Below are 55,067 nucleotides of genomic sequence, written 5' to 3'. Positions count from 1 at the left end.
CAGCCGGGCTGGAAGGCCATGCACGATCCGCTGACGCTGCTGCCCAACCGCGAGGCCTTTGCCATGCGCCTGCATGAGTGGCTGCAGGAATGCAGTGCCGCCCAGCGCCTGCCGGCCGAGGCGCTGCAGCAGGGTGAATCCGCCCTGCAGCACAGCGACAACACCGCCGTCGCCACGGTAGAGGAGGCTCAAAAGACCGAGGATGAGACCGTCGGCCTGCCGCAGCATGGCGTGATCCTGTTCCTGGACCTGGACCACTTCGCCCACGTCAACCAGCAGGGCGGCCATGCGGCGGGCGACGAGGTGCTGTGCCACATGGCCCGGCTGATCGACAGCGTGGTCCGGCCGCTGGGCTGGGTGGCGCGCCTGGGCGGTGATGAATTCGCCGTGCTGCTGGCGGGCACCTCGGCGGAGCAAGGCATGCTGCTGGCGCAGAGCCTGTGCATGGCCGTGCAGGACTGGGAAGGCGCGCACGAGGGCCAGCGCTACCTGATGGGTGTCAGCGTCGGCATGGTGGTGCTCGATGCCCGCCAGCACACGGTCAGCAGCGCGCTGCGCTCGGCCGACATGGCCTGCTATGCGGCCAAGCGCAAGGGCCGCAACCGCGTCGAGGTGCTGGAGGCCGCCTGAGCGCCGGGGCCGTGCCTCACTCGAAGGATTCGCTGAAGCGCCGCAGTCCCTCGGGATCGATCAGGGTCAATGCGCCATAGGAGACGCGGACCGCTCCGATGTCCTCCAGCTCCCCCAGGGTGCGATTGACGATCTGGCGCGACACGCCGGCCAGGCTGGCCAACTCCTCCTGCGACATGCCCAGGTGCCGGTTGCCGGTGTCCGGATACAGCCTCGAATCGGTCAGCTCCGAGATGCAGTGCGCCACATGGCGGCTGGAATGGTGCAGCCGCGCATGCTCGCAGCGGCCGATGAACTGGCCCAGGCGCGCATTGAGCTGGTCCAGCAGGAAGCGGTTGAAGCCGAGGCTGCGCTCCAGCAGCCAGTGAAAGGTGCTGGCCGGCATCAGTGCCACCAGCGTATCCTCGATCGCCGTCGCGTCGAACGGCCAGCATTCGTTCTTGAGCAGTGTGCCCTCGCCGAACCAGCAACCCGGGGTAAAGGTGGCCAGCGTGGTGCTGCGCCCGGTAGGCGACAGCGCATGGATCTTGACCGCTCCCTGGACGACACCGGCCCAGTGGCCGGCCCGGTGCGTCTTGTGGCAAAGCGGGGTGCCGGCCGGTATGTGCCGCAACAGCACCTCCCGCCGCAACCTGAGCAGGTGGGCCCTGCTCAGGTGGGGCGCAAAGGGCGCGGACTTGAGGACGGCGTTGATCGTGGGCGGCTGCATGGTGCTTGATGCAAATCTTCAATGAAAGTCTGCTGCTTCATTGCATGAATTGGCACGCTGCAAACCCTGATCACCGGCCCCCGGACCCCTGCGGGACTTCGCGCAGGGTGCAACTCAATCGCTGCGCGAGACCGGAGCAGGCCTGGCCTTGGTGCCCGCCGGGCCGGCACTGAAATCGGTCAGGAAAGCCGCCTCTTGGCTCTGGCCCGCTCCGGCCTGGCTCCAGTCGCACACTCCCGCCGCAAACACTGCGGCAAGGCGCTTTTGCTGGGCCGGGCTGAAGGTGATGCCGGCGTACTCCGGGCTGGTGAACGAAAGGGGCTTGAGCTGGCACTGGTAGATGTCCTCCGCGAGCGGACCTCCGGCCACCTGGCGTGGCGACAGGGTCGGCTTGAGGGGACAGGCTGGGTCGTCCAGGGCCAGGACTTTGTCCAGATCCGAGGGGGCGGCTCCCGTTGCGGCGATGCATCCATCCCTGACATCCGAAGGCCTGTTGCGCACCACTTTCTGTGCCAGCGCAGCGCCGGTGGTGTCGCGCTCCACGGCGGTCAGCCAGCGGTCCATCATGACAAAGGCCTCGCGTCGCATGGCCGGGGCGATCAGCAGCGGGACCATACCCTTGCTGGCGCGGATCACATGGTTGTCATGGTGGCCGTTGGCGGCATCCAGCCGCGCGCGTTGCTGCAAGCTGCGCCAGGTCATGTGGATGTCGCTGCCGCCCTCGGGCCGCAGGTCAATGATGGCCACCTGGGACAGGTTCCTGCCGTTGTTGGTGAGGCCACTGCTGTAGAGCCTGGGCAGCAGGCTGGCCACGGCCCGCTCGCGGGCTGCCGGCCGGGACGCAGTGTCGCCGGTCCAGTCCATGTCGTTGGTGTAGCTGCCGATGCCTTCGTTGAGCTGCACGAAAGCCTCCGCGTCGATGGCGCCCGACTGCAGTGCCTTGAGTCCGTACTGCAGGCCCGTGTTGTCATACGGCAGCTGCGGCTTGGTGTGGCCGTCGGTGTCCTTGAACGTCCCGAACACTGGGACCAGCATGTCGTGGATCGAGCAGCGCACACCCTGGCCGCGTGTGCGCGGGTCGTAGACGATGGAGGCGGGAAAGCCCACGCCGCAGTTGTCGGGCAGCCGGGGGTTCTGGGGGGCGATGAAGCTCCCTACCCATTTGTCGCAGTAGCTGGCCGGATGGCCATTGATGGCGGCCTTCGCGGTGTCGCTCAGTGCCTGTCCTGCGGCCGTCCTGTAGTAGCTGGACAGCAGGCCGCAGTCGCGTGTTTCCATCCAGGTGGACACCGCATCGGGATAGCTCAGCCCCGTCTGTATGCCCTGCAGCAGACCCGGCATGGCGGAGGCGATCACTGTCTGCATCATGGAGCCACCCGAGTCGCCGTCGCCCATGGTGTAGCGCACTTCGCCGTAGTTCTCGATCAGATGCTCCTTGATGCGCATCATGTTCTCGGCGGCCAGCAACTCGTTGTTGTTGTGCAGGTGGTTGGTCAGCATGGCTTTCACGACCATGTGGCCTGCCGCGAGCGCATTGGGGTCGAACGGCAGGCTGCCGCTGAACTGGTCGAGGAGGTTGACCGCCGGCTCCTGGAAGCGATTGCCGGAAGCGGCTGCGCCGAATCGCCACAGCACCTTGCCGTTCCATCCCTTTTGCGGCTCCCAGGGCGTCCAGGCCTGCGCGGGGTCATGGTAGGCCAGGATCTGGAAGGTGCCGCGGCCCATGACGCCAGTTTCCATGCGCAGCAGGTGCTTGACCGTATCTCCGCGGTCGTTGGTGAAGTCGGCGATCTCGCTGTCGGCCGGGCGCTGCGATGGGTCGTAGGCCACATGGCAGGGCGTGGCGCCTGCCGGACCCATCGTGCAGGCGCTGCCTTGCCTGGCCTTGGGCATGTAGTAGTAGGTGTACTGGGTCCTGGTATTGCACTGGACATCCACCGGATCGGTATCGAGACCGCTGACGCGCGTGGTCACGGTCGCCGAAAGTGCCGTGCCGGGCACCGAAACGGTGGCTTGCGCGCCATTGCGCGTGGCGCAGATCCACGGCGCGGTCTGCGGCCCGGCGAAGATGGGATCGCCCCGGCCATGGTTGGTGATGTCCAGGCGTGCCCTCGCGCTGCCGGCCGCCGTGGCGGTGAGGGTGTTGGCGCCCACCTTCAATCCCTCGACCCGGCCCAGAATCCGGCCATTGGCGCGCTGGGCGAAGCGGGCGGTGACATCCGTGCCATTGAGCGCCACCTTCAGGGCACCGGGCGGGCTGCCCTTGGGCAGCACAATTTCAATATATGCATTGCCGTCGCTGATCATGTCGGCCCGGTTGGACAGGCTGCGTATCTCGATGACACCCAGGCCTGAGTCACCGCTGCCGCCGCAGGCGGTCAGCACACTGGCGAGCGTGGCTGCGGCCACCATGCCCGAAAAAGGGGTTGGCTGTTTCATCGTCTTGTCTCCTGCAATCCACTTCCTTTTGAAGCGATCTCATTGAATCACGCTAACAGACTGCAAGTCTGTATAGGTTTGGACAATGGTTTGCCGGCGACTGGCTCGCATATTGCATGCGCTGCGTGCACAAGTGTTTAACCGCCCCTGCCCAGGGCATTCTTGGTGCTTGTATCTAGCTGGCGGGGGTCATGGCTGGGTTACGCTGCGGGCTCCCCATGACCTGCGGCGCGTCCCCGGCGCGACCGCTCTTTTTTTCGCTGATTGCTTCGCTACATGCGCGACCAGGCCCTGTTCGACAAGATTGATCTGCACCTGATACGGGTGCTGCACACGGTGCTGACCGAGCGCAGCGTCTCGCGTGCCGCATTGCGCCTGGGCATGCACCAGCCGGCGGTGTCCGCTGCGCTCAAGCGCCTGCGCGACCTGGCCGGCGATTCGCTGCTGGTGCGCTCGGGCGCGCACATGCAGCCCACCGAGGCCGGGCTGCGCATGGTGCAGCCGGCGGCCGACATCCTGCGCGCGGCCGAGGGACTGTTCAGCGATGCGCGCCATTTCGATCCCCGCACTTCCACGCGCACCTTCCGCATCGCCGCCAGCGACTACCTGGACCCGCTGTTCCTGCCGCGCCTGGTGGCCCATCTCAAGACCGAGGCGCCCGGCTGCCCCGTGGACATCCTGGCCCTCAACGGCGACGCGCACTACGAGGTGCAACTGGCCCAGGGTGATGTGGACGTGGTGATCGGCAACTGGCCCGAGCCGCCGCAGGGCCTGCACATGGCCAGCCTGTTCGAGGACGAGGTGGTCTGCCTGGTCAGCCCCCAGCACCCGGCCGTGCGCCGCGGCTGGGACGTGGCCCAGTGGCTGGAGGCCGAGCACATCGCGCCCACGCCCACCTACCCGGGCGCGCGCGGCGTGATCGACGACCAGCTGTCCCGCATGGGCCTGCAGCGCCAGGTGGCGGCGCGCTGCGCGCATTTCAGCCTGATCCCCGACATCGTGGCCACCAGCTTGCTGGTGCTGACCACGGGGCGGCTGTTCTGCGAGCGCTTCAGCCAGCGCCTGCCCCTGGTGATCCTGCCCTGCCCGGTGGAGTTCGCGCCGCTGGTGTACTACCAGCTGTGGCACGCCCGCACGCACATGGGCGCCTCCACGCGCTGGCTGCGCGACGCCGTGCGGCATGTGGCCCTGATGTCCCGTGCCCGCTAGGCGATGGCGGCAGGAACCGCCTTTTTGGTGAACAAAGTGGTGGTCGATATGAGGGCCGCCGAGGCGGTTTCAAGGACTTGTGTTCCAGTTTGTTGCAGAAATTGAAAGACAATCCCAGCCATGAATCCCCCCGATACAGTCCCCCTGCCAGCCGCCGCACCGCCCCGGCTGCAGCTGACAGGCATCACCAAGCGCTATCCGGCGGTGGTGGCCAACAACGGTATTTCGCTGACCGTGGGCGCCGGCGAAGTGCATGCCATCCTGGGTGAGAACGGTGCCGGCAAGTCCACGCTGATGAAGATCATCTACGGCGCCGTCAAGCCTGACGAAGGCCGCATCGAGGTCGATGGCAAGCCGGTCCACATCCGCAACCCGCAGGAGGCGCGCCAGCTGGGCATCGCCATGGTGTTCCAGCATTTCAGCCTGTTCGACACGCTGTCCGTGGCCGAGAACGTCTGGCTGGGCCTGGACAAGAGCCTGCCGCTGGCCGAGGTGGTGAAGCGCATCGAGTCCACGGCGCATGACTACGGGCTGGAGGTCGATCCCCACCGCCCCGTGCACACGCTGAGCGTGGGCGAGATGCAGCGCGTGGAAATCATCCGCGCCCTGCTCACGCACCCGCGCGTGCTCATTCTTGACGAGCCCACCTCGGTGCTCACGCCGCAGGCGGTGGAGAAGCTCTTCGTCGTGCTGCGCCGCCTGGCGTCCGAGGGCTGCTCCATCCTCTACATCAGCCACAAGCTGCACGAGATCCGTTCGCTGTGCACGGCCTGTACCGTGCTGCGCGGCGGGCAGGTGACGGGCGTGTGCAACCCGGCCGTGGAGAGCAATGCCTCGCTGTCGCGGCTGATGATCGGCTCGGAGCCGCCCGAGCTCACGCACCGCGAATCCCAGGTCGGCGCCAGCGTGCTGCGCGTGCAGGGCCTGGCGCTGCCGCGCTCGGAGCCCTTCGGCGTGGACCTGCATGGCATACAGCTCGATGTGCGCGCGGGCGAAGTCGTGGGCATCGCCGGTGTCTCGGGCAATGGCCAGAAGGAATTGCTGTACGCCCTGTCCGGCGAGGACACGCGCGCAGCGCCCGAAATGGTGCAGATTGCCGGCCGGGAGGCGGGGCGCCTGGGCCCCGGCCGGCGCCGTGCGCTGGGCCTGCACTTCGTGCCGGAGGAGCGTCTTGGCCGTGGCGCCGTGCCCAGCATGGGCCTGGCGCACAACCTGCTGCTGACGCGCAAGACCGCGCTGGGCGCGGGCGGCTGGATCCGCATGGGCCAGTTGCAGGAGCAGGCGCGCGCCATCATCGCGCGCTTCAACGTCAAGGCCGGTGGCCCCAACGCGGCGGCGCAGTCGCTGTCGGGCGGCAACCTGCAGAAATTCATCGTGGGCCGCGAGATCGATGCCAGGCCCAAGCTGCTCATCATCTCCCAGCCTACCTGGGGGGTGGACGTGGGGGCGGCCGCGCAGATCCGCGGCGCCATCCTGCAATTGCGTGACGAAGGCTGCGCCGTGCTGGTGCTCAGCGAGGAGTTGGACGAATTGTTCGAAATATGTGACCGCCTGCATGTGGTGGCCAAGGGCCGGCTGTCGCCCTCGGTGGCGCGGGCCGATGCCACCGTGCAGCAGATCGGCGAGTGGATGAGCGGCCTGTGGGACGGTGCTGCCGCCCCGAACGCCGCCCAGAATGCCGCCAGGGGAGGCGCCCATGTTCAAGCTTGAGCAACGCCCCCAGGCCTCGAAGCTGTGGACCTACGGTTCGCCCGTGCTGGCGCTGGCCATCACCGTGCTGATCGGCGTGTGCCTGTTCGTGATGCTGGGCAAGGACCCGGTGCGCGGCCTGCAGGCCTTCTTCTGGGACCCCGTCAAGTCCACCTATGCGCTGGGCGAGCTGGCCGTCAAGGCCACGCCGCTGCTGCTGATCGCGCTGGGGCTGGCCGTGTGCTTTCGCTCCAATGTCTGGAACATCGGTGCCGAAGGCCAGTTCGTGATCGGCGCCGTGGCCGCAGGCGGCGTGGCGCTGCTGGCGGACAAGACCACGGGGCCGTGGATCGTGCCCGCCATCCTGGTGGCCGGCATGCTCGGCGGCATGGTCTGGGCCGGCATCGTGGCCCTGCTGCGCGACCGCTTCAACGCCAATGAAATCCTGGTCAGCCTGATGCTGGTCTACGTGGCCACCCTGGTGCTGGGCTTCCTGGTCTACGGTCCGTGGAAGGACCCCATGGGCTACAACTTCCCGCAGACCAAGACCTTCGAGCGCGTCACGCAGATCCCCAAGCTCATGCAGGGCATGCGCACCAATATCGGCCTGCTGCTGGCGCTGGCTGCGGCGGCCATGCTGTGGGTCTTCCTGTTCCGCACCCGTGCCGGCTTTGCGCTGCAGGTCGGTGGCCTGGCCCCGGCCGCCGCGCGCTACGCGGGCTTTTCCTCGCGCCGCGCGCTGTGGACGGCGCTGCTGATCTCGGGCGCCGCCGCCGGCCTGGCCGGTGCGCTGGAGGTGGCCGGCCCGCTGGGCCAGCTCACGCCCTATGTCCCGGCCGGCTACGGCTTCGCCGCCATCATCGTGGCCTTCGTCGGCCGCCTGCATCCCGTGGGCATGATCTTTTCCGCGATTCTCATGAGCATGTTCTATATCGGGGGCGAACTCGCCCAGTCGCGCCTGGGCCTGCCCAAGGCGCTGACCGGCGTGTTCCAGGGCCTGCTGCTGTTCACGCTGCTGGCCTGCGACACGCTGGTGGCCTACCGCGTGCGCTGGGTGTCCCGCACGCCCGTGGTCCCGCCCGCAGCGGCGCCTGCAGTCAAGGAGGCCCGCTGATGGAATCCTATGCACTGCTGCTGGGCTCCACGCTCAGCGCCGGCACCGTGCTGGCGCTGGCCGCGCTGGGCCTGCTGATCAATGAAAAGGCCGGCATCGTCAACCTGGGTGCCGAGGGCATGATGCTGTGCGCCGCCATTGCGGGCTTTGCCGCCGTGGTCCACACGGGCAGCACCACCGTGGGCTTTCTGGCCGGCATGGGTGCGGGCGCGTTGCTGGCCGCCATCTTCGGCGTGCTGGTGATCTGGCTGAACACCAACCAGTACGCGACGGGGCTGGCCCTGTCGCTGTTCGGCACGGGCTTCTCGGCCTTCCTGGGCCTGGGCTATGTGCAGGCGCGCCTGCCCGAGCTGCCCAAGTTCGCCGTGCCCTGGCTGTCCGACCTGCCCGTGGTCGGCACGGCGCTGTTCCGCCTGCACCCGCTGGTCTATGGGGCCGTAGTCATTGCGGCGGCCCTGGTCTGGTTCCTCTATCGCACGCGGGCCGGCCTGGTGCTGCGCGCCGTGGGTGAGTCGCCCCAGTCGGCCCATGCGCTGGGCTACCCGGTGCGCCGCATCCGCCTGGCGGCCGTGGTCTTCGGCGGCGCCATGTGCGGGCTGGCCGGTGCCTACATCTCCACCGTCTACACGCCGCTGTGGGTGGAGGGCATGGTGTCGGGCCGGGGCTGGATCGCGCTGGCGCTGACCACCTTTGCCACCTGGCGCCCTGCGCGCGTGCTGCTGGGCGCCTACCTGTTCGGCGGCGTGACCATGCTGCAGTTCCACCTGCAGGCCACGGGCGTGCAGGTGGCCAGCCAGCTGCTGTCCATGCTGCCCTACCTGGCGACCATCGTCGTGCTGGTGCTGATCTCGCGCAATCCGGCCTGGATCCGTGCCAACATGCCGGCCTCGCTGGGCAAGCCCTTCTACCCGGGCTCCTGACGCTTTCATTTTTTCTCTCTCCCTCCAGAACCACAAAAGGACAAACGCATGCCCGCTTTGCGCGAACGCACCCTGAAACCTGGCCTGAAAAGCACGCTTGTGAAGATGATCGGCCTGTCGGCCATCTCGGTGGCGGCCCTGAACGCCTGCGGCAAGAAGGAAGAGGCCGCAGCGCCTGCTCCCGCTGCCGCGCCTGCCGCCCAGGCGCCGGCCGAGAAGCTCAAGATCGGCTTCATGTACGTCAGCCCCATCGGCGACGGTGGCTGGACCTTCCAGCACGAGCTGGGCCGCAAGGCCATCCAGGAGAAGTTCGGCGACAAGGTGGAAACCTCCTTTGTCGAAAGCGTGCCCGAGAGCGCCGATGCCGAGCGCGTGATGCGCGACATGGCCGGCCAGGGCAACAAGCTGATCTTCGCGACCAGCTTCGGCTACCAGGAGTTCGTGCAGAAGGTCGCGGCCGACCTCAAGGACGTGAAGTTCGAGCACGCCACCGGCTACAAGAACGCCGACAACGTGGCCACCTACGACACCAAGACCTTCGAGGGCGCGTACCTTGCCGGCATCGTGGCCGGTGGCATGACCAAGACCAAGACGGTCGGCGTCGTGGCCTCGGTGCCGATTCCTGAAGTGGTGCGCAACATCAACAGCTTCGTGCTGGGTGCGCAAAGCGTCGATCCCTCGATCAAGGCCAAGGTGGTCTGGGTGAACGAATGGTTCGCCCCGCCCAAGGAGTCCGAGGCTGCCACTTCGCTGATCAACGGCGGCGTGGACGTGCTCTACCAGAACACCAACTCCCCGGCTGTGCTCAAGACGGCCGAGGAACGCGGTGCGCGCGCCTTCGGCAAGGACGGCGACATGAGCGCCTTCGCGCCCAAGGCCCACCTGGGCTCGGCCGTGATCGACTGGACGCCCTACTACAGCAAGGTCACCCAGGACACGCTGGACGGCAAGTGGCAGGGCGGCTCGTTCTGGTGGGGCGTGAAGGAAGGCGCCATCGACCTCGTGAAGATCGCCGACGACGTGCCCCAGGACATCAAGGACAAGGTCGCCAAGGCACGCGACGGCTTGAAGGACGGCAGCTTCGCCGTCTGGACCGGCCCCATCAAGGACAACACCGGCAAGGAAGTGCTGACGGCAGGCCAGGTCGGCGACCTGGGCTTCATGACCAGCATCAACTTCTTCGTCAACGGCGTCGAAGGCAAGGTGCCGGGCGCCAAGTAAGCCCAGGCGCCGCATGCGCGGCTGCTTGTCTAGTGCGGGGCAGTCCCGCCGGGGAAGCTGACGCGCATGCACAGTCCGGGGCCATCGTCCGCGTCATCGCAGACGATGGCCCCCCCATGCTGGCGCACCACGGCCGCCACGATGGCCAGGCCCAGCCCGCTGCCTGCCACCGCCTGGTCGGGCGCGCGGAAAAAGCGGTCGAAGACACGGCTGCGCCAGGCCGGCGCAATGCCCGGTCCCTCATCCATGACTTCGAGCACCGTTGCCTGCGTGGCCGCATCCCGGCGCGCGCGCACGCGCACCAGGCCGCCTGGCGGGCTGTACTTGATGGCGTTGTCCACCAGGTTGTCGATCAGGGATTCCATTGCCTGGCGTTCGGCCCACAGCGGCAGCGGGCCTTCGGCGTCCAGATCAAGTTCCACGCCGCGCTCGCGGGCCAGGCCCGCCAGACAACCCAGGCGCTGCTGCAGCAGCCTGTCGATCTCCAGCGATTGCATGCCCGGCGCGGAGGGGCTGGCGTCGGCCCGCATCAGTGCCAGCATCTGGTCCACCAGGCGGGACGCGCGTGCGCTGCAGCCGACCAGCGCATCCAGGCGTGCGCCCAGGCGGTCGGCCAGCCCTGCCGGCAAAGGCAGGTTGTTCAGGGCTTCCGCATGCACGCGGATGGCCGCCACGGGTGTGCGCAGTTCATGGGCAGCATCGGCGATGAAGCTGCGCTCCCTGGCCAGCCCGTCCCTGACACTCTGAAGCAGGCGGTTGACAGAGTGGGCCAGGGGCTTGAGCTCGCGGTGGCGCGGCTGAAAACCCAGCGGCGCAAGGTCGCCCATGCCACGGCGCGCGATTTCGGCACTGAGGCGCCGCCAGGGCCTGAGCGCAAGCCACACGGCGGCCCATGCCGGAAAAACCAGCAGCGGCGCGCTGATCAGCAGGGGCAGCACCAGCAGGCTGCTGGAGGCCAGCGTGAGCATGCCGCGCCCGGGCTCATTGGAGATGGCCAGCGTCACGCGCAACTGGCCCGAGGCGTCCGAGCGCGTCATGGCGCGCCAGCGTTCCCCGGCCGCCGTGACTGTCTCAATGCGATCCGTGGCGGTCTGCACGATGGGGGCGGAAAGGCCGGGCGAGGCGAACAGCAGCTGCGGTCCGTGCCACACCATCATGTTCACGCGCCAGCGCGGCTGATCGGGCAACTGCCCTTCGGTTCTGCGGGCCAGATCGATGCGGGCGAGGGCTTCCTGCAGCGCGGCAGGGCGGTCCAGCAGGGGGCCGGCAACCGCCAGTACTGCGTCGTGGCGCAACGGGTCCAGCTCCGAGGCATCGCTCTGGAACTCCACCATCAGCAGCGCGCCGAGGGCGATCCACACTACGACCAGCACCACGGCCTGGGCAAGCACCAGGCGCCGGATCAGGCTGGGTTCGGCCCCGGCGCGCCAGGCGCGGCGCAGGCAGGCTGCCGCCTTCATCGCCGCCTGCCTTCATAGGGCTGGCGGTCCAGCACATAGCCGACGCCGCGCACCGTGCGCACATAGCCTTCGCCGATCTGCCGCCGCAGGCTGGAGATGTGCACCTCCAGGCTGTTGCTCGCATAGCGCCCGCTGCCCGGCAGCACCTCCTCTTCGAGCATGTGGCGGCTGAACACCTGGTCGGGGCGGCGGATCAGGGCGGCCAGCAGGGCGAATTCGCTGGGCGACAGATCGATCTCGCGGCCGAAGACGCTGACACGCCGGCTTCGTTCGTTCAGCACCAGTCCGCGCACGTCGAAGACCTGCTCTTCCGTGCCCAGGCTGCGGCGCCTGAGCGCGCGGATGCGCGACAGCAGTTCGGCCAGCGCAAAGGGCTTGACCACGTAGTCATCGGCTCCGCCGTCGAGCCCGCGCAGGCGGTCGTCCAGCCCGTCCCGCGCCGTGAGGATCAGGATGGGCAGGTCCTTGCGTTCACGCCGCACGCGTGCCAGCAGCGACAGTCCGTCGCCATCGGGAAGGCCCAGATCCAGCACCAGCAGGTCGCAGGCGCCCTGGTCCAGCAGGGGGCGGGCCTCGGCGATGCGGCGCACCCAGGTGACATCGAAGCGCTGGTCCTGCAGCGCCAGGCGCACCCCGTTGCCAAGGTCCAGATCATCTTCAACCAGCAATAGCTTCATGGGGCAGGGCGCGGGGCCGGTGGGGGCAATGCCGGATTTTCCCAGACAGGGTCTTCAGGATTCCTTCAGGCGGCCGTCCGGTTTTCTTCAGGCCCGCCGCCGACAGTGCGGACCTCTTCATTCATTGCACGGAGGCGTTTCATGCACGTTCGAGTTCCCGCTCCCACCCAACCCCGCTGGCTGCTTGCCGCGGCCCTGTCATCCCTGCTGCTGGCGGCCTGCGGCGGCGGCGACTCCAAGATTCTGTCGGAGCGCAGCGGCCAGGTCGTGGTGGATGGCCGCACGTCCGGCGATCTGGAGGGCGTATGGCGCATCCTGGGAGAAGGCACGCTGATGGAGTTCAAGTCGAATTCCGTAGCGCGCTACCAGGAGGCCGGAGCCCTGTGCTACCCCCAGGCCGGCGCTGCAGGCGGCACGGTGGAGCAGTTCAAGGGATACAGCTACCGCACCACGGCCAATCTGCATGGCATCCGCGCCGAGCTGTTCGAGCTGCCGGGCTTTCCTGCCACCTACTCCCTGGAGCGCCTGGGCAGCGTGCCTTCGGCCTGCCGCAATGCGCCGGCGACCGACCCTGCCACCACCTTCAAGGCCCTGAGCGATGTGATTGCCCTGGACTACGCCTTTCTCAAGGAACGCAACATCGACTGGCCGCAGATCACCAGCCGCCTGGCGCCCCGGGCGGCGGCCGCCGCCAACGACGATGCCCTGCAGGCCGTGATGAGCGAGGCGCTGAAGGACTTCAACGACGTGCATACCGCCCTGATCCGCTCGCGCGACGGCGCGCTGAGCTATGCCTTCCTGGGGGGCAACAAGCCCACCACGAAGCGCCTGCGCCAGGCCTTCGAGGCGCAGACCGAGGTCAAGGACTTCCTGGTTTTCCAGGAGCTGTGGAAGGCGCGGGTCCGTGAGGACCTGGCATCCCGCCTGCAGGGTGGCAGCGGCCCCGTGCTGGGAGGAACCATGGTCTGGGGCCGGTTGCCGGGCAATGTGGGCTACATCGAGATCGGCAGCATGGGCGAGTTTTCCAGCCCCTTCGATGCGCACAAGGACATGGCCGCGGCGCGGGCAGAGATGGACCGTGCGCTGGCCGCGCTGGCGGACACGCGCGCGCTGATCGTCGATGTGTCGCTCAACACCCTGGGCGGACTCGACCAGGTCAGCGCCGAGATGGCGGGCAGTTTTACGCGGCAGCGCGTGCTGGGCTTCACCAAGCAGGCGCATCGCCCGCAGGGCCGCAGCGAACAAAGCTGGTATGTCGAGCCCAGGGGCAGCCAGACCTATGCCAGGCCCGTGCATGTGCTGACCAGCGATCTGACCGTCAGCGCCGCCGAGACCTTCACGCTGATGATGCGGGCGCTGCCCCAGGTGACCCAGGTGGGCCAGCCAACGGCAGGCTCACTGTCCAACTCCCTGGTCAAGCCCTTGCCGGGCAACTTCTTCGTGTCCCTGTCCAACGAGATCTACCGCGATGGTGCCGGCGTGGCCTTCGAGGTCACCGGCATTCCTCCGCGCATCAGCCTCGCGGTGTTCGATCCCGCCGATCCTGCCGCGCTGCAGACCGGGCACCGCCATGCGGTGGAACGCCTGGTGGCGATGCTGGGCAGTTCCTGAGGGCTGGCGCCGTCCTGTTCATGCACCGATTCCGTGCGCACCCCGGAAAATGTCGTTTTCCAGGAGCACGCAGCCCATGAACAGGCCGGCTGGCGTCATTCTTGCTTTATTCTCTGGACCCATCGCGGCGGGCCTGCGCCCTGCAGACCTGCCTTCTTCCTGCCTGCCGCAGGACCACTTGAGGAAACTTCGATGACTGATCTTCACAAACGCTCCCTGATCAAGGTGGCAGCGCTGTCGGCCGTGGCCGCCGCCGCGCTGGCCGGCTGTGGCAAGAAGGAGGAGGCCGCGCCTGCGCCCGCTCCCGTTGCCGAGGCCCCTGCTGCCGCTGCAACCGAGCCTTTGAAGATCGCCTTCGCCTACGTGGGCCCCGTCGGTGACGGCGGCTACACCTTTGCCCACGACCAGGGCCGCCTGGCGCTGGAGAAGGAATTCGGCGACAAGATCAAGACCTCCTATGTGGAGAGCGTGCCCGAGGGCGCCGACGCCGAGCGCGTGCTGCGCGACATGGCCGCCAACGGCAACAAGCTGGTCTTCGGCACCACCTTCGGCTACATGGAACCCATCCAGAAGATCGCTCCCGACTTCCCCGATGTGAAGTTCGAGCACGCCACCGGCTACAAGACCGCCGCCAACGTCAGCACCTACGACAGCCGCACCTACGAAGGCGCCTACCTGGCCGGCATCATCGCGGGCTCCATGACCAAGTCCAACGTGCTGGGCGTGGTCGGCTCCGTGCCGATTCCCGAAGTGCTGCGCAACATCAACAGCTTCACGCTGGGCGCGCAGTCCATGAACCCCAAGATCAAGACCAAGGTGGTCTGGGTCAACGAGTGGTTCGCCCCCCCGAAGGAAACCGAGGCTGCGACTTCGCTGATCAACGGCGGCGCCGACATCCTGTTCCAGAACACCGACTCCGCCGCCGTGCTCAAGACGGCCGAGGAAAAGGGCAAGCGCGCCTTCGGCTGGGACTCCGACATGACTGCCTACGGCCCCAAGGCCCACCTGGGCTCGGCCATCATCAACTGGACGCCCTACTACACCAAGACCGTGCGCGAGATGCTGGACGGCAAGTGGAGCAGCCAGCAGACCTGGTGGGGCGTGAAGGAAGGCGCGATCGACATCGTCTCGCTGGCCGATGACGTGCCCGCCGAAGCCAAGGCGAAGATCGAAGAGGTCAAGAAGGGCCTGAAGGACGGCACCTTCCACATCTGGAAGGGCCCGATCGCAGGCCAGGATGGCAAGGAACTGCTGGCCGCCGACGCCGTGGCCGAGGACAAGTTCCTCACGGGCATCAACTTCTACGTCAAGGGCGTGGAAGGCAAGGTGCCGGGCCAGGACAGCAAGTAATACAGACGCCATGCCACCCGGCGCAGGCCGGGTTGCCTGCTGCCGCCAGGGCCGCCTTCGGGCGGCCTTGGCGTTCATGCGCAGCACAGGTGCCGTACCTGTGCTGCGCATCGAGTGGGTTTATGCTCGCTCCCAGCCGCGGCCTGCCCGCCGCCGCGGCACAGACAGACAGCAAGAGATTCCCCCCATGATCGAAAACTCCCTCTGGCATCCCGTGGCCCAGGCCCACGAAGTTGTCGATGCGCCGCTGGGCGTGCAACTGCTGGACCAGCCCCTGGTGCTGTGGCGCGATCCGCAAGGCGTGGTCCGCGTCTTCGTGGACCGCTGCCCGCACCGTGGCGCACGCCTGTCCATGGGCCGTGTCGAGAACGGCCACCTTGAATGCCCCTACCACGGCTGGCAGTTCGCCGACAGCGGCCAGTGCGTCAAGGTGCCGGCCCTGCCCAGCTTCACGCCCCCGCCCTCGCAATGCGTGAAGGCCTTCGAGGCACAGGAAGCCTACGGCCTGGTCTGGGTGCGGCTGGCCACGGGCGAGGAGCTCTCGGCTGCTCCGGCCCTGGCGGCCCTGGCGGCCCTTCCAGCCTTTGAAGCCGAGGCGGACGCGCACCTGCGCAAGCTCAACTGCGGCCCCTATGACGTGGCCGCCAGCGCGCCGCGCATCATCGAGAACTTCCTGGACATGTCGCACTTCGGCTTTGTCCACGAAGGCTGGCTGGGCAGCCGCGATGCCACGGCCATCGAAGCCTATGCCGTGGAGACCACGGCCACGGGCGTGCTGGCCACGGGCTGCAAGGCCGTGCAGCCGCAGTCCAACCTGCACTCCACCAGCGCGGCCGAAGTCGAGTACACCTACGAAGTCACGGCGCCCTATGCCGCCGTGCTGACCAAGCTGCCCGAGTCCGGCACCACCCGGGCCGGCTGGCGCGAGTCCATCGCCCTGTTCATCTGCCCCGTCACGCCCGAGACCAGCCGCGTCTGGTTCCGCCTTGCCGTGGCAGACTTCGATTCGCCCGACGCCCAGCTGCAGGAATTCCAGCACACCATCTTCTGCCAGGACCAGCCCGTGCTGGAGTCGCAGCAGCCCAAGTGCCTGCCGCTGGACCCGCGCGCCGAAATGCACTCTGCGGCCGACCGCATGTCGTCCGCCTACCGCCGCTACCTCCGGGCCAGCGGCATCACCTTCGGAGTCTGCTGATGCACACCGTACCCGCCGTGGATGCCGCGCATCTGCCCCAGTTGCTCAAGGCCATGCCCAAGGCCGAGCTGCACATGCACATCGAAGGCTCGCTGGAGCCCGAGCTGATCTTCGCCCTGGCCCAGCGCAACGGCGTGAAGCTGCCCTACGCCAGCGTGGAAGACCTGCGCCGCGCCTATGCCTTCACCGACCTGCAGAGCTTTCTGGACATCTACTACGCCGGCGCCAGCGTGCTGCTGTACGAGCAGGATTTCTACGACATGGGCCGCGCCTACCTGACGCGCGCCGCGCAGGACAACGTGGTCCATGCCGAGATCTTCTTCGACCCCCAGACCCACACCCAGCGCGGCGTGGGCATGGAGACCGTGATCAACGGCCTGTACCGGGCCTGCCGCGATGCGGAGATAGAGCAGGGCATCTCGTCGGCGCTTATCCTGAGCTTTCTGCGCCACCTCAGCGAAGAGGACGCCTTCGCCACGCTGGAGGCCGCGCTGCCGCTGCGCGACCGCTTCATCGGTGTGGGGCTGGACAGCAGCGAGGTCGGCAACCCTCCTGAGAAGTTCGCCCGCGTGTTCGCCCGCTGCCGCGAGCTGGGCCTGCACCTGGTCGCGCATGCGGGCGAGGAGGGGCCTCCCGCCTATATCTGGGGCGCGCTGGACGTGCTGCATTCCGAGCGCATAGACCACGGCGTGCAGGCCGCGCGCGACGAGGCCCTGATGCAGCGCCTGGTGCGCGACGGCGTGCCGCTGACCGTGTGCCCGCTGTCCAACCTCAAGCTGTGCGTGGTGTCCGACCTGGCCCAGCACAACCTGCCCCAGCTCTTGGAGGCAGGGCTCAAGGTCACCGTCAATTCCGATGATCCGGCCTATTTCGGCGGCTATGTGAACGAGAACTACCTGCAGCTGTTCGCCGCCACGGGCATGAACTCGCAGCAGGCCTGGCAACTGGCGGTCAACAGTTTTGACGCCAGCTTCGTCACACCCCAGCAGCGCGCCCACTGGATGCGCCAGCTGGAGGCCGTGTTCGCCCGATACGCCGCCCTGGCCTGAGCCCGTTCAGGCCAGCGCCTGCGTGAGGCGCTCGGCATAGTCCTGCAGCGCCTGCATGCCGGGCTCCTTGCGCGGCCAGCCCAGGCCCACGCCGTCGCCCTCGTGGCGCGGCAGCACATGCAGGTGGAAGTGGAAGACGGTCTGCCCGCCGGCTGCGCCATTGGCCTGGAACAGGCTGATGCCATCGGGGTCGAACGCCGCCTGCACGGCTTGCGCCACGCGCTGGGCCGTGCGCATCACGGCGCCGGCCTCGTCGGGCGTGAGGTCCAGCAGGGTCACGGCATGGCGCTTGCTGGCCACCAGCACATGGCCGGGGTTGACCTGGCCGATGTCCATGAAGGCGATGGTCTGCTCGTCCTCGAACACCTTGGCGGACGGAATCTCGCCCGCCACGAGGCGGCAAAAAAGGCACTGCCCCGGGGGCGAGGTATCGACGAACATCGGCATGGTCCTGTACTCCTTGGTGGTTGCTGGGGGTTGGAATTTGCCGACGATCTTAGAGCGTGTTAAGCACTTTTAAGTACCCGCGCGGGTTCTGCGCTCTAGTGGACGGTATCTGCCGTCCCTTATGGAGGCCATAAGCGCAGGCCCAGGCAGCCCTCAGGGCCGCTGCCTATAATCGCGCCCCGCACCGGCCGCTGCCCACGGCAGGTGCGTTTTCATTTCCGGGCCATGTAGAGGAACACCATGTACAAAAACCTCGCAGCCGCAGTCGCGGCCGCAAGTCTTGTATCCACGGCCTTGTCCCAAGGCCATCCCGCCCCTTCATCCCCCGCAGGTTCCGCGCCCCTCAAGGCCGCCTTCGTCTATCTGACGCCCGTGCTCGACGCCGGCTGGACGCGCCAGCACGACGAGGGCCGGCGCGCATTGCAGGCGGCCCTGGGTCCGCGCGTGCAGACCCGTGCGGTGGACAGCGTGCCCGAGGGCCCCGACGCCGAGCGCGTGCTGCGCGACCTGGCCGCCTCGGGCAACCAGCTGATCTTCACCACCAGCTTCGGCTACACCGAGTCCGTGATGCGCGTGGCGCGCGACTTCCCGCAGGTGAAGTTCGAGTCGGTCACGGGCTTCAAGCGCGCCGACAACGTGGCCACCTCGAATGCGCGCTACTACGAGGGCCGCTATCTGTCGGGCATTGCCGCCGGCCGTGCCAGCAAGACGGGCGTGGCCGGCTTCGTGGTCGGCTTTCCGATTCCCGAGGTGCTGCAGGGCATCAACGCCTTCACGCTGGGCATGCGTTCGGTCAATCCCAAGGCCACGGTCAAGGTGGTCTGGCTGGATACCTGGTTCGACCCGCCGCGCGAGCGCGATGCGGCCATGGCGCTGTTCAACGGCGGCGTGGACGTGGTGTCCTTCCAGGTCGCATCCACCGCCGTGATGCAGGCCGCCCAGGAGCGCGGCCGCATGGCGATTGCCTACCACTCCGACATGCGCAAGGACGGGCCCGACGCCCAGTTGCTGGCCGTCACCCACCAGTGGGGCGACTACTACACGGCGCGCGCCAAAGCGGTGCTGGACGGCAGCTGGAAGAGCCAGGACACCTGGGGCGGCGTGCGCGAGGGCATGATCCGCGTGGAGGGCTTCGGCCCCAGGCTGCCGCCCGCCGTGCGCGAGGAAGTGCTGCAGCGCCAAAAGGACATGGCCCAGGGCCGCCTGCAGCTCTTCAAGGCCGGCGACAAGCCGGTGCGCGACAACCAGGGCCAGGTGCGCATTCCCGCCGGCAAGCAGCTGGATGATGCGCAGATCCTGCAGATGAACTGGCTGGTGGAAGGCGTGCAGGCCACCCTGCCCAAGTGATGCGGCCTGCGGGGCGTCCGGTCCTGGCGTAAACCCTAGGATGGCGCCTGCCGATGGCGCCTATAGCGCTGCGGATATGGCATCTGCCTGTCCGCCCGCTAAGCTTGGCGGCATGCAAATCTACCGTTCCTCATTGCTGCGTTTTGCCGACGATGGCCAAGCGCTCTACGACGAAGACGGCCTGCTGGCCGTCGCCCCGGATGACAGGGGGCAGCAGCGCGTCGTCGCCGCCGGCAGCTGGCAGGCGCTGCAGGCGCAGTTCACCGGACAGCCGGGCGCCGAAGTCACCCATCTGCCGGGCCGCATCCTGGCGCCAGGCTTCATCGACCTGCACATCCACTATCCGCAGACCGATGTGATCGGTGCGCCCGCCGCCGGCCTGCTGCCCTGGCTGGAGAAATACACCTTTCCGCACGAGTCGGCCTTTTGCGAACGCGCCCATGCCGACAGCGTGGCCGAGTTCTTCCTGGACGAGCTGCAGCGCAACGGCGTGACCACGGCGCTGGCCTTTGCCACCTCGCACCCGGGTTCGGTCGATGCGCTCATGGGCGCGTCGCAGGCGCGCGGCATGCGCATGATCACGGGCAAGGTGCTGCAGGACCGCCACAGCCCCGACGGCGTGCGCGACCAGACCGAGCAAAGCCTGATCGACACCGAAACCCTGATCCAGCGCTGGCATGGCGTGGACCGCCTGGGCTACGCGATCACGCCGCGCTTTGCGCCCACCAGCACGCACGAGCAACTGCGCGGCGCGGGCGAGCTGGCCGCACGCTACGCCGATGTCTGGATCCAGTCGCACGTGGCCGAGAACCTGGATGAAGTGCGCTGGGTGGCCGAGCTCTTTCCGAAGGCGCGCAGCTACCTGTCGGTCTACGACGACTTCGGCCTGATGCGCGAGCGCGCCGTCTACGCGCACTGCATCCACCTGGACGATGAAGACCGCGCCCTGATGCGTGAACGCAGCACCGCCGCCGCCGTCAGCCCCACCAGCAACCTGTTCCTGGGCAGCGGCTTCTTCGACTTTGCGCGGGCCGATGCCGCGCAGTTCCTCTACGGCCTGGCCAGCGACGTGGGCGGCGGCATGAGCTTCAGCCCCTTCCGCACCATGCAGGCCGCCTATGTGGCGGGCCGCGAGGGCCAGACCAAGCAGGGCCTGAGCCTGTCGCCCGGCAACCTGTGGTGGCAGCACACGGCGGGCGCGGCGCGCGCCCTGGGCCTGGCGGGGCAGGTGGGCAACCTGCAGCCGGGCTGCGAGGCCGACTTCGTGGTCATCAACCCGGCCTGCACGCCGCTGCTCGAGCGCAAGACCCGCCAGGCCGAGAGCCTGGACGAGCTGCTGTTCGCCATGATCATCCTGGGCGATGACCGCCTGATCGAGCGCACCGTCGTTTCTCAAGCAAAATAGCGCCTTTGCGCCAGTGCCCGGCCGGGTGCTGGCGCCTGACAAGTGCAGCTAGGGAACGAGGAATTGCCATGAGCATCAAGAGCGACAAGTGGATCCGTCGCATGGCCGAGGATCACGGCATGATCGAGCCTTTCGAGCCGGCCCAGGTTCGCAACGTCGATGGCCGCAAGATCATCAGCTACGGCACCAGCAGCTATGGCTACGACATCCGCTGCGCACCCGAATTCAAGGTGTTCACCAACATCCACAGCACCGTGGTGGACCCCAAGAACTTCGATGAGAAAAGCTTCGTCGATTTCGAGGGTGACAGTTGCATCATCCCGCCCAACAGCTTCGCGCTGGCGCGCACGGTCGAGTACTTCCGCATCCCGCGCAATGTGCTGACCATCTGCCTGGGCAAGAGCACCTACGCGCGCTGCGGCATCATCGTCAACGTCACCCCCTTCGAGCCCGAATGGGAAGGCTATGTGACGCTGGAGTTCTCCAACACCACGCCGCTGCCCGCCCGCATCTATGCCGGCGAGGGCTGCGCCCAGGTGCTGTTCTTCGAGAGCGATCCCGACGATGTCTGCGAGGTCAGCTACCGCGACCGTGGCGGCAAGTACCAGGGCCAGGTGGGTGTGACGCTTCCCAAGGCCTGACGGCTTTGGCCCGGAAGAAAAGGCCCGCAGCGAAAGCTGCGGGCCTTTTTCATCGCCGGGCCGCCCCAAGATGAAAAGCAGCCCCCTCGGGGGGCAGCGGACCTTGCGCAGCAAGGGTAGCGTGGGGGCCATTTTTCATTCCACCAGCGCCAGGGCGGCGTCGATGCGCGAATGTGCGCCGCAGCTCTCGCGCCGCGCAGCGGCAGCCGTGGCCATGAGCCAGCAGACATCGAGCTGATTGCGCAGCGCATGGCCTGCGGCAGGTGCCAGCCTTTCACGCCATGCCGCAATGCGCTGCACGGCCTGCGCCAAGCCCTGGTCGCTGCGCTGTATGCCCACGCAGTCCTGCATGAGCTGGCGCAACTCCTGCGCGACGGCTGCCGTGTCCTGCTCCTGTGCGCCGGCCTGCAGGGTTTCGGTCGGCCGGGCCGGCGCCGGGGCGGCAGCCGGCTGCTGCGCGATGGCCCGGGCGGCAGCGCGCCCCATCACCACGCATTCGAGCAGCGAATTGCTGGCCAGCCGGTTGGCGCCGTGCAGTCCGGTGCGCGCCACCTCGCCAATGGCGTGCAGGCCATCGACATCCGTGCGCCCGTCGATGCCGGCCAGCACGCCGCCGCAGGCGTAGTGGGCGCAGGGGGCGACGGGAATCGGCTGCGTGGCAATGTCGATGCCATGGCTGGCGCACAGGGCCATCACGCCCGGGAAATGCGACTGCAGCCAGGCACGTGGCCGGTGGGTGATGTCCAGGTGCACGAAGGCCAGGCCATGGCGGTCCATCTCGTGCCGAATGGCGCGTGCCACGATGTCGCGCGGCGCCAGTTCGGCCCGCTCGTCATGGGCAGGCATGAAGCGCGTGCCGTCCGGCAGGCGCAGCAGGGCGCCTTCTCCGCGCAATGCCTCCGAGACCAGGCCGGCCGCACGGCCGCCCACCTGCAGGGCCGTGGGATGGAACTGCATGAACTCCAGGTCGCCCACGCGGCAGCCCGCGCGCCAGGCCATGGCCACGCCGTCGCCCGTGGCGGTGGCCGGGTTGGTGGTGGCGGGATAGACCTGCCCCAGCCCGCCCGTGGCCAGCACGGTATGCGCGGCATGCCAGCGCTGCTGGTGGCCATCGGGCAGGCGCACCAGCGCGCCTGTGCAGTGCGCAGGCTGTCCTTCGGTCAGCAGGTCCAGCGCGCTGGTGTGCTCATGCAGATCGATGTTCGCGCGCTCCCGGCAGGCGCGCAGCAGGGCGGCGTGCACGGCCTGGCCGGTGCAGTCGGCGGCATGCACGATGCGGCGGCGGCCGTGGCCGCCCTCGCGCGTGAGGTGCAGGCCACCGCTGTCGTCACGCGTGAAAGGCACGCCGTGGGCCACCAGCCAATCGATGGCGGCAGGCGCCTGTGCAAGGATGGCGCGCACGGCCTGTGCATCGCACTGGCCTGCGCCCGCGACCAGGGTGTCTGCCACGTGTTCGTCGATGCTGTCCTGTGCATCCAGCACGGCGGCAATGCCGCCCTGGGCCCAGGCGCTGGCGCATTCCTCGGCCGCGCCCTTGCTGAGCAGGGCCACGCGCAGATGCGGCGGCAGCGACAGGGCGGCGGCCATGCCGGCCAGGCCGGCGCCGATGATGAGTACGTCTGTGCAAGGCTGTGTCATGGCGCTGTCCTCAGGCAGGACCGAAATGCTGGAAGAGCGCTGCATCGCGCGCAAGGTCTCCGCTGGCGCGCACGGGCTGGCGGTGGCCTGCGGCAAAGGCCAGCATGCGTTCGATGGGGCGGCGCGCGGCCTGGGCAATGGCGGGGTCCACCTCGATGGCGCACAGGCCTTGCTCCAGGGCCAGCTCCACGCCGTGCAGGCTGTTCATCGCCATCCAGGGGCACATGGCGCAGCTCTTGCAGGTGGCGCCCTGGCCGGCCGTGGGCGCGGGCAGGAAGGTCTTGCCCGGGTAGCGCATGCGCATGTCGTGCAGGATGCCCTGGTCGGTGGCGACGATGAAGGTGTCGGTGGGCAGCCGGCCTGCCGCGTTGATGAGCTGGGTGGTGGAGCCCACCACGTCCGCCTGGGCGGCCACGGCGGCCGGCGACTCGGGGTGCACGAGGATGGCGGCCTGCGGATGCTCCAGCGCCATGGCGGCCAGTTCGTCGGCCTTGAACTCGTCATGGACCAGGCAGGAGCCATGCCACAGCAGCATGTCGGCGCCGGTCTGGCGCTGGATGTGGGCGCCCAGGTGGCGGTCGGGAGCCCAGAGGATTTTCTCGCCGCAGGCGTGCAGGTGGGCCACGATGTCCTGTCCCACCGACGAGGTGACCACCCAGTCGGCGCGCGCCTTCACCGCCGCGCTGGTGTTGGCGTAGACCACGACCGTGCGGTCCGGGTGGGCGTCGCAAAAGGCGCTGAACTCGTCTGCCGGGCAGCCCAGGTCCAGCGAGCAGCTGGCGTCGTCGTCGGGCATGAGCACCCGCTTCTCCGGGCTGAGGATCTTGGCGGTCTCTCCCATGAAGCGCACGCCGGCCACGACCAGGGTGCTGGCCTGGTGCTGGGCGCCGAAGCGCGCCATCTCCAGCGAATCGCCCACGCAGCCGCCGGTCTCGCGCGCCAGGTCCTGCAGTTCGCCGTCCACGTAGTAATGGGCCACGAGCACGGCATCGCGCTCGTGCAGCAGGGCGCGTATGCGCTCGGTGGTCCGAAGGCGCTGGGCGCGGTCAAGTTCGGGAGGAATGCGGGCCCAGGCCTCGCCGATGCCGCACTGGCCGGCGAGGGAGAAATGGGGCTTGTCGTACTGCACGGATTTGAGCTGCATGGTGGCCGTCCGGGACTGTGGAAAGGGCTGGTGATGGCTGCGAATAATATGCTCAATTTGAGTATTAGTGTGGTGTTTTTTGCCGCACAGGTGTTTTGCGGCAGTCAGGAAATCGAGGGCGGGAAAAGCGGCGCGGGGCCGCCTCAGCGCTGCAGCTGCACGTTGTTGCGGCCTGCGCCCTTGGCCTCGTACAGCGCTTCGTCGCCACGGCGCAGCATGGCGGTGGCCGTGTCCGTGGTGCCGCGCAGCGTGGCCACGCCCACGCTGGCGGTGACGGGCTCGCCATGCGCCATGGGCGTGGCGGCCAGCAGTTCGCGCAGTTGCTCGGCAATGACCACGGCGGCATCGGCCGTGGTGTCGGGCAGCAGCGCCAGGAATTCCTCGCCCCCCATGCGGGCCAGTACGTCGGACTCGCGCAGCCGCATGCGGAAGGCGCGCGCCAGGGTGCGCAGCACGGCGTCGCCCATGTCGTGGCCGTGCTGGTCGTTGATGCGCTTGAAGTAGTCCACGTCGATGACGAGCACGCTCAAGGGGCGGCCGCTGCGGCGCGCCAGCGCCATGGCGAAGTCCAGCTGGAAGTCGAAGCCCCGGCGGTTGAGCAGGCCCGTGAGCGGGTCGCTGCGCGCCTGGTGCTCCAGTTCGGCATTGGCCTGCTGCAGCTGCAGCGTGCGCTCGCGCACCTGGCGCTCCATGGCCTCGTTGGCCGAGCGCAACTGGGCAATGCTGCCGCGCAGCGCCTGCGAAAGGCGATGCACTTCGCGGCTGCTGTGCAACTGCGGGATGTCGGAGGCCGCACCGCTTCCGTCGATGCCATTGGCGGCACGGGCCAGGCGCTTGAGATCCTGGCTCAGCCTGCGCGCCACCAGCCAGGCGATGACGGCGGCCACCAGCGCTGCTGCCAGGCCGCCGGCCAGCACCTGGTGCATGGCCTGGCGCGCGGGCGCGTAGGCGCTGTCATGCGGCTGCCGGGCCACGATGTGCCAGCCCATGGCCGTTGCCCGGTTGTGGGCCTGCAGCGGCACGGTGGCCGTCAGAAAGCTCTGCGGGCTGTCCTGCCAGCGCGCCACCTGTACGGGCTGCAGCGTGGCATCGGCCGTATCGGCAGACACGGTATGGGCCACCGGCAGGCGCTGGTCCAGGGCCAGCAACGGCTCCAGGCTGTCGCCCGGCGCGTGGATCAGCCGTCCACGCCGGTCGAAGATGAACAGGCCGATCTGCCGGTCGGCGCTGTCGGCCTGCTGCAGGGTCTGCATGGTTTCGCGCACCCATTCCCAGCTGCTGTGCATGCACAGCACGCCCTGGGTGAGATCGCCAACGCGAATAGGCGCCGCGAAGTCCATGAACCGGCGCGGCGCGCCGTCGGCCGCAGGCGGCAGCAAGGCGGACATCACAGGCGAGGAGGCGCGCACATCGCCCACATGGACGCGCTGCAGGCCCGGCTCGAACCAGGGCCGGTCGCTGACATCGAGGCCCACCAGCACCTGGTCAGTCGCGCTGCGCACCGTGCCCTCGGCGTCGGCCACGCCGATCCAGAGGCTGGTGGGCGTCAGCGAACGGGCGCGGTTGAGCAGTGCGCCCACGCCCGGGGCCTCCAGCCCCTGGATCCAGAGCTCCGGCGAGGCGGCCAGCACTTCCACGGTATGGGCGCGGCTGAACAGGCCATCGGACAGCTGCCGGGCGGCGTTGGAGGCCATGGCATGCAGCGAGGCGCTGACCTCGCGCTCCATGCGCCAGCGCAGCAGCTCGCCGAATGCCAGCGACATCAGCACCGTCACGCCCACCAGCAGCGAGCCGAAGACCAGGGCCAGTTGCGTGCGCAGGCCCAGGCGCTGCCAGCGACTGGGCGCGGTGCTGGAAGCCGGGGCGGGGGAATCCGGGGGGAAAAGCTCGTTCAACGCAGAAATCCGCTTTCAACTGTTCTGGAGTGCGGCCCGGCGCATGGCCAGGCGGGTGGCTGCAAGATCCCAGCCACCCCAGCCGCAGCATTTGAACAGCACGGGCGAATCCGAGCGCGGCCATTGCTCGCGCACCACCTGCTCCAGCGTGGGCAGGGCCGCGACATCGATGCCGGCCTGCAGCAGGTCACCGGCCTCATGCAGCGCATCCCCGGTATCGACCACCACGCGGCCCGACTGCAGCAAGCCCTGGCACAGGCCGGGGGCCAGCTCCACCATCTGCGGCGTGAAGGCGCCCACGGCCGAGATGAAGGCATCGCTGCGCGGCGCCTCGCGCAGCACCACGCCCCGGGCGGGCGTGCAGGTCACGATCAGCGGGCAGTGGCGCGCTGCCGCCTCCACATCCTGCACGGCGGTGGCCTGCAGTCCCATGGCCCGGGCCTGGTCGACCAGCGCCTGGGCGCTCTGCGCGCTGCGCGATGCCACCTGAACCTCGCGCACGCCCAGGCCTGCGGCAAAGGCCTGCAAATGGGCCAGGCCCTGCACGCCGGCGCCCACGATCAGCAACGGACCCTGCGGATTCGGCGCCAGCCTTTGCGCGGCCAGCAGCGATACGGCGGCCGTGCGCCGCGCCGTGACCGTGGGGCCGTCCAGGATCAGACGGCGCTCGCCCGTGGCCACGTCGAAGACCACCACATCCCCCTGGATGGTGGCGCGCGGCGTGCCGGCGTTGCCGGGCGTGAAGCTGATCAGCTTGGTCATGGCCACCTGGCCGTCGGTGGCCGGCATGCAAAACAGGCTGCCACCGGCCGGCAGGGGCATCACGATGCGCGCCGGCACCTGCGCTGCCTGGGGCTGCAGCAGCACGGCGGCGATCTCTTCGGCCAGTTCGTTCCAGGGCAACAGCCCGGCCGTGGCCTGGGCGTCAAGGGCGGTGGAGGAGGGCATGCTGGAATGGCTCATGGCCGCGACTGTACACAGTAGGCTTGGATCGACCAATTCACGATGTGTCCAGTGCTGCGCACAGGCCCGTGAGGGCCTGCGCAGGCACTACGATGTCGCCTATGTCACAAAAGCCTTCTTATCCGCGCGAAGAGCCCCGCTGGGACGGTTCGGCGCGGCCCGAAGCTCCGCGCAAGGAATCGGCCCCGCGCTATGAGCAGCAGCGGCGCGGACCCGCGCCCGAGCCGTGGCAGCGCGAGCAGCCGCCCAGCGAGCAGGCTCCCGCGCCCCGCCGGCCCGGCGAGCCTGCACGCGAGCGGCGCCGGCGCGGCGGATGGGGGCTGGGCCTGGCGGTCGTCATCGGCCTGGGCATCGTCGCCGCGCTGCTGGCCGCCATGGTGCTGGTGGCCCGCGAGCAGGTCCTGCGCAGCCAGGCGCCACCGGCCACCGCCCCCATGGCGGTGCAGCCCGTGCGCTGATACACGCCGTATCATTGCCACAGCTGCGGTCGCTGCAGTCCTGCAGGTTCCGACGTAATATCGCCGCCCGATGCTGCAGGCTGCAGCACAGATCCAGGAGTGAACACCATGAGATGGGATGGCAACCGCGAGTCGGACAATGTGGAAGACCGCCGTGACGAGGGTGGCGGTGGTGGCGGCCCCGTCTTCGGCGGACGCAGCATAGGCATTGGCACCATCGTCATCGCCCTGGTCGGCGGCTGGGTGCTGGGCATCAACCCGCTGACCATCCTGGGTGCGCTCAGCGGCGGCTCGCCGGTGCAGGTGCAGCAGCCTCAGGGCCCGGCCCACAAGCCGCCGGCCGATGACAAGCTCGCCCGCTTTGTCTCCACCGTGCTGGCCGATACCGAAGATGTCTGGCGCGATGTGTTCCGCCAGGGCGGTGCCCAATATACCGATCCCAAGCTCGTGCTGTTCCGTGGCGCAACGCCCACGGCCTGCGGCACGGGGCAGTCGGCCATGGGGCCCTTCTACTGCCCTGCCGACCAGAAGGTGTATATCGATCTGGGCTTCTACGAAACGCTCAAGAACCAGCTGGGCGCGCCCGGCGATTTCGCCCAGGCCTATGTGATTGCCCACGAGGTGGGCCACCACGTGCAGAACCTGCTGGGCATCAGCGCCCAGGTGGACCGCGCCCGTGGCCGCGTCAGCAAGGTCGAATACAACCATCTGTCGGTCAAGCTGGAACTGCAGGCCGATTGCCTGGCCGGCGTCTGGGCGAACCGCGCGCAAAGCGCCCGCCAGATCCTGGAGCAGGGCGATGTGGAGTCGGCCATGAATGCGGCATCCAAGATCGGCGACGACGCCCTGCAGCGCGCAGGCGGCGGCGCCGTGGTGCCGGACAGCTTCACGCACGGCACCAGCGCCCAGCGCCAGCGCTGGTTCAGCACCGGCCTGCGTACCGGCAGCGTCAAGTCCTGCGACACTTTTTCGGCTGCTTCCCTCTGAGGAGTACCCCCCACGCTCGCGTTGCTGCGCAAGCTTCGCCGGCCCCTGCGAGGGGCCGCTTTTTCATCTGAAGGCTGCCCGGCGATGAAAAAATGCCCGCATTGCGGGTCCTCATACCGGGTTTTTGCGGGTTGCGCTCACGCAACGCCATGCTTGTCCAGGTGCCAATTGGCGTTATTGCAACGCACAAATCGCGCTAGGTGCGACAATAGCGCTCTCAATGACAAGCTCTTTCTCCAATCTCCAGCTGGCTGAGTCCCTGGCGCGCGCCGTAGCCGACATGGGCTATGAGTCCATGACGCCCATCCAGGCACAGGCCATTCCGGTCGTTCTGACCGGCAAGGATGTCATGGGCGCCGCCCAGACCGGCACAGGCAAGACGGCGGCGTTCTCGCTGCCGTTGCTGCAGCGGCTGATGCGCCACGAAAATACCTCCGCTTCGCCTGCACGCCACCCTGTGCGGGCGTTGGTGCTTTTGCCCACACGCGAACTGGCGGACCAGGTGGCCCAGCAGATCGCCCAGTATGCGAAGTACACCAAGCTGCGCAGCACCGTGGTGTTCGGCGGCATGGACATGAAGCCGCAGACGCTGGAGCTCAAGAAGGGCGTCGAGGTGCTGGTGGCCACGCCGGGCCGTCTGCTTGACCACATCGAAGCCAAGAACGCCGTGCTCAACCAGGTCGAGTACGTGGTGCTTGACGAGGCAGACCGCATGCTGGACATCGGCTTTTTGCCCGATCTGCAGCGCATCCTGTCCCACCTGCCCAAGACACGCACCACCTTGCTGTTCAGCGCCACCTTCTCGCCCGAGATCAAGCGCCTGGCCAGCAGCTACCTGCAGGACCCCGTCACCATCGAAGTGGCCCGCCCCAACGAGACGGCGTCCACGGTGGAGCAGCGCTTCTACAGCGTCAGCGACGACGACAAGCGCTATGCGCTGCGCTCCCTGCTCAAGCAGCGCGACATCCGCCAGGCCTTCGTCTTCTCCAACAGCAAGCTGGGCTGTGCGCGCCTGACGCGTGCCCTGGAGCGTGATGGCCTGCGCGCAACGGCGCTGCACGGCGACAAGAGCCAGGACGAGCGCCTGAAGGCGCTTGAAGCCTTCAAGCGCGGCGAGGTGGATCTGCTGGTGTGTACCGATGTCGCGGCCCGTGGCCTGGACATCAAGGACGTGCCGGCCGTCTTCAACTACGACGTGCCCTTCAACGCCGAAGACTATGTGCACCGCATCGGCCGCACGGGGCGCGCAGGCGCCTCCGGCATTGCCGTGACCCTGGTGACCAACCACGATGCGCGCCTTGTGGGCGAGATCGAGAAGCTCATCAAGAAGAAGATCAACGTCGAGGCCTGCCCCATGGAAGATTTCCGTGGCAGCGCACCGCGTGGTCACCGTTTTGACGAGCTGCCGCGCCAAAGCAGCGGCGGCTACGGTCGTGAACGGGATCGCGGCGCCGAGCGTGGCGATCGCGGCGGTGATGCGTCGCGGGGCAGTTCCGGTTTTGGCCATCGCGGCTCGCGCATGGCCCAGCGCCCGGCGCACTCGGACCCGTTCTTCGACAAGCCCTACGAGGCATCCGCCAGCGTCGATGCGAGCTGGGACAGCCAGGGTGCTGCCGCGCCCAAGGCAGGCAGCGGCATCAAGCCCAAGCGCAAGCTGGCCGCGCTGTTCAAGGCGCCTGTTGCGCCAGTCGCGCCGGTCCCTCCTGTGGCACCCGTCGCCACTTCCGAGGTCTGAGCGCCGCGCAAGCCGCCTGCCTCACGAAAAACGCCTGCCTAGCAGGCGTTTTTTCATGGGCGCTCGCTCATGGGCGTCGTCCAGGTCAGCCCGGGACCTGCGCCTGCGGGCAGTCCACCTGGATCAGTTCCCGGTCCGCCAGGTGATCGCCGAAACGCATCATGCTCAGGCAGCCGCCCCAGACGCAGCCGGTGTCCAGCGCCACCAGGTCGGGCCGGTTGATGTGGCCCAGCGTGGACCAGTGGCCAAACGCAATCGTTGCGCTCGCCGTGGCGCGGCCCGGCACATCGAACCAGGGCATGAGGCCGGGCGCCGCCTGCTCGGCCGACTCGGTGCTGTCGAAATCCATGACACCCTGTGCGGTGCAAAAGCGCAGCCGGGTCAAGGCGTTGACGATGACCCGCAGGCGCTCCCAACCCTGCAGGTCGGGTGACCAGCGATCGGGCTGGTTGCCGTACATGGCCTGCAAAAAATCGGGCAACTGCTTGCTGCGCAGTACCGCATGCACCTCGCCCGCCAGCGCCATCACTTCCTGGCTGCTCCACTGCGGCAGCACGCCGGCATGGACCATCAGCAGTTCCTCGCCATGCGCCATGCGGTGGCTGCGCGCCAGCGGCTGGTGGCGCAGCCAGTCCAGCAACTGATCGCGATCGGGCGCATCCAGCACCCGGGCCAGCGTGTCGCGCCGGCTGCTGCGGCGCACGCCCTGGGCGGCGGCCAGCAGGTGCAGGTCATGATTGCCCAGCAGGGCGCGCATGGAATCGCCGGCGGCCATGCAGGTGCGCAGCACCTTGTCCGATTCCGGACCGCGGTTCACAAGGTCACCCAGGATGTATAGGGTATCGCGGCTGGCGGAGAAGTCCACGCGGTGCAGCAGGCGCTCAAAGGCGTCGTGGCATCCCTGGATATCGCCGATACAGTAAAGTGCCATGGTCTTCTTTCTGATATACGAACCATGGATTTTCTGCTGATCGCGTTGCTTACGCTGCTCAATGGGGTGTTTGCAATGTCCGAATTGGCACTGGCCTCCAGCCGCAAGGCTCGGTTGGTGGCACTGGCTGAAACAGGCGACAAGGGTGCGGTGGCAGCACTGGCCTTGCTCGAAAACCCCACGCAATTTCTTTCTTCGGTGCAGGTGGGCATCACCTCCATCGGCCTGCTCAACGGCATTTTGGGCGAGGCGGCCTTCAGTGACGGGCTGGCCGCATGGCTGCTGGGCCTGGGAATTCCGGAACGCGCGGCCAGCATTTCTGCCACGGCGCTCGTCGTGACCGTGATCACCTTCGTCACCATCGTCTTCGGCGAGCTGGTGCCAAAGCGCATAGGCCAGCTTTATCCCGAAACCGTGGCCACGGTGGTTTCCCGGCCCATGACCTGGGTGGCGTCGGCTGCAAAGCCCTTTGTGCGGCTGCTGGCCTTTTCCACGCGCGCCATGCTGACTCTGCTGCGCATCAATGAATCCGCAGCGCGCGCCGTGACCGAAGAGGAAATCGTGGCAAGCCTCGCCGAAGGGCGGGATGCCGGAGTGATCGAGGCCAACGAGCACCAGATGGTGCAAAACGTCTTTCACCTCGATGACCGCTCACTGACGTCGATCATGGTCCCGCGCGGCGACGTGCAATGGCTGGATGCCGACATGACCGTCACCGAGGCATTGCAGGCCTCGGCCGACGACCACTCGAAGGGCGGGCATTCCTGGTACCCGGTGTGCCGCAATTCGCTGGATGACGTGGTCGGCATCATCAGCGTGGCGCGCCTGCTGGCATTGGGCTCGGATGCCGCCGGCACCACGCTGTACGAACATGTGCTGCCGGCTTCTTTCCTGCCCGAGACACTCAGCGCCATGGAGCTGCTGGAGCAATTGCGTGCCCGGTCCGGGCGCATGGTGTTTGTGGTGGATGAATATGGCGTGGTGCAGGGCATCATGACGCCCCGGGATTTGCTCGAGGCGATTACCGGCGAGTTACAGCCTGTGACCGAGGCAGAAGCCTGGGCCATGCAGCGCGAGGATGGCTCCTGGCTATTGGACGGTCTGATGCCCATATCGGAGCTGAAGGCGCGCCTCGATATTCGTGATCTTCCCGATGAGCACCGCGGCCGATACAACACCGTGGCGGGCCTTCTCATGGCAGAAAGCGGTCATTTGCCCATTCTGGGGGAACGGGTCAGCTGTGCAGGCTGGATCTTCGAGGTGATCGATCTCGATGGCAAACGCATTGACAAGGTGCTGGCCATATCGGATTTATCCGAGAACTACTCTTCGCAATAGGCAGCAGCGATATTGTGGGTTTTGCTTACATGCGTCTTGCGCCATGGGCTGATTATGTTTTTATAATGAAAGCTCTTAAACTACTTTCAAGGCGCATACCATGAGCTCTTACAAGGAACTGCTGAAGCAGCGACAGGAACTGGAGCAACAGATCCAGGAAGCACGCAAGCGCGAGCTTGCCGACGCCGTGGGACAGGTTCGCAACTTGATTGCCGAATATGGTCTGACTGCCGATGACGTGTTTCCTGCAGCTCGTGGTCGTACCGCTGGCACAACCGGCGCCAAAGTGGCTCCCAAGTACCGCGATCCCGCAACCGGCCAAACCTGGACCGGACGTGGCAAGCCGCCAAAGTGGATTCAGAATCAGGACCGTGAGAAGTTTGTCATCTGATTTTCCCGTCGCGCATGAAAGAGCCCGCCCAGTGCGGGCTTTTTTCATTGTCACGGCCATTTGTCAAAACATTGTCTCAGTTGAGAATCTCTATCATCTGAGGCGTAAAGTATGGATCCGTGTATGGACATTTCCAGAGCGGCGATGCAAAGGCCGATTTTTGGCCGCGCCGCACAGGTGATGGCGGGGCGATGTCCTTTATGGCAGTTTGGTGCGTGGCGGGATGCCCGTTTTTGGGATCTTGATGCGCCTCAATGCCTGGGGGATGCGCGCATGTTTCAGAAGATTCCGAGCATTCTTTGATTTTCTTCAGCGGTGTCCGACTTGAATAATCAGGCCCCGGCCGCCATGGGTGGCGGCAGGGGCACAATACGCACATGAACAAGCAGGTGTTGATTGCCGGCGGCGGCATTGGTGGCCTGGCCGCCGCCATCGGTGCGTCGCGGGCGGGTTGGGAAGTGCGTCTTTTCGAGCAGGCGCCCGCGCTCAGTGAAGTGGGCGCCGGAATCCAGATCGGTCCGAATGTCGTGCGGCGGCTTCAGGCCTGGGGCCTGCAAAAACCGCTGCAGCAGGTGGTGGCGCTGCCGGGCAGCCTGCGCGTGCGCAGCGCAGTCACCGGGCAGGAATTGGCGCACATGCCCTTGGGCAGCGAGTCCGTGCAACGCTATGGCGCGGCCTACGCCACCATCCACCGGGCCGATCTGCAGCAATTGCTGCGGGAAGCCGCTCAGACTTATCCGGGCATGCACCTGAACCTGGGCCAGCCCATCGAGAGCTTTTCCGAGACCGACGGCGTGGTCACCGTGCGCACCCGGGCCGGCAAGCTGATCGAAGGCGATGCCCTGGTCGCCGCCGATGGCGTGCGCAGCGTTCTGCGCCAGCAGTTGCTGGGCGACGGCCCGCCGCGTGTCACCGGGCACCTGGCCTACCGCGCCCTGGTGCACCAGGCCCAGTTGCCCAAGCGCCTGCGGGCCACCGATGTCACGGCCTGGCTGGGCTCGCGCATGCATGCCATCCAGTACCCCGTGCGCCGGGGCGAGCTGCAGAACCTGGTGATCATCATCCAGGGCCCGGCGCCCGAGGATCTGGCGAACTGGGACCATGCGGGCAATCTCGACGATCTGGTGCGGGTGCTGCAGGGCAGTTGCCCCCAGCTGCTGGACCTGGTCCAGCATGTGCCGGCGGCCGGTGGCGACTGGCGGCTGTGGCCGGTGGGGGACCGCCCGCCCGTGCAATCGGCCGCGCAGATGGCGCGCGGCGTGGTGGCCTTGCTGGGCGATGCGGCCCATCCCATGCGCCCCTATCTGGCCCAGGGCGCCGGCATGGCGATTGAAGATGCAGCCGAGCTGCAGCGCGCCCTGTCCATGCACGATCTCGACGTCAACATGCGCCTGCGCCGCTACGCGCTCAACCGCTGGCAGCGCAATGCGCGCGTGCAGGCGCGCTCGCAGCGCAATGGCCGCATCTTCCATGCCACGGGTCCCGTGCGCTGGGGGCGTGACCTGTCGCTGCGCCTGCTGGGCTCCCGGCTGATGGATCTGCCCTGGCTGTACCGTGGCGATGGCTCGGCCGCCAACGCCTTGTAGAGGCACAGACTCCGACCGCTAGGCGGCGGATGCCTGGCGCAGCAGCGGCGAGGAGGGCAGGAAACGGAACGCGGTTGACGCGCCCACCAGCGTGGCTGCAATCGAGATCATCACGGCCTTGTAGGGCTCCACGCCCCAGGCCTCGGCCCAGGCGGCGACCCAGCCCGTGAACCATTGCACCAGGGCTACGCCCAGGAACATGGCCATGGTGAAGAGCGACAGTGCGCGGCCGGTCATCTCTGGGGGGTAGGAAGCGCGCACATCGGCGTACTGCAGCACCGAATAGCCTGACAGCAGGCCCATGGCGAAGATCAGCGCCACATTGGTCCAGCCATGGTGCAAAAAGGCCATGAGCATGAACAGGCTGCCCATGAGCAGCGAGTAATTGGTGAGCCAGCGCCGGCGCCGTCCTGGGCCGGGGTCCATGCGCCCGAAAATCGCGGGGCTGAACAGCGAGATCATCGATACGACCAGCGCCACATTGCCGCTTTCCACCAGCGAAAAGCCATAGCGATGGATGAGCAGCGGCCCCAGCCACAGGCCGCGCAGCGCCAGAAACGATGCATAGCAGGCCATGGCCAGCAGGACGATGCCCAGCGTGTGCGGCAGCGTGAACAGCTCGGCCATGCGGCGTGCCGCCACGCCCCAGCTTTCCCGTGCGGCGGTCTGTGCTCCGCTGCGGGCGGGCTCGTGCACGCGCCACCAGATCAGCAGCCACGACAGGGCCGACATCACGGCCAGCAGCGCAAAGCCCGAGCGCCAGCCGAAATGCTGGACCAGCCAGGCCAGCGGCGTGCCTGTGAACAGCAGCCCCAGTCCGCCGACACCCATGCCCACGCCCGACAGAAAGGCAAAGCGGTCCATGGGAAAGTGGCGCGAGATGAACATGGTGCAGGCCAGAAAGGCGGGCGAGCAGCCCACGCCGATCAGCAACTGGCCCACCATCAGCCAGCCGTAATTGGGTGCGGCGGCGGACAGTGCCGACCCCGCAATCGCCAGCGGAAACGACAGCAGCACCGTGCGCCGCAGGCCGTAGAGGTCCATGCCGATGCCCATCAGCAGCTGGGCCACGCCGAAGGACAGGCCGAACAGGCCGGCGAAGGCGCCCAGCGACTGGGCCGTGAGCCCGAAATCCTGCTGCAGACCCGTGGCCATGACCGAGGTGATGGTGCGAAAGGCCTGGCTCAGCGCAAAGGCCGAGAGCAGGGACAGCAGCATGGCCCACAGCAGCTGGCTGCGCGGCGGCGGTGCTGCGGTGGAGGTCTGCGAAGCCTCTGTGTGTATGTTGTTGTGTGGGGGCTGTTGTGGCGCTGCGGACACGGTATTTCTCCTGGCGCCGCAGCTTACCTGTTTGCGCGCCTGCGCGCTGTCGCCACCGCAGCGGCCTGCCGTCGGTGGCGCCCGCCAGTTCTTATAGCTCGGTGCGCAGCGCCCAGATTTCGGGGAACAGCACCACGTCCAGCATCTTGCGCAGATAGCTGACGCCGCCGGTGCCGCCCGTGCCGCGCTTGAAGCCGATGACGCGCTCCACGGTCGTCAGATGGCGGAAGCGCCAAAGGCGGAAGGCGTCCTCGATGTCGGCCAGCTTTTCGCCGAGCTGGTACAGGTCCCAGTGCTTGTGGGGATCGCGGTAGACGGTGATCCAGGCCTGCTTGACGCCCTCGCTGGCCTCGTAGGGCTGGGTCCAGTCGCGCTCCAGCCGGTCGGCGGGCACGTCGATGCCTTCGCGCGCCAGCAGCTGCAGGGATACGTCGTAGAGCGAGGGCGAACGCCATGCCGCCTCCACCTGGGCCAGCAGGTCGGGCCTGTGGGCATGGGGCTGGAGCATGGCGGCGTTCTTGTTGCCCAGAGAGAACTCGATGCAGCGGTACTGGTAGCTCTGGAAGCCGCTGGAGTTGGCCAGGTAGGGGCGCATGGCCGTGTACTCGGGCGGGGTCATGGTGGACAGAACGGTCCAGGCGCTGACCAGTTGCTCCATGATGCGGCTCACGCGGGCCAGCATCTTGAAGGCGTCGGCACGCGTGCCGCCTGCGATGGCGGCCGTGGCGGCTCGGACCTCATGCAGCATCAGCTTCATCCACAGCTCGCTGGTCTGGTGCTGGATGATGAACAGCATCTCGTCATGCGCGGGCGACAGCGGATGCTGTGCCGTGAGGATCTGGTCCAGGTGCAGGTAATCGCCATAGCTCATGGACTGGCTGAAGTCCAGCTGGGCGCGCTCCTCTTTGACGATGGATTCGGTGCGGCCGGGGCTGTTCATGGGGCAGCCGGAGTGTTCGGTGGTCATGTGGGAGTCTCGCAAGTCTCGACGCGGAAAATGCAGGGCGCAGCGTAACCGAATCCCGCGCTGAAATCCTGCGGGTTGCAAGAAGCGGGATGCGCGGGTGCTCCGGGCTGCGTAGAGTAGGGCATCCGATGACCCAGAAAGACATGCCGTGTCCAACCAAGCCATGAATCAAGCCAGCAATGCCACTGCCAACCCCACGGCCCTGGTGGCCCGATGCTGCCGCTGGCTGGAGACCGAGGAGCCCCCACCCGCCCTGGGCCAGCTGGCCGAACGCTCGGGCCTGAGCCCCTGGCAACTGCACCGATTGTTCAAGCAGGCCACGGGCCTCACGCCCAAGGCCTATGCCAAGGCCCATCGCGCGCATGCCCTGCGCGCGGCGCTGCAGCCGGGCCAGAGCGACTCGGTCACCGATGCGGCCTACTCCAGCGGCTATGCGGCCAGCAGCAGTTTCTACCGCGACGCAGGCGCCATGCTGGGCATGGCGCCCGGCGACTACCGGCGCGGCGGCATGCGCCAGACCATCCGCTTTGCCGTGGCCGAATGCACTCTGGGCAGCATCCTCGTGGCCAGTACCGAGCGCGGCGTGTGCTGCGTGCTGCTGGGCGACGACGCCGAGGCCCTGGTGCAGGACCTGCAGCAGCGCTTTCCGCTGGCCGAGCTGGTGGGCGGCGATGCGGGCTTCGAGCACACCGTGGCCCAGGTCGTGGCCCTGGTCGAGCAGCCGCGCCGCGGCCTGGCGCTGCCGCTGGATGTGCAGGGCACGGTCTTCCAGCAGCGCGTGTGGCAGGCGCTGTGCGCCATTCCGGCTGGCCAGACCCTGAGCTACTCGGAACTGGCCCTGCGCCTGGGCATGCCCACGGGCGCGCGCGCCGTGGCCAGCGCCGTCGCTGCCAACCCGATTGCCGTGGCCGTGCCCTGCCACCGCGTGGTGCGCAACGACGGCAGCATCTCCGGCTACCGCTGGGGCGTGGAGCGCAAGCGTGCCCTGCTGCTGCGCGAGGCGCGCCAAGCGCAGGAGGCCGCTGGCCGGGAGACAGGGCGGGAGAGCGGCCGAGCCCCGCTGCGCCAGGCCGGCAAGGCATGAGCGGGCGGCGTGGCGGCCACAGCCATGGCGCAGAGCAGCAACTGACGCTGCCGGCCGGCTACCGCATGAACGAGTTCTGGGGCTTTCACCGGCGCGATGCCCAGCGCCTGTCCGAATGCGATCTGCAGGACGGCGACACCATCCGCATGCACAAGGGCCTGATGTGGAAAGGCCTTCCCACGCTGCTGACCCTGGAGCTGACGCAGCATTGCGAAGAGGCGGCCGTGGTGCAGGCCCGATGGCGCCTGCCCGCCGGTGCAGGCGCCATCACCGGCATGGACGATGTGCTGGCCGCCATGCTGCGGCGCATGTTCGGACTGTCCCAGGATGTGGGCGAATTCGAGCGCCGTTTTGGCCGCCATGCGCGGCTGGGACCGCTGCTGGCGCGCCAGCGTGGCCTGCATGTGCCCGCGGCCTGCACGCCCTGGGAGGCGCTGAGCTGGGCCGTCACCGGGCAGCAGATCAGCGTGGCGGCAGCCGTGTCGCTGCGCCGCCGCCTGATCGCCGCAGCCGGCCAGCCGGTGGCGCTGCACGATGGCCATGCCGACGCGCCGCAGCAGCTGTGGTGCATGCCGGAGGCCGCCCAGCTGGCACAGCTCGGTGAGGAGGATTTGCGCGCAGCCGGCTTTTCGCGGAGCAAGACGCACACGCTGCGCCTGCTGGCCCAGGCCGTGCAGTCGGGTGAGTTGCCGCTGGACGACTGGGCGGCCCTGCCTGAACTGCCGGTGGCCGAGATCCGCGAGCGGCTGCTGGCCCTCAAGGGCATAGGCCCGTGGACCGTGAACTACATGCTGCTGCGCGGCTATGGCCACCTGGACGGCCCGCTGCACGGCGATGTCGCCGTGCGCCGGGCCCTGGCCCTGCTGCTGAAGACGGACGCCATGGACGCGGTGCAGACCGAGTTGTGGCTGCGGGACTTCGCGCCCTGGCGCGCCCTGGTCGCGGCCCATCTCTGGGCCTCGCTGTCGTCCACGGCGTTCTGAGCGCCGGGCCTCAGGCTTCAGGTCACCGCATTGACGCGGTTGAACTCCGGCTTGCGCCATTCGCCCGATTCCAGCACCTGGCGCAGGTGTTCCACGGCATGCCAGACATCTTCGAATCCCACGTACAGCGGCGTGAAGCCGAAGCGCAGGATGTCCTTGTGCAGGCCCGTGCCGTCGCCCTTGCGGAAGTCGCCGATCACGCCGCGCGCGATCAGCGCCTGCACGATGGCATAGGCGCCGCTGTCCTTGCCGTCCACGCCCAGTCCCTCCTCGCGCGTGAGGCAGACCTGGGAGCCGCGCCGGCCGTGCTCGCGCGGCGTGGCCAGGCCCAGGCCGTGGCCCTGGCAGCGTTCCTCGACCAGGGCGATGAACAGGTCGGTCAGCGCCAGCGACTTGTTGCGCAGCGCGTCCATGCCGCCCAGCGGCTCCACGGCCGTGAACACGTCCAGGCCGCACTGCAGCACGCTCAGGCTGACCATGGGCTGGGTGCCGCACAGGTAGCGCTGTATGCCCTGGGCCGGGTGGTAGTCCGGCACGAACTTGAAAGGCTCGGCATGGCCGAACCAGCCCGACAGCGGCTGCCAGAAGCGGTTGATCAGGCGCGGGTTGGCCCAGACAAAGGCCGGCGCACCCGGGCCGCCGTTGAGGTACTTGTAGCTGCAGCCGATGGCGAAGTCGGCATTCGCGCCCTTGAGATCGACAGGCACGGCGCCTGCGCTGTGGCACAGGTCCCAGACGCAGAGAATGCCCTTGCCCTGCGCGGCAGCCGTCACGGCAGCCATGTCGTGCATGGCGCCCGTGCGGTAGTTGACATGGGTGAGCATGCAGATGGCCACCTCGTCGGTCAGCGCGCCGGCAATTTCCTCGGGTTCGAGCAGCACCAGCTCCAGGCCGTATTCCTGGCAGACCGACTGGGCGATATAGAGGTCGGTGGGGAAGTTGCTGCGCTCGCTGATCAGGCGCTTGCGCTGCGGCGCGTCCTCGCGCGCGATGCGGGCCGCCGCTGTCAGCACCTTGTAGAGGTTGATGGAGGCCGTGTCGGTGAACACCAGCTCACCCGCGCCCACGCCCAGCCAGGGGGCGAACTGGTCGCCCAGGCGCTGGGGCAGGCTGATCCATCCGGCATCGTTCCACGAGCGGATCAGGCCCTGCGCCCATTCCTGCTGCACCACCTCGGCCACGCGCGCGGCGGCGGCGCGGGGGCTGGCGCCCAGCGAATTGCCGTCAAGGTAGATCACGCCTTCGGGCAGCGTGAATTGGTCGCGCAGGGCGCGCAGCGGGTCTTGCGCATCGAGGGTGAGGCAGTCTTGCAGGCTCGTCACGGGGTCTCCTTGGGTATCGAAAAGGCGAAAAGGCGAAAAGCGCGGGCAGGGCCGGCGCCGCAATGCGGGCAGGGATCAGGCCAGGGCGCGCAGCACGGCGCGCACGGGCGAGGCATCGGCCTCGACCAGCTTGAGCGGCAGGGCGATGAGCTCGTAGTCGCCCTCGGCCACCTCGTCCAGCACCAGGTTCTCCAGCACGCGCAGGCCGCGCCGGCGGATCACCTGGTGGCTGTCCAGGCTCTTGCTGCTGGCCGGGTCGATGCTGGCCGTGTCTATGCCGATGAGCTTCACGCCCAGGTCGGCCAGCCGCTCGACCGTGGCCGGTGCATAGGCGGCCAGTTCCTGGTCCCAGGTGGTGGGGGCGCGCTCGTAGGTGCGCACCAGCACGCGTGCCGGAAGATGCTCCACGGCGTGGGCGATGTGCTCCCATTCGACCAGCGGTCCCTTGCCGATGGCGTGGATCACGCGGCAGGGGCCGAGGAAGGCGTCGAGATCCACGTTGCCGATGGATGCCCCGTCGGCGTCATAGTGCAGCGGTGCATCGGCATGCGCTCCCACATGGGGCGACAGCGTGATGGCGCTGACATTGACCGGGCAGCCCGGCCCGATGGTGGCGCACCACTGCTGGCTGTAGGCCGTGTCGCCGGGAAAGACGGGGCTGGCGGCCTGCACGGCCGGGGAGATGTCCCAGAGTCTGCGGGTCATGGTTTCACTCCTTCGGGGCGGTTCGGGCGGCCTGTGCGCGGGGCCGGTACCACAGCGCGTACACCAGGGCCAGCAGGCCCAGGAAGGGCAGGCCCGTGAGCAGCGTCATGTGGAAGACCTCGGTGAAATAGGTGGTGACGATCACGCCCAGCATCAGCGCGGCGCCGGCCAGCGTGAACAGCGGAAAGCCCCACATGCGGAACTGCAGGCGCTGGCCCGGATGCTCGCGCGACCAGCGCGCGCGGAAGAACAGATGGGTCACGAAGATCATGAACCAGGTGAACATGGCGCCGAACATGGACACGGACATCATCCACAGCAGCGAGCCCTCGGGCTTCCACAGGTTCACGGCCACGGCCACGGCTATGCCCAGGCAGGAGATGGCAATCGCCGCCACGGGCACGCCGCGGCTGTTCAGCCGCCCGAACACCGAGGGCGCATAGCCGCCGCGCGACAGGCTGAACATCATGCGCGAGGTCACATACAGCTGGCTGTTCATGGCCGACAGCGCGGCCACCAGCACCACGAAGTTGATGATGCTGGCAGCGCCCGGGATGCCGATGATCTCCATCACCTTCACGAAGGGGCTCTTGTCCGTGCCGGCCTGCTGCCAGGGCACGATGGCCAGCATCAGCGCGATCGTGGCCAGGTAGAAGATCACCAGGCGCGCCATGGTGGTGCGAAAGGCCCGGGTGATGGCGCGCTTGGGGTCCTCGGCCTCGCCGGCCGCCACGGCCACGGCCTCCAGGCTCAGGTAGCTGAAGATGGCGATGATCACGGCCACCCAGGTGCCCCACAGGCCCTTGGGGAAGAAGCCGCCATCGGCCGTGTAGTTGAAAAAGCCGATGCCCTGGGGCTGCGAGCCGAACACCACCCAGGCGCCGATCAGGATGAAGGCCACGATGGCGATGATCTTGACCATGGAAAAGCCGTACTCCACCTGGCCGAAGGCCTTGACGCTGCTGGCGTTGACGGCCACCAGCGCGCCCGAGAACACCAGCACCCAGATCCAGCGCGGCACGTCCGGGAACCAGTAGCCCATGTAGATGCCGATGGCCGTCACCTCCATGCCCACGGCCAGCACCACGGCGGCCCAGTAGGCATAGCGGACCATGAAGCCGGCCAGCGGGCTGATGTAGTGCTCGGCATAGGCGCCGAACGAGCCCGAGGTCGGGTGGGCCACCGTCATCTCGGCCAGGCAGCCCATGAGCAGCAGCGAGATCAGCGCGCCGATGGCATAGCTGACCAGCACGCTGGGCCCGGCGAAGCCGATGGCGAAGGCGCTGCCCATGAACAGGCCGGTGCCGATGGCGCCGCCAATGGCGATCATCACCATCTGGGCGGCGGACAGCTGCTGGCGCAGGCCGGTTTCTCGTTGCTGAATGTCTTGGAAGGCGGCCATGGTGCGCGGCAGGTGGGGGCTGAAAGCGGAAGGCGTAAGTATCTGCGCTTTCACCGCCGGCCCCGGGCTGGCCGCTGCAAAACCATGGGAGGGTCCGGCTCAGGCGCCGCGTGCGTAGCAGCCCGGCGTCAGCGCATGGTGGGCCTTGAAGGCGCGCTGCAGGTGCGCCTGGTCGGCAAAGCCCATGGCATAGGCTGCATCGGACAGCGCTGCGCCCGTGGCCAGCAGGCGGCGCGCGCCGTTGATGCGCAGGTTCAGGCGGTAGCTGCCGGGCGTCATGCCCGTGGCGGACTTGAAGCGGCGGATGAAGCGCGTGGCGCTCATGCCGCATTCCTGCGCCAGGGACTGCACGGTCAGGCCCGCATCGGGTCCCGCATGCAGGCGTTGCAGTGCAGGCGCCAGGGCGGCCGCATCGCCTGGCAGGGGTGCGGCTGCGGGCTGGGCGCAATGGTCCAGCAGGTGCTCCAGGCCCAGGGCCAGGCGGTCGGCGGCCGCCGTGCCATCGACGGGGCGGCACAGGCCATCCACCAGGCTGGCGATGTCCGCATCCGTGAGCGTGCGTCGGGGAAAGCGCAGCGCGGCCACGCCCAGCCGCGCGTGCAGCCAGCCGGCATCGACAAACAGCATGCGGTAGGACCACGGCGCGCCGGGGTCGGGATTGCAGGCATGCCAGGCGCCGGGCTCGATCAGCACCACGCCGCCCGCCTCCACAGGCTGCGGGCCGTGGGCATGGTGGAACACGGTGCGACCGGCGTCCACGATGCCTATCGAATACTCGGCATGCATGTGCAGCCGAAAGCAATGCGGCGAGCGCGCACTGTCGCGCAGCTCGGCCCAGGGGGCGGCCGGATGGCGGTGGAATCGGTGGGGAGAGGTTGAAGTCATGGCGGCCAGCCATCATGCCAGCATGGCCGCCACGCTGGCGACCAGCAGCAGGGCCAGCAGGCGGTGGAACAGGCGCTGGCGGCGTTCGGTGCGCAGCCAGCCCGAAAGCAGCTGCCCCAGCAGCGCCCAGCTGCCGACCCCCACCAGGCAGGCCAGCAGCGAAATGGCGCAAAACTGCAGGAGCGCCCACGGCGCATTCGCGTGGGGCAGCACGAACAGGCCCACGCCGGCCAGCGCCACCAGCCAGGCCTTGGGGTTGAGCGTCTGCACGGCCGTGCCCTGCAAAAGTGCCTGCAGCAGGGCCTGCAGCGTGCGCTGCGATCCGGCCTGCTGCTGCGCACCGGCCTGGCCCACAGGCGCATTGGCCAGCCGCCAGGCCAGCCACAGCAGATAGGCGGCGCACAGCCACTGTGCGGCCGCAGACAGTTGCGGCAGCGTCTGCAGCAGCCACTGTGCGCCCTGGCCCATGACCCAGACCACGGCCGCATAGCTGGCGCTGGCGCCCAGCACATAGGCGGCAGAGACCAAGCGCGAGCGGGCTGCGCCGTGGCGCAGGGCCAGCACATTGACGGGGCCGGGCGTGATGGCGCCGACGAGGGTGAAGACGCCCATGGCGAGCAGCGAGGAGGACATGAGATTTCGCGCGGACGCAGGACTGCACAAGGCCCGCAGTCTCGTCCCGCACGCCGCCCCTGTATTGAACGCAATTGCGGGGCGCCGGCATGTCCGTCACATCCTCTAGGGGAGCATGGCGTAGGCCACGATCTCCAGTTTCATGCCCGGCACCACCAGCGCCGAAATCCCCATGCTGGAGCGGTTGGGATAGGGCGCCTCGAAGAACTCGCGGTACACGGCGTCGATGGCCGGCATGTCGGCCACGTCGGTCATGTAGATCAGCACCTGGGTCACATGCGCCAGCGTGCCGCCTGCGGCCTGCAGCGCGTTGCGCAGGTTGGTGAAGGTCAGGCGCGCCTGCTGTTCGATGGGGCCGGTGTCGATGCTGCCGTCGGGCCGCACGGGGCCGTGGGCCGTGAACAGCATCTGGCCGCTGGCCTTGACGGCCCAGGAGAAGGGCTGCTTGAGCGGCGGCAGTCCCACGTCGATGATTTGCTTCATGGATTTCCTTGTGTTTTGACTACATGCGAAGGCATGGTGTTCTTGCGTCGGAAACTTGGCGCGGCCCATCGGCGGACGCCGAGCAAGGGCCGTCCCGCAGCGATGGTGTCGTCCCGCGCCCGCGCAGCGAGAGCGGGGGAAGCGGCAAAGCCGCTCAGGGGTCACAGTTTCGTTCTCACGGACCAGATTTCGGGGAACAGCACCACATCCAGCATCTTGCGCAGGTAGCTGACGCCGCCGGTGCCGCCCGTGCCGCGCTTGAAGCCGATGACGCGCTCCACCGTGGTCACATGGCGAAAGCGCCACAGGCGGAAGGCGTCCTCGATGTCGGCCAGCTTTTCGCCGAGCTGGTACAGGTCCCAGTGCGACTGCGGGTCGCGGTAGACCTGCGCCCAGGCGGCCTCGACCTCGGGGCTGGCCGTGTAGGGCAGGGTCCAGTCGCGCTCCAGGTGCCCGGCAGGAATGGCCAGCCCCTGGCGTGCCAGCAGGCGCAGGGCCTCGTCGTACAGGGAAGGTGCGCGCCATGCGGCATCCACCCGGGCCAGCAGGTCGGGCCGGTGGGCATGGGGCTGGAGCATGGCGGCATTCTTGTTGCCCAGCGCGAACTCGATGCAGCGGTACTGGTAGCTCTGGAAGCCGCTGGAGCTGGCGAGATACGGTCGCATGGCCGTGTACTCGGTAGGCGTCATGGTGGCCAGCACGGACCAGGCGCCTACCAGCTGCTCCATGATGCGGCTCACGCGGGCCAGCATCTTGAAGGCATCGGCATGGCGGTCGGCCGCCACGGCGGCCGTGGCCGCGCCCAGCTCGTGCAGCATCAGCTTCATCCACAGCTCGCTGGTCTGGTGCTGGATGATGAACAGCAGCTCGTCATGCGTGGGCGACAGCAGTTGCTGGGCGCCCAGGATGGCGTCCAGCTGCAGATAGTCGCCATAGCTCATGGACTGGCTGAAATCCAGCTGCGCCCTTTCCTCGGCGACGATGCGCTCGGTCAGGCCTCCATGGACGGGGCAGCCGCTCATTGCGGTGCCTCCAGCACCGTGGCAATGGCGTCGGCCACGTACTGCACGTTGGCGCCGGACAGGCCCGACATGCACATGCGGCCCGAGCGGATCAGGTACACGCCGTGCTCGTCGCGCAGGCGGTGGACCTGGGGCTCGCTGATGCCTGTGTAGCTGAACATGCCGCGCTGGGTCAGCAGGAAGCCGAAGTCGCGCCGCTCGCCAAAGCGTTCATGCAGCGCGCCGTGCAGCTGGGCGCGCATGTCCTTGATGCGGCCGCGCATCTGCGCCAGCTCCTGTGCCCATTGGGCGCTCAGTTCGGGCGACGCCAGCACCTGCTGCACCAGGCGCGCGCCGCGAGTGGGGGGCGAGGAATAGCTGCTGCGCACCGTGGCCTTGAGCTGGCCCAGCACATTGCCGGCCGTGGCCGCGTCGCTGCAGACCACGCTGAGGCCGCCCACGCGTTCGCCATACAGCGAGAAGTTCTTGGAAAACGAATTGGCCACGAAGGCCTGGGCGCCCGCATCGGCCAGCGCGCGCACGGACCACGCGTCTTCATCGAGCCCATCGCCAAAGCCCTGGTAGGCCATGTCCACGAAGGGGATCAGGCCGCGCTCCACGATCACGGGGATGAGTTGCTGCCACTGCTCGCGCGACAGGTCCACGCCCGTGGGGTTGTGGCAGCTGGCATGCAGCAGCACCACGCTGCCCGAGGGCAGGCCGCGCAGCGTCTGCAGCATGGCGTCGAAGCGCAGGCTGCCCGTGGCCGCGTCGTAGTAGGGGTAGCTGTGGGTGCGCAGGCCCGCGCCCTGGAAGATGGCCAGGTGGTTGTCCCAGGTGGGATCGCTGAGCCAGACCTCGGCGTCGGGGAAATAGTGCTTGATGAAGTCCGCGCCCAGCTTGAGCGCGCCCGAGCCGCCCAGGGTCTGCACGGTGGCGATGCGCTGCGCGCGCACGGCCTCGTGCTCAGCGCCGAACACCAGGTTCTGCACCAGCTGGCGATAGGGAGCAATGCCTTCGATGGGCAGGTAGCCGCTGGGGCTTTGCTCGCGGGCCAGGGCATCGCCAGCCTGGCGCACGGAGTCCAGCACGGGCAGGCGGCCGGCCTCGTCGAAATACAGGCCGATGCTCAGGCTGACCTTGTCGGTGCGCGGGTCCTGCTGAAAGGCTTCCATCAGCGACAGGATGGGATCTCCGGAGTAGGGCGGGACGTGGCTGAACATCGAGGCGCGGGCGGTATCGAGGGGGGCAAGAGTCGTCATGTTTCTAAGGGAGGGAGAAAAACGGGAGGCCGGATGTCACCGGGCCTGGGCCTGGGTTGGGGTATTGGCTTGAGAAGCGGCTGCGGTCTGGTCGGCCGGCTTGCGGTACCAGATGGCGTAGATGGCGCCCAGCAGCAGCAGGAAGGGCAGGCCGGTGAGCACGGTCAGGCGAAACACGTCGGTGAACAGCGTGGACACCAGGGCGGCCAGCATCAGCGCCGCGCCCAGCAGCGTCAGCACCGGAAAGCCCCACATGCGGAAGGCCAGCGGCTGGTTGCCCTGGCGCACCCAGTGGATGCGGAAGAACAAGTGGGTCACGAAAATCATGAACCACGTGAACATGGCGCCGAACATGGCCACGGCCATCATCAGCATGAAGGACTGCTCGGGATTGATGATGTTGAACAGCGTGGCCACGGCAATGCCCAGGCAGGACAGCAGCAGCGCCGGCAGCGGCACGCCGCGCGAGTTCACGCGGCCCAGCACGGCGGGCGCATGGCCGGCGCGCGAGAGGCTGAACATCATGCGGGTGGTGATGTACAGCTGGCTGTTCATGGCCGACAGGGCAGCCACCAGCACCACGAAATTGACCACGCTGGCCGCGCCGGGCAGGCCGATGATCTCCATCACCTTCACGAAGGGGCTGCCGTCCTTGCCGGCGGCCGACCACGGCACGATGGCCAGCATCAGCGCAATCGTGGCCAGGTAGAACACCACCAGGCGCACCATGGTGGAGCGGAAGGCGCTGGTGACGGCGCGCTGCGGGTCCTTGGCTTCGCCGGCGGCCACGGCGATCATCTCGATGCTCAGGTAGCTGAAGATGGCGATGATCACGCCCACCCAGGTGCCCCACAGGCCGTTGGGGAAGAAGCCGCCGTTGTTGACGTAGTTGGCAAAGCCCACGCCGGCCGGGCGGGTGCCGAACACCACCCAGGCGCCGACCACGATGAAGGCCACGATGGCGATGATCTTGATCATGGAGAAGCTGTACTCCACGGCGCCGAAGGCCTTGACGCTCATCATGTTCACGCCGATCAGCGCGCCCGAGAAGATCACCACCCAGGCCCAGCGCGGCACCTCGGGGAACCAGTAGCCCATGTACAGGCCCACGGCCGTCACCTCGGTGCCCACGGCCAGCACCACGCAGGCCCAGTAGGCATAGCGCACCACGAAGCCAGCCCAGGGGGCGATGTAGTGCTCGGCATAGGCGCCGAACGAGCCCGAGGTCGGGTGGGCCACCGTCATCTCGGCCAGGCAGCCCATCAGCAGCAGCGAAATCACCGCGCCGATGGCATAGCTGATCAGCACGCTGGGCCCGGCGAAGCCGATGGCAAAGCCGCTGCCCAGGAACAGGCCGGTGCCGACGGCACCGCCGATGGCGATCATGGTCATCTGTCCGGCAGACAGCTGCTGTTGGAGTCCGGCTTCGCGCTGGACGATGTCTTCGAAGGCTGGCATGGGTTGTTGTCTCCGTTGCTGTGGGGGGCTTCGGAGGCGGATGCTAGTTACGGCCTTCGCAGGGCGTTTAGTAGTTATCCCTAAATGCGCTTGATCTTGGATAAGTTATTCTGTGAAACATGAATTCATAGGTGGTTTATGTCAATCGAGATCGACAGAACGGACCGGCTGCTGATCCGCGCCCTGCAGGACAACGCGCGGCTGACCTCGGGCGAATTGGCGCAACGCGTGCACTTGTCGCAATCGCCGTCGTGGCGGCGCATCAAGCGGCTGGAGGATGAGGGCGTGATCACCGGCTACCACGCCGCGCTGAGCCGGCGCGCCATCGGCTTTGGCGTGCTGGCCTTCGTGATGGTGGGCATAGACCATCAGAACGAGGAGTCATCGCGCCACTTCCAGGAAGCGGTCTGCGCCATCCCCGAGGTCGTGATGTTCCACGGCATCTCGGGGCCGGAGGACTTCCTGCTGGTCGTCGTGGCGCGCGATCTCGATGCCTATTCGGACCTGCTGCTCACCCGCCTGCATCGGCTGCCCGGCGTGCGCCAGGTGCACACGCATTTCTCGCTGCAGGAGTTCAAGGGGCAGCTGGCGGGGCTGCCCGTGGAATAACGGCTGGTGGCGCCTGGCTGGTTGCTACAGCAGGCCGCTGTCCAGCGCCTGCATGCCATGGCGCACGCGCACGCGGTTGCAGGCATCGCTGCCGGCCGCAAATTCGCGGCAAGGCGAGGGCCGCCACTCGTAGATGCCGCAATGGGCCTTCTCGCCCACCTTGCCCACCAGCGCTGCGCAGCGCGGGCGCGACCAGTCCGTGCCGCGCATGCGGCAGGTGTGGTCGGTGACTTCCTCGATCAGCCCGGCCGGCACGCGGCCGCCATGCTCCTGCGACTCATGCACGGAAAAGTCCACGCGAAACGACGCGCAGCAGGCGCCGCAGCTCAGGCAGGGATGGGTCATGGCGTGGGCAAGCAGGTGCAGGTGCGGATCGTGGGAGCGCGATTGTCGCGCGCACGCGTGCGGGGCGCCTGGAACCGGCCAAAAACCATGACGGCCATTTGGCAAGACCCTGCCTCTTACTCCGATACCATGCGCGGGCTTCCCACGGGGATTCGATCAAAATCAAAATGAGAATAAAAATCAGTTGATACAACACGCCATGCATTCGATGAATCCCGGGACGGACGCCACGGCTCCGTCCGCACTGTCCGCGCCTCCCAGCTCTCCAAGCCCGGCCACCGCTGCGGCCATCACCCTGGATGCGCTGCCGCGCCAGGTTCCGGCGCGCGTGGTCGAACTCCATGCGGCGCGCGATGCCGTCGAGCAGGAACTGCTGCTGCGCCTCATGGAAATCGGTTTCCTGCCGGGCGAGCCCGTTCGCATCCTGGCCGCAGGCTTTCCGGGCGACGACCCGCTGGCCGTGCGCGTGGGCCAGGCCACATTCGCACTGCGCCGCCATGAGGCGGCTCTGGTGCGCGTGGCGCCGGAGGCGGTGGCATGAGCGCGTCGTCCTCTCCCAAACTCATCCAGCCGCTGCAGCCTGCCCAGGGTGGCGGCGGCGGCAGCGGTGATTCCGCACTGCGCCTGGCCTTGCTGGGCAACCCCAACTGCGGCAAGACAGCCTTGTTCAACCTGCTGACCGGCGCACGCCAGAAGGTGGCCAACTACGCGGGCGTGACCGTGGAGCGCAAGGAAGGCTGGCTGAGCACGGCCAGCGGCCGGCGTGTGCGCTTGCTGGACCTGCCGGGCACCTACAGCCTGCACGCCCACAGCGAGGATGAACGCATCACGCGCGACATCGTCTCGGGCCGCCACGCGCGCGAGGCGCCTCCCGAACTGCTGGTCTGCGTCACCGACGCCACCCACCTGCGGCTGAACCTGCGCCTGGTGCTGGAAGCCCAGCGCCTGGGCCTGCCCATGCTGCTGGTGCTCAACATGAGCGACATGGCCAGGCGCCAGGGCATCGATATCGACCGCGAGGCGCTGTCACGCGCCCTGGGCATGCCCGTGCTGTCCACGGTGGGCGTGCGCCAGGACGGCGCGCGCGAACTGCTGCAATGGCTGGACGGCCCCGAAGCCCGCGCCCTGGCAGCGCCGCAGCTGCAGGCTCCGGCCCGCCCGGGCGATGCGCGCGAGCAGGTGCTGGCCCTGCACCAGCAGGTGGCCAGCATCATGGCCGACTGTGTCAAGGAGCCCGTGGTGGACACCCGGCGCGACGACCGCATCGACGCCGTGGTGCTGCACCCGCTGTGGGGCATGCTGCTGCTGGCGGCCACGCTGTTCCTGATGTTCCAGGCCGTGTTCAGCTGGGCGCAGCCGCTGATGGACGGCATCGAGGGCGGCGTTTCGGCCGTCTCGGCCCTGGTCAACGAGCACATGCCCGAAGGCGCGCTGCGCAGCCTGCTGGCCGACGGCGTGATCGCGGGCACCGGCGCCGTGCTGGTCTTCCTGCCGCAGATCCTGATCCTGTTCCTGTTCATCCTTGCACTCGAGGACTCGGGCTACCTGCCGCGTGCCGCCTTCATGCTGGACCGCATCATGGGCAAGGTCGGCCTGTCGGGCCGCTCCTTCATTCCGCTGCTGTCCAGCTTCGCCTGCGCCGTGCCCGGCATCATGGCCACGCGCTCCATCACCAGCTGGCGCGACCGCCTGGTGACCATCATGATCGCGCCGCTGATGACCTGCTCGGCGCGCCTGCCGGTCTATGCGCTGCTGATCAGCGCCTTCATTCCCGAGCGCACGGTGGGCGGCATCTTCAACCTGCAGGGCCTGGTGCTGTTCGCGCTGTACGTGGCCGGCATCGCCAGCGCCATGGCCGTGGCCGGCGTGGCCAAGTTGGCAGGCCGCAGCGCCGGACCCACGCCGCTGCTGATGGAACTGCCCTCCTACCGCTGGCCCAGCCCGCGCAGCCTGGCCCTGGGCCTGTACGAGCGCGCCATGATCTTCCTGCGCCGCGTGGGCGGCATCATCCTGACCGTGAGCATCGTGCTGTGGTTCCTGGCCAGCTACCCGGCGCCGCCCGATGGCGTCACCGAAGCGGCCATCCGCTACAGCTTTGCAGGCCGCATCGGCGGCTGGCTGGAGGTGGTGCTGGCGCCGATCGGCTTCAACTGGCAGATCGCCATCGCCCTGGTGCCCGGCATGGCCGCGCGCGAGGTGGCCGTCAGCGCCATGGGCACGGTCTATGCCCTGTCCGCCGCCAGCGACGAGGCCATGGCCGAGCAACTGGGCCCGCTGATCGCCCACACCTGGTCTATGGCCACGGCGCTGTCGCTGCTGGCCTGGTTCGTGTTCGCGCCCCAGTGCATCTCCACGCTGGCCGCCGTGCGGCGCGAGACCAACGGCTGGCGCTATCCGCTGTTGATGACCGGCTATCTGTTCGCGCTGGCCTACCTTGCCAGCTTCATCACCTACCGCGTGGCCATCGCATTGGGCGCGGGCTGAAAGGAGCACGGACCATGTGGCAAAACATCATCGTGGGTCTGATAGTGGCCCTGGCCGGCGTGTCTCTGGTCTGGCGCTATCTGCCCGCGCGCTGGCGCCAGAAGGCCGGGCAGATGCATCCGGCACTGGCGCCCAAGGATGCGGGCGGCTGTGGCGGCTGCAGTGCCTGCGGCGGGGACAGTTGCGCACCGGACAAGCGGGGACCGTAAGGCCACGGCTCGAGCTTCCGCCGGGAAAAAAGAATGCCTGCAGGCGCAAAGCCTGCAGGCATTCTTTTTTGAGCGGACTGCGTTGTCAGTTCGGCTGGCGGCCCAGCAGCAGGTACTCCATCAGAGCTTTCTGCACATGCATCCGGTTCTCCGCCTCATCCCAGACCACGGACTGCGGCCCGTCGATGACCTCGGCCTCCACTTCCTCGCCGCGGTGGGCGGGCAGGCAGTGCATGAACAGGGCATCGCCACGTGCGGCGGCCATCATTTCGGCGTCCACGCACCAGTCGGCAAAGGCCTTCTTGCGGGCTTCGTTCTCGGCCTCGTAGCCCATGCTGGTCCACACGTCGGTGGTCACCAGGTCGGCGCCCTTGCAGGCGTCCAGCGGGTCCTTGAAGACCTTGTAGCAGCCCTCGCGCGGGGTCTTGCCGCCAAAGGCCAGCTTCTCGTCCACCTCGTAGCCGCCCGGCGTGCTGACGTGGACGGTGAAGCCCAGCAGGTCGGCCGCCTGCAGCCAGGTGTTGGCCATGTTGTTGCCGTCGCCGACCCAGGCGACGGTCTTGCCCTGGATCGAGCCGCGGTGCTCGATGAAGGTGAAGATGTCGGCCAGGATCTGGCAGGGGTGGAACTCGTTGGTCAGGCCGTTGATGACGGGAACGCGCGAGTATTCGGCAAAGCGCACGATCTTGTCCTGGCCATAGGTGCGGATCATCACCAGGTCGGTCATGCGGCTGATGACGCGTGCGCTGTCCTCGATGGGCTCGGCGCGGCCCAGCTGGCTGTCGCCCGTGGTCAGGTGGACCACCGAGCCGCCGAGCTGGTACATGCCCGCCTCGAAGCTCACGCGGGTGCGCGTGCTGGCCTTCTCGAAGATCATGGCCAGCGTGCGGTCGCTGAGCGTGTGGTGCTTTTCGTAGCCCTTGAACTTCTTCTTGATCAGGGCCGCGCGTTCGAGCACATAGGCGTACTCGTCGGCCGTGAAGTCGGAAAACTGCAGATAGTGCTTGATGGCAGTCATAGGCAGGTACTCATTCGGACAGGAATTGCACGATCAGGGGCTTGAGCTTGGCGACCACTTCGTCGGCTTCGGCCTCGGTCATGATCAGCGGCGGCACCAGGCGCACCACGGTGTCGGCGGTCACGCTGAACAGCAGGCCGGCTTCGGCGCCACGGCCCAGCAGGGCGCCGCAGGGCTTGTTCAGCTCGATGCCGATGATCAGGCCCTGGCCGCGCACATCGACCACGCCCTTGACGTCGGCCAGTTCCTTTTGCAGCGTGGCCTTCAGGTGGTCGCCCACCTGGGTGGTGTGGGCGAGCAGGCCGTCCTCTTCCATGATGCGGATGGTTTCGATGCCCGCACGCATGGCCAGCGGATTGCCGCCGAAGGTGGAGCCATGGTTGCCCGGCTGCAGCACGGTGGCCGCCTTGCCATGGGCCACGACGGCGCCGATGGGCACGCCCGAGCCCAGGCCCTTGGCCAGGGTCATCACGTCGGGGATGATGCCGGCCCACTGGTGGGCGAACCACTTGCCCGTGCGGCCCATGCCGGCCTGGACTTCGTCGAACATCATCAGCCAGCCGTTGGCATCGCACAGTGCGCGCACCTGCTGCATGTACTCGATGCGCATGGGGTGCAGGCCGCCTTCGCCCTGGATGGGCTCCATCATCACGGCCACCACGTCGGGGTTGCCGGCCGTGGCCTGCTGCAGCGCCTCGTAGTCGTTCACCGGCACGCGCAGGAAGCCGTCGAGCAGGGGGCCGAAGCCGTCGCGCACCTTGGGGTTGCCCGTGGCCGTCATGGTGGCGATGGAGCGGCCGTGGAAGGCATGCTCGTAGACCACGATCACCGGCTTGGCGATGCCCTTGTCCACGCCGTACTTGCGCGCGATCTTGATGGCGGCCTCGTTGGCCTCCAGGCCCGTGCTGCAGAAGAAGACATTGGTCATCTTCGAGCGCTCGGTCAGCAGCTTGGCCAGCGTTTCCTGGCCGGGCACGTGGTAGTAGTTGGAGGTGTGGATGAGCTTGGCCACCTGGTCCTGCAGCGCAGGCACCAGCTTGGGGTGGTTGTGGCCCAGCGTGTTCACTGCAATGCCGCCCAGCGCATCGAGGTACTGCTTGCCGTTGACGTCCCACACGCGGCAGCCCTGGCCTCGCTCCAGAGCGATCGGTACGCGGCCATAGGTGTTCATCACGTGGGGCGAGGCAGCCTCAATGAAAGCGGTCATTGCAAAAATCTCCTGAGCTGGAAAGTAAACGGCATCCGGGCGTTGCCGCCGCAGATGCCTGAAAAACAGCGAAGCCCGATTCTAGGGGCCGCGCGATGGCCTACCGTTGCGGTTTGCGCATCACAGCCATGCAATGAACCTACGCCACACTTGGGTAGTGCGCTGCAACAAGGCCTCAGCTCTTATATAAGAGATAAAATGCCAGCTTGGCCTGCTGGCAGCGATCCTGCCTGTGGGCTCTGACTTTTTTGAAGGACTTGCGCAAGCAGGATGTGGCAGGGCGCCGTGCCCCTTGGCAGGTCGCCTGTGTTGTTCCTTGTTGCGCAAGTCGTATTTTGGCGTGCATCCTGATGGTCTCTCCCTCCAGCAAAGAACTGTTCATCCAGGGCATCACCCACGAAGGCAAGACTTTCCGGCCCAGCGACTGGGCTGAGCGGCTGGCAGGCGTCATGAGCCAGTTTCGCCCCGGTGGTGCCCAGCGCGGCAGCCACCTGAGCTACTCGCCCTGGTGTGTTCCCACAACGCTCAATGGCGTCAAGTGCGTGGTCGTGCACCGCGACCTGCGCGACTACGAGCCCATGGCCTGGGATTTCTGCCTGAACTTCGCCAAGGACAACAACCTGCAGGTTGCCGAGGCCTGCCTGATACCGGACGAGCCGGCCCGCTGAGGCCGGCTTCTTTTTTTGCGGGTCGTTCCCGTCCGATGTGAAGCGCGCCTGGGGTGCGTTTTTTTTCGCCTGTGCTCCGGAGGGTGGGGCTTTTTTGGTGGGACATGCGGATGCAGGAGCATCGTTCAGGCACAAAAAAACCGCCCGAAGGCGGTTTTCTCGTTCGCTGACAGCGCACCCGTTACAAACGGCAGATGGCCGGAGCCATCCGTGCGGTTGCCTAATTGGATTAGGCGGCGGCCAGGGCCTTGACCTTGGCGGACAGGCGGCTCTTGTCGCGAGCGGCCTTGTTCTTGTGGAAGATGCCCTTGTCGGCGATCGTGTCCAGAACGGATTGGGCTGCGGCAAACAGTTCGGTTGCCTTGGCCTTGTCGCCAGTCAGAACGGCCTTTTCGACCTTCTTGACGGCGGTGCGGTACTTAGAACGCAGCGAGGTGTTGGCTGCGTTGAGCTTGGTGTCCTGGCGGACGCGCTTGCGGCCGGAGGCGAGACGGGGGTTCTTCTTTGCGGGCTTGGATGCCATGATATGTGTTCCTAGTGTCTGAGGATGTTGTCGGCGAAGCGCGGGATTATAGCACGCAGCCCGGACAGGGCCTTGAGGGCCCAGGCCGCGCGGGCCGGCCTGTTGCAACGGAGTGCAAGAGCGGCCAGGCCCGCCTGGCGCGCCGGCCGGCGGGGCATGCCAGCGCATACACTCCCCACGGTGTCACTGTTCAAAGCCGCCTCCACCGTTTCCCTGCTGACGCTGGCCTCCCGTATCACCGGGCTGGTGCGCGATCTGCTCATGGCCTCCATGTTCGGAGCCAATGCGCTGACCGATGCGTTCAATGTCGCCTTCAGGAT

Annotated in this window: 53 protein-coding genes (2 of these 53 only partly in view); 28 read left to right on the top strand and 25 right to left on the bottom strand. The window is 67.6% G+C overall.

Features of this window, described 5'->3' with window-relative positions; genetic code table 11:
- A protein-coding gene (locus A4F85_RS14080; protein WP_063326927.1) for a sensor domain-containing diguanylate cyclase crosses the window boundary here: on the top strand, positions 1 to 630 show its end. The gene continues 1,641 nt to the left of window position 1, outside the view; 630 of the gene's 2,271 nt are visible here — the last part of the coding sequence; its start codon lies off the left edge, out of view; the stop codon is at positions 628 to 630.
- Between the two features lie 16 nt (positions 631 to 646).
- On the opposite strand, the gene A4F85_RS14075 is transcribed toward A4F85_RS14080, so the two are convergent.
- Positions 647 to 1,339, bottom strand: a complete 693-nt coding sequence (locus tag A4F85_RS14075; protein WP_063326926.1) for a Crp/Fnr family transcriptional regulator — start codon at positions 1,337 to 1,339, stop codon at positions 647 to 649.
- Between the two features lie 114 nt (positions 1,340 to 1,453).
- Entirely contained in the window at positions 1,454 to 3,778 is a 2,325-nt protein-coding gene (locus A4F85_RS14070; RefSeq protein WP_063326925.1) for a DUF6351 family protein, read from the bottom strand.
- Between the two features lie 276 nt (positions 3,779 to 4,054).
- On the opposite strand from A4F85_RS14070, the gene A4F85_RS14065 reads away from it, so the two are divergent.
- The 5 genes from A4F85_RS14065 (at position 4,055) to A4F85_RS14045 (ending at position 9,931) form a co-directional block, all read left to right on the top strand.
- Complete coding sequence (locus A4F85_RS14065) at positions 4,055 to 4,987, top strand: LysR family transcriptional regulator (protein WP_012204057.1); 933 nt, start codon at positions 4,055 to 4,057, stop codon at positions 4,985 to 4,987.
- Positions 4,988 to 5,107: 120 nt separating this feature from the next.
- Entirely contained in the window at positions 5,108 to 6,697 is a 1,590-nt protein-coding gene (locus tag A4F85_RS14060) for an ABC transporter ATP-binding protein (RefSeq protein ID WP_063326924.1), read from the top strand.
- On the top strand, positions 6,684 to 7,790 hold the full coding sequence (locus A4F85_RS14055; RefSeq protein WP_012204059.1) for an ABC transporter permease: 1,107 nt from the start codon (positions 6,684 to 6,686) through the stop codon (positions 7,788 to 7,790). The genes A4F85_RS14060 and A4F85_RS14055 overlap by 14 nt, the downstream gene beginning before the upstream one ends.
- Positions 7,790 to 8,710 carry an ABC transporter permease gene (locus A4F85_RS14050; protein ID WP_013803692.1) on the top strand — a complete coding sequence of 307 codons (921 nt, stop codon included), beginning with the start codon at positions 7,790 to 7,792 and terminating at the stop codon, positions 8,708 to 8,710. The genes A4F85_RS14055 and A4F85_RS14050 overlap by 1 nt, the downstream gene beginning before the upstream one ends.
- Before the next feature lie 48 nt (positions 8,711 to 8,758).
- Positions 8,759 to 9,931, top strand: coding sequence for a BMP family ABC transporter substrate-binding protein (locus A4F85_RS14045; protein WP_063326923.1), 1,173 nt, complete (start codon positions 8,759 to 8,761; stop codon positions 9,929 to 9,931).
- A 29-nt stretch (positions 9,932 to 9,960) separates the two neighbouring features.
- Here the strand turns inward: A4F85_RS14045 and A4F85_RS14040 are convergent, their stop codons facing one another.
- Both A4F85_RS14040 and A4F85_RS14035 read right to left on the bottom strand, forming a co-directional pair.
- Complete coding sequence (locus A4F85_RS14040; protein WP_063326922.1) at positions 9,961 to 11,391, bottom strand: sensor histidine kinase; 1,431 nt, start codon at positions 11,389 to 11,391, stop codon at positions 9,961 to 9,963.
- On the bottom strand, positions 11,388 to 12,068 hold the full coding sequence (locus A4F85_RS14035) for a response regulator (protein WP_012204063.1): 681 nt from the start codon (positions 12,066 to 12,068) through the stop codon (positions 11,388 to 11,390). The genes A4F85_RS14040 and A4F85_RS14035 overlap by 4 nt, the downstream gene beginning before the upstream one ends.
- Before the next feature lie 141 nt (positions 12,069 to 12,209).
- Between A4F85_RS14035 and A4F85_RS14030 the strand changes: the two genes are divergently transcribed.
- The 4 genes from A4F85_RS14030 (at position 12,210) to A4F85_RS14015 (ending at position 17,273) form a co-directional block, all read left to right on the top strand.
- Complete coding sequence (locus A4F85_RS14030) at positions 12,210 to 13,679, top strand: S41 family peptidase (protein WP_063326921.1); 1,470 nt, start codon at positions 12,210 to 12,212, stop codon at positions 13,677 to 13,679.
- A 192-nt stretch (positions 13,680 to 13,871) separates the two neighbouring features.
- On the top strand, positions 13,872 to 15,029 hold the full coding sequence (locus A4F85_RS14025) for a BMP family ABC transporter substrate-binding protein (RefSeq protein ID WP_012204065.1): 1,158 nt from the start codon (positions 13,872 to 13,874) through the stop codon (positions 15,027 to 15,029).
- 187 nt (positions 15,030 to 15,216) lie between these two features.
- The gene (locus tag A4F85_RS14020) at positions 15,217 to 16,224 is read left to right on the top strand and encodes an aromatic ring-hydroxylating dioxygenase subunit alpha (protein WP_063326920.1); all 1,008 of its coding nucleotides are present in this window, start codon (positions 15,217 to 15,219) and stop codon (positions 16,222 to 16,224) included.
- Positions 16,224 to 17,273 carry an adenosine deaminase gene (locus A4F85_RS14015; RefSeq protein WP_034366623.1) on the top strand — a complete coding sequence of 350 codons (1,050 nt, stop codon included), beginning with the start codon at positions 16,224 to 16,226 and terminating at the stop codon, positions 17,271 to 17,273. Before A4F85_RS14020 ends, A4F85_RS14015 begins: the two co-directional genes overlap by 1 nt.
- Positions 17,274 to 17,279: 6 nt before the next feature.
- On the opposite strand, the gene A4F85_RS14010 is transcribed toward A4F85_RS14015, so the two are convergent.
- On the bottom strand, positions 17,280 to 17,720 hold the full coding sequence (locus A4F85_RS14010; protein ID WP_063326919.1) for an HIT family protein: 441 nt from the start codon (positions 17,718 to 17,720) through the stop codon (positions 17,280 to 17,282).
- A 240-nt stretch (positions 17,721 to 17,960) separates the two neighbouring features.
- On the opposite strand from A4F85_RS14010, the gene A4F85_RS14005 reads away from it, so the two are divergent.
- From A4F85_RS14005 to dcd, 3 genes are all read left to right on the top strand, one after another.
- Positions 17,961 to 19,067: a BMP family ABC transporter substrate-binding protein gene (locus A4F85_RS14005; RefSeq protein ID WP_063326918.1), complete on the top strand. Its 1,107-nt coding sequence runs from the start codon at positions 17,961 to 17,963 to the stop codon at positions 19,065 to 19,067.
- 112 nt (positions 19,068 to 19,179) lie between these two features.
- A complete protein-coding gene (gene guaD / locus A4F85_RS14000; RefSeq protein ID WP_013803687.1) occupies positions 19,180 to 20,472 on the top strand; it encodes a guanine deaminase in 1,293 nt (430 codons plus the stop codon).
- 68 nt (positions 20,473 to 20,540) lie between these two features.
- Positions 20,541 to 21,113, top strand: coding sequence for a dCTP deaminase (gene dcd, locus A4F85_RS13995; RefSeq protein ID WP_013803686.1), 573 nt, complete (start codon positions 20,541 to 20,543; stop codon positions 21,111 to 21,113).
- 135 nt (positions 21,114 to 21,248) lie between these two features.
- Here dcd and nadB read toward each other — a convergent pair whose 3' ends face one another.
- The 4 genes from nadB to A4F85_RS13975 form a co-directional block, all read right to left on the bottom strand.
- Positions 21,249 to 22,751: an L-aspartate oxidase gene (gene nadB, locus A4F85_RS13990; RefSeq protein WP_063326917.1), complete on the bottom strand. Its 1,503-nt coding sequence runs from the start codon at positions 22,749 to 22,751 to the stop codon at positions 21,249 to 21,251.
- 10 nt (positions 22,752 to 22,761) lie between these two features.
- Positions 22,762 to 23,895: a quinolinate synthase NadA gene (gene nadA / locus A4F85_RS13985; protein WP_063326916.1), complete on the bottom strand. Its 1,134-nt coding sequence runs from the start codon at positions 23,893 to 23,895 to the stop codon at positions 22,762 to 22,764.
- A gap of 143 nt (positions 23,896 to 24,038) precedes the next feature.
- The gene (locus A4F85_RS13980; RefSeq protein ID WP_063326915.1) at positions 24,039 to 25,790 is read right to left on the bottom strand and encodes a sensor domain-containing diguanylate cyclase; all 1,752 of its coding nucleotides are present in this window, start codon (positions 25,788 to 25,790) and stop codon (positions 24,039 to 24,041) included.
- Positions 25,791 to 25,805: 15 nt separating this feature from the next.
- Positions 25,806 to 26,753, bottom strand: a complete 948-nt coding sequence (locus A4F85_RS13975) for a delta(1)-pyrroline-2-carboxylate reductase family protein (protein ID WP_063326914.1) — start codon at positions 26,751 to 26,753, stop codon at positions 25,806 to 25,808.
- A 101-nt stretch (positions 26,754 to 26,854) separates the two neighbouring features.
- Between A4F85_RS13975 and A4F85_RS13970 the strand changes: the two genes are divergently transcribed.
- The 3 genes from A4F85_RS13970 (at position 26,855) to A4F85_RS13960 (ending at position 29,933) form a co-directional block, all read left to right on the top strand.
- Positions 26,855 to 27,211 (top strand): hypothetical protein, encoded by a 357-nt coding sequence (locus tag A4F85_RS13970; protein WP_224986416.1) that lies wholly within the window; start codon positions 26,855 to 26,857, stop codon positions 27,209 to 27,211.
- Positions 27,212 to 27,319: 108 nt separating this feature from the next.
- A complete protein-coding gene (gene ypfJ / locus A4F85_RS13965) occupies positions 27,320 to 28,198 on the top strand; it encodes a KPN_02809 family neutral zinc metallopeptidase (RefSeq protein ID WP_012204077.1) in 879 nt (292 codons plus the stop codon).
- A gap of 220 nt (positions 28,199 to 28,418) precedes the next feature.
- The gene (locus A4F85_RS13960) at positions 28,419 to 29,933 is read left to right on the top strand and encodes a DEAD/DEAH box helicase (RefSeq protein WP_063326913.1); all 1,515 of its coding nucleotides are present in this window, start codon (positions 28,419 to 28,421) and stop codon (positions 29,931 to 29,933) included.
- Between the two features lie 85 nt (positions 29,934 to 30,018).
- Here the strand turns inward: A4F85_RS13960 and A4F85_RS13955 are convergent, their stop codons facing one another.
- The gene (locus A4F85_RS13955; protein ID WP_063326912.1) at positions 30,019 to 30,864 is read right to left on the bottom strand and encodes a symmetrical bis(5'-nucleosyl)-tetraphosphatase; all 846 of its coding nucleotides are present in this window, start codon (positions 30,862 to 30,864) and stop codon (positions 30,019 to 30,021) included.
- Between the two features lie 24 nt (positions 30,865 to 30,888).
- On the opposite strand from A4F85_RS13955, the gene A4F85_RS13950 reads away from it, so the two are divergent.
- From A4F85_RS13950 to A4F85_RS13940, 4 genes are all read left to right on the top strand, one after another.
- Entirely contained in the window at positions 30,889 to 32,202 is a 1,314-nt protein-coding gene (locus A4F85_RS13950; RefSeq protein ID WP_012204080.1) for a hemolysin family protein, read from the top strand.
- Positions 32,203 to 32,302: 100 nt separating this feature from the next.
- Entirely contained in the window at positions 32,303 to 32,593 is a 291-nt protein-coding gene (locus A4F85_RS13945; protein WP_012204081.1) for an H-NS histone family protein, read from the top strand.
- Positions 32,594 to 32,716: 123 nt separating this feature from the next.
- A complete protein-coding gene (locus A4F85_RS30640) occupies positions 32,717 to 32,896 on the top strand; it encodes a hypothetical protein (RefSeq protein ID WP_156517025.1) in 180 nt (59 codons plus the stop codon).
- A 74-nt stretch (positions 32,897 to 32,970) separates the two neighbouring features.
- The gene (locus tag A4F85_RS13940) at positions 32,971 to 34,179 is read left to right on the top strand and encodes an FAD-dependent monooxygenase (protein ID WP_013803678.1); all 1,209 of its coding nucleotides are present in this window, start codon (positions 32,971 to 32,973) and stop codon (positions 34,177 to 34,179) included.
- A gap of 18 nt (positions 34,180 to 34,197) precedes the next feature.
- On the opposite strand, the gene A4F85_RS13935 is transcribed toward A4F85_RS13940, so the two are convergent.
- Entirely contained in the window at positions 34,198 to 35,499 is a 1,302-nt protein-coding gene (locus A4F85_RS13935) for an MFS transporter (protein ID WP_063326911.1), read from the bottom strand.
- A 91-nt stretch (positions 35,500 to 35,590) separates the two neighbouring features.
- A complete protein-coding gene (gene kynA, locus A4F85_RS13930; protein ID WP_034391164.1) occupies positions 35,591 to 36,466 on the bottom strand; it encodes a tryptophan 2,3-dioxygenase in 876 nt (291 codons plus the stop codon).
- A gap of 163 nt (positions 36,467 to 36,629) precedes the next feature.
- On the opposite strand from kynA (A4F85_RS13930), the gene ada reads away from it, so the two are divergent.
- Positions 36,630 to 37,550, top strand: a complete 921-nt coding sequence (gene ada / locus A4F85_RS13925; RefSeq protein WP_082848276.1) for a bifunctional DNA-binding transcriptional regulator/O6-methylguanine-DNA methyltransferase Ada — start codon at positions 36,630 to 36,632, stop codon at positions 37,548 to 37,550.
- Complete coding sequence (locus tag A4F85_RS13920) at positions 37,547 to 38,533, top strand: DNA-3-methyladenine glycosylase family protein (RefSeq protein WP_063326909.1); 987 nt, start codon at positions 37,547 to 37,549, stop codon at positions 38,531 to 38,533. The genes ada and A4F85_RS13920 overlap by 4 nt, the downstream gene beginning before the upstream one ends.
- Before the next feature lie 17 nt (positions 38,534 to 38,550).
- Here the strand turns inward: A4F85_RS13920 and kynU are convergent, their stop codons facing one another.
- From kynU to A4F85_RS13875, 9 genes are all read right to left on the bottom strand, one after another.
- On the bottom strand, positions 38,551 to 39,855 hold the full coding sequence (gene kynU, locus A4F85_RS13915) for a kynureninase (protein ID WP_063326908.1): 1,305 nt from the start codon (positions 39,853 to 39,855) through the stop codon (positions 38,551 to 38,553).
- A gap of 75 nt (positions 39,856 to 39,930) precedes the next feature.
- Positions 39,931 to 40,560: an arylformamidase gene (gene kynB, locus A4F85_RS13910; protein ID WP_043824042.1), complete on the bottom strand. Its 630-nt coding sequence runs from the start codon at positions 40,558 to 40,560 to the stop codon at positions 39,931 to 39,933.
- A 4-nt stretch (positions 40,561 to 40,564) separates the two neighbouring features.
- Positions 40,565 to 41,962, bottom strand: coding sequence for an amino acid permease (locus A4F85_RS13905; RefSeq protein ID WP_063326907.1), 1,398 nt, complete (start codon positions 41,960 to 41,962; stop codon positions 40,565 to 40,567).
- Positions 41,963 to 42,061: 99 nt separating this feature from the next.
- Positions 42,062 to 42,847 (bottom strand): helix-turn-helix domain-containing protein, encoded by a 786-nt coding sequence (locus A4F85_RS13900; RefSeq protein WP_063326906.1) that lies wholly within the window; start codon positions 42,845 to 42,847, stop codon positions 42,062 to 42,064.
- Positions 42,848 to 42,859: 12 nt separating this feature from the next.
- Positions 42,860 to 43,480, bottom strand: coding sequence for a LysE family translocator (locus A4F85_RS13895; RefSeq protein WP_034365336.1), 621 nt, complete (start codon positions 43,478 to 43,480; stop codon positions 42,860 to 42,862).
- Positions 43,481 to 43,585: 105 nt separating this feature from the next.
- Positions 43,586 to 43,963: a RidA family protein gene (locus A4F85_RS13890; RefSeq protein ID WP_013803668.1), complete on the bottom strand. Its 378-nt coding sequence runs from the start codon at positions 43,961 to 43,963 to the stop codon at positions 43,586 to 43,588.
- Positions 43,964 to 44,124: 161 nt separating this feature from the next.
- Positions 44,125 to 44,985, bottom strand: coding sequence for a tryptophan 2,3-dioxygenase (kynA, locus tag A4F85_RS13885; RefSeq protein WP_012204093.1), 861 nt, complete (start codon positions 44,983 to 44,985; stop codon positions 44,125 to 44,127).
- Entirely contained in the window at positions 44,982 to 46,187 is a 1,206-nt protein-coding gene (locus tag A4F85_RS13880) for an amino acid aminotransferase (RefSeq protein WP_197485522.1), read from the bottom strand. Before A4F85_RS13880 ends, kynA (A4F85_RS13885) begins: the two co-directional genes overlap by 4 nt.
- Before the next feature lie 75 nt (positions 46,188 to 46,262).
- Complete coding sequence (locus A4F85_RS13875) at positions 46,263 to 47,684, bottom strand: amino acid permease (RefSeq protein ID WP_063326904.1); 1,422 nt, start codon at positions 47,682 to 47,684, stop codon at positions 46,263 to 46,265.
- Between the two features lie 138 nt (positions 47,685 to 47,822).
- Here A4F85_RS13875 and A4F85_RS13870 point away from each other — a divergent pair, with 138 nt between their 5' ends.
- Entirely contained in the window at positions 47,823 to 48,293 is a 471-nt protein-coding gene (locus A4F85_RS13870; RefSeq protein ID WP_012204096.1) for an Lrp/AsnC family transcriptional regulator, read from the top strand.
- A 24-nt stretch (positions 48,294 to 48,317) separates the two neighbouring features.
- Here the strand turns inward: A4F85_RS13870 and A4F85_RS13865 are convergent, their stop codons facing one another.
- Positions 48,318 to 48,638, bottom strand: a complete 321-nt coding sequence (locus A4F85_RS13865) for a YkgJ family cysteine cluster protein (RefSeq protein WP_013803664.1) — start codon at positions 48,636 to 48,638, stop codon at positions 48,318 to 48,320.
- Between the two features lie 199 nt (positions 48,639 to 48,837).
- Between A4F85_RS13865 and A4F85_RS13860 the strand changes: the two genes are divergently transcribed.
- The 3 genes from A4F85_RS13860 to A4F85_RS13850 are packed head-to-tail and all read left to right on the top strand — an operon-like array spanning position 48,838 to position 51,331.
- Entirely contained in the window at positions 48,838 to 49,179 is a 342-nt protein-coding gene (locus tag A4F85_RS13860; protein ID WP_063326903.1) for a FeoA family protein, read from the top strand.
- Positions 49,176 to 51,122 (top strand): ferrous iron transporter B, encoded by a 1,947-nt coding sequence (feoB, locus tag A4F85_RS13855; RefSeq protein ID WP_063326902.1) that lies wholly within the window; start codon positions 49,176 to 49,178, stop codon positions 51,120 to 51,122. Before A4F85_RS13860 ends, feoB begins: the two co-directional genes overlap by 4 nt.
- A gap of 14 nt (positions 51,123 to 51,136) precedes the next feature.
- Entirely contained in the window at positions 51,137 to 51,331 is a 195-nt protein-coding gene (locus tag A4F85_RS13850) for a hypothetical protein (RefSeq protein WP_043824054.1), read from the top strand.
- A gap of 85 nt (positions 51,332 to 51,416) precedes the next feature.
- Here A4F85_RS13850 and argF read toward each other — a convergent pair whose 3' ends face one another.
- Both argF and A4F85_RS13840 read right to left on the bottom strand, forming a co-directional pair.
- Positions 51,417 to 52,349: an ornithine carbamoyltransferase gene (argF, locus tag A4F85_RS13845; RefSeq protein ID WP_012204101.1), complete on the bottom strand. Its 933-nt coding sequence runs from the start codon at positions 52,347 to 52,349 to the stop codon at positions 51,417 to 51,419.
- Between the two features lie 10 nt (positions 52,350 to 52,359).
- Positions 52,360 to 53,556: an aspartate aminotransferase family protein gene (locus A4F85_RS13840; protein ID WP_063326901.1), complete on the bottom strand. Its 1,197-nt coding sequence runs from the start codon at positions 53,554 to 53,556 to the stop codon at positions 52,360 to 52,362.
- A 350-nt stretch (positions 53,557 to 53,906) separates the two neighbouring features.
- On the opposite strand from A4F85_RS13840, the gene A4F85_RS13835 reads away from it, so the two are divergent.
- Positions 53,907 to 54,224 (top strand): DUF3579 domain-containing protein, encoded by a 318-nt coding sequence (locus tag A4F85_RS13835; RefSeq protein WP_012204103.1) that lies wholly within the window; start codon positions 53,907 to 53,909, stop codon positions 54,222 to 54,224.
- 229 nt (positions 54,225 to 54,453) lie between these two features.
- Here A4F85_RS13835 and rpsT read toward each other — a convergent pair whose 3' ends face one another.
- A complete protein-coding gene (rpsT, locus tag A4F85_RS13830; RefSeq protein ID WP_012204104.1) occupies positions 54,454 to 54,747 on the bottom strand; it encodes a 30S ribosomal protein S20 in 294 nt (97 codons plus the stop codon).
- 180 nt (positions 54,748 to 54,927) lie between these two features.
- Here rpsT and murJ point away from each other — a divergent pair, with 180 nt between their 5' ends.
- A protein-coding gene (gene murJ, locus A4F85_RS13825; RefSeq protein WP_063326900.1) for a murein biosynthesis integral membrane protein MurJ crosses the window boundary here: on the top strand, positions 54,928 to 55,067 show its 5' portion. Its footprint extends 1,426 nt past the window's final position; only the first 140 of its 1,566 coding nucleotides appear in the window; it begins with the start codon at positions 54,928 to 54,930; its stop codon lies beyond the right edge, outside the window.

The sequence above is a fragment of the Delftia sp. GW456-R20 genome (assembly GCF_001622915.1).
Lineage (GTDB): Bacteria > Pseudomonadota > Gammaproteobacteria > Burkholderiales > Burkholderiaceae_C > Comamonas > Comamonas acidovorans.
The sequence above is the reverse complement of the archived record's forward strand: the minus strand, read 5'-3'. Positions and strand labels throughout refer to the sequence as shown.

What these genes read in the sequence shown, in the direction of transcription:
- A4F85_RS14045 (WP_063326923.1), top strand. Translation starts at nt 8,759, where the DNA reads ATGCCCGCTTTGCGCGAACGCACCCTGAAACCTGGCCTGAAAAGCACG.
- rpsT (WP_012204104.1), bottom strand. Translation starts at nt 54,747, where the DNA reads ATGGCATCCAAGCCCGCAAAGAAGAACCCCCGTCTCGCCTCCGGCCGC.
- A4F85_RS13955 (WP_063326912.1), bottom strand. Translation starts at nt 30,864, where the DNA reads ATGGCACTTTACTGTATCGGCGATATCCAGGGATGCCACGACGCCTTT.
- A4F85_RS14020 (WP_063326920.1), top strand. Translation starts at nt 15,217, where the DNA reads ATGATCGAAAACTCCCTCTGGCATCCCGTGGCCCAGGCCCACGAAGTT.
- A4F85_RS13875 (WP_063326904.1), bottom strand. Translation starts at nt 47,684, where the DNA reads ATGCCAGCCTTCGAAGACATCGTCCAGCGCGAAGCCGGACTCCAACAG.
- A4F85_RS14065 (WP_012204057.1), top strand. Translation starts at nt 4,055, where the DNA reads ATGCGCGACCAGGCCCTGTTCGACAAGATTGATCTGCACCTGATACGG.
- A4F85_RS14075 (WP_063326926.1), bottom strand. Translation starts at nt 1,339, where the DNA reads ATGCAGCCGCCCACGATCAACGCCGTCCTCAAGTCCGCGCCCTTTGCG.
- A4F85_RS13950 (WP_012204080.1), top strand. Translation starts at nt 30,889, where the DNA reads ATGGATTTTCTGCTGATCGCGTTGCTTACGCTGCTCAATGGGGTGTTT.
- nadA (WP_063326916.1), bottom strand. Translation starts at nt 23,895, where the DNA reads ATGCAGCTCAAATCCGTGCAGTACGACAAGCCCCATTTCTCCCTCGCC.
- A4F85_RS13945 (WP_012204081.1), top strand. Translation starts at nt 32,303, where the DNA reads ATGAGCTCTTACAAGGAACTGCTGAAGCAGCGACAGGAACTGGAGCAA.
- ypfJ (WP_012204077.1), top strand. Translation starts at nt 27,320, where the DNA reads ATGAGATGGGATGGCAACCGCGAGTCGGACAATGTGGAAGACCGCCGT.
- kynA (WP_034391164.1), bottom strand. Translation starts at nt 36,466, where the DNA reads ATGACCACCGAACACTCCGGCTGCCCCATGAACAGCCCCGGCCGCACC.
- A4F85_RS13840 (WP_063326901.1), bottom strand. Translation starts at nt 53,556, where the DNA reads ATGACCGCTTTCATTGAGGCTGCCTCGCCCCACGTGATGAACACCTAT.
- A4F85_RS13865 (WP_013803664.1), bottom strand. Translation starts at nt 48,638, where the DNA reads ATGACCCATCCCTGCCTGAGCTGCGGCGCCTGCTGCGCGTCGTTTCGC.
- A4F85_RS14050 (WP_013803692.1), top strand. Translation starts at nt 7,790, where the DNA reads ATGGAATCCTATGCACTGCTGCTGGGCTCCACGCTCAGCGCCGGCACC.
- A4F85_RS13905 (WP_063326907.1), bottom strand. Translation starts at nt 41,962, where the DNA reads ATGGCCGCCTTCCAAGACATTCAGCAACGAGAAACCGGCCTGCGCCAG.
- A4F85_RS14040 (WP_063326922.1), bottom strand. Translation starts at nt 11,391, where the DNA reads ATGAAGGCGGCAGCCTGCCTGCGCCGCGCCTGGCGCGCCGGGGCCGAA.
- A4F85_RS13900 (WP_063326906.1), bottom strand. Translation starts at nt 42,847, where the DNA reads ATGACTTCAACCTCTCCCCACCGATTCCACCGCCATCCGGCCGCCCCC.
- A4F85_RS14060 (WP_063326924.1), top strand. Translation starts at nt 5,108, where the DNA reads ATGAATCCCCCCGATACAGTCCCCCTGCCAGCCGCCGCACCGCCCCGG.
- nadB (WP_063326917.1), bottom strand. Translation starts at nt 22,751, where the DNA reads ATGACACAGCCTTGCACAGACGTACTCATCATCGGCGCCGGCCTGGCC.
- A4F85_RS14005 (WP_063326918.1), top strand. Translation starts at nt 17,961, where the DNA reads ATGTACAAAAACCTCGCAGCCGCAGTCGCGGCCGCAAGTCTTGTATCC.
- argF (WP_012204101.1), bottom strand. Translation starts at nt 52,349, where the DNA reads ATGACTGCCATCAAGCACTATCTGCAGTTTTCCGACTTCACGGCCGAC.
- A4F85_RS13890 (WP_013803668.1), bottom strand. Translation starts at nt 43,963, where the DNA reads ATGAAGCAAATCATCGACGTGGGACTGCCGCCGCTCAAGCAGCCCTTC.
- A4F85_RS13940 (WP_013803678.1), top strand. Translation starts at nt 32,971, where the DNA reads ATGAACAAGCAGGTGTTGATTGCCGGCGGCGGCATTGGTGGCCTGGCC.
- A4F85_RS13870 (WP_012204096.1), top strand. Translation starts at nt 47,823, where the DNA reads ATGTCAATCGAGATCGACAGAACGGACCGGCTGCTGATCCGCGCCCTG.
- A4F85_RS13970 (WP_224986416.1), top strand. Translation starts at nt 26,855, where the DNA reads ATGTCACAAAAGCCTTCTTATCCGCGCGAAGAGCCCCGCTGGGACGGT.
- A4F85_RS13860 (WP_063326903.1), top strand. Translation starts at nt 48,838, where the DNA reads ATGCATTCGATGAATCCCGGGACGGACGCCACGGCTCCGTCCGCACTG.
- A4F85_RS14010 (WP_063326919.1), bottom strand. Translation starts at nt 17,720, where the DNA reads ATGCCGATGTTCGTCGATACCTCGCCCCCGGGGCAGTGCCTTTTTTGC.
- A4F85_RS30640 (WP_156517025.1), top strand. Translation starts at nt 32,717, where the DNA reads ATGGACATTTCCAGAGCGGCGATGCAAAGGCCGATTTTTGGCCGCGCC.
- A4F85_RS13880 (WP_197485522.1), bottom strand. Translation starts at nt 46,187, where the DNA reads ATGTTCAGCCACGTCCCGCCCTACTCCGGAGATCCCATCCTGTCGCTG.
- A4F85_RS13835 (WP_012204103.1), top strand. Translation starts at nt 53,907, where the DNA reads ATGGTCTCTCCCTCCAGCAAAGAACTGTTCATCCAGGGCATCACCCAC.
- A4F85_RS13960 (WP_063326913.1), top strand. Translation starts at nt 28,419, where the DNA reads ATGACAAGCTCTTTCTCCAATCTCCAGCTGGCTGAGTCCCTGGCGCGC.
- feoB (WP_063326902.1), top strand. Translation starts at nt 49,176, where the DNA reads ATGAGCGCGTCGTCCTCTCCCAAACTCATCCAGCCGCTGCAGCCTGCC.
- A4F85_RS14025 (WP_012204065.1), top strand. Translation starts at nt 13,872, where the DNA reads ATGACTGATCTTCACAAACGCTCCCTGATCAAGGTGGCAGCGCTGTCG.
- A4F85_RS14030 (WP_063326921.1), top strand. Translation starts at nt 12,210, where the DNA reads ATGCACGTTCGAGTTCCCGCTCCCACCCAACCCCGCTGGCTGCTTGCC.
- A4F85_RS13850 (WP_043824054.1), top strand. Translation starts at nt 51,137, where the DNA reads ATGTGGCAAAACATCATCGTGGGTCTGATAGTGGCCCTGGCCGGCGTG.
- A4F85_RS14015 (WP_034366623.1), top strand. Translation starts at nt 16,224, where the DNA reads ATGCACACCGTACCCGCCGTGGATGCCGCGCATCTGCCCCAGTTGCTC.
- dcd (WP_013803686.1), top strand. Translation starts at nt 20,541, where the DNA reads ATGAGCATCAAGAGCGACAAGTGGATCCGTCGCATGGCCGAGGATCAC.
- ada (WP_082848276.1), top strand. Translation starts at nt 36,630, where the DNA reads ATGAATCAAGCCAGCAATGCCACTGCCAACCCCACGGCCCTGGTGGCC.
- A4F85_RS13895 (WP_034365336.1), bottom strand. Translation starts at nt 43,480, where the DNA reads ATGTCCTCCTCGCTGCTCGCCATGGGCGTCTTCACCCTCGTCGGCGCC.
- A4F85_RS14055 (WP_012204059.1), top strand. Translation starts at nt 6,684, where the DNA reads ATGTTCAAGCTTGAGCAACGCCCCCAGGCCTCGAAGCTGTGGACCTAC.
- A4F85_RS13920 (WP_063326909.1), top strand. Translation starts at nt 37,547, where the DNA reads ATGAGCGGGCGGCGTGGCGGCCACAGCCATGGCGCAGAGCAGCAACTG.
- kynA (WP_012204093.1), bottom strand. Translation starts at nt 44,985, where the DNA reads ATGAGCGGCTGCCCCGTCCATGGAGGCCTGACCGAGCGCATCGTCGCC.
- A4F85_RS14070 (WP_063326925.1), bottom strand. Translation starts at nt 3,778, where the DNA reads ATGAAACAGCCAACCCCTTTTTCGGGCATGGTGGCCGCAGCCACGCTC.
- kynB (WP_043824042.1), bottom strand. Translation starts at nt 40,560, where the DNA reads ATGACCCGCAGACTCTGGGACATCTCCCCGGCCGTGCAGGCCGCCAGC.
- A4F85_RS14035 (WP_012204063.1), bottom strand. Translation starts at nt 12,068, where the DNA reads ATGAAGCTATTGCTGGTTGAAGATGATCTGGACCTTGGCAACGGGGTG.
- A4F85_RS13975 (WP_063326914.1), bottom strand. Translation starts at nt 26,753, where the DNA reads ATGAGCCATTCCAGCATGCCCTCCTCCACCGCCCTTGACGCCCAGGCC.
- guaD (WP_013803687.1), top strand. Translation starts at nt 19,180, where the DNA reads ATGCAAATCTACCGTTCCTCATTGCTGCGTTTTGCCGACGATGGCCAA.